This window comes from Streptomyces sp. NPDC001902, assembly GCF_042891295.1.
Classification (GTDB): Bacteria; Actinomycetota; Actinomycetes; order Streptomycetales; family Streptomycetaceae; genus Actinacidiphila.
On sequence record NZ_JBIATA010000002.1, the window covers coordinates 533036 to 585888 of the forward strand.

The 52853-nt window shown below is 72.9% G+C and carries 63 protein-coding genes (2 of these 63 running past the window's edge); 25 read left to right on the forward strand and 38 right to left on the reverse strand.

Translation table 11 applies throughout. The features are described 5' to 3' along the window. The 3 genes in view from ACFYYN_RS05730 to ACFYYN_RS05740 are tightly spaced (each overlapping or abutting the next) and all read left to right on the forward strand, a layout consistent with a single transcriptional unit that may run on beyond the window. Nucleotides 1-1558, forward strand: the 3' portion of a protein-coding gene (locus ACFYYN_RS05730; RefSeq protein ID WP_500544773.1) for an AbeC-like domain-containing protein. Its footprint begins 311 nt before the window's first position; only the last 1558 of its 1869 coding nucleotides appear in the window; the start codon falls outside the window, past its left edge; it ends in the stop codon at nt 1556-1558. After that, nucleotides 1555-1926 carry a hypothetical protein gene (locus ACFYYN_RS05735; RefSeq protein ID WP_500436559.1) on the forward strand — a complete coding sequence of 124 codons (372 nt, stop codon included), beginning with the start codon at nt 1555-1557 and terminating at the stop codon, nt 1924-1926. The genes ACFYYN_RS05730 and ACFYYN_RS05735 overlap by 4 nt, the downstream gene beginning before the upstream one ends. Then, complete coding sequence (locus ACFYYN_RS05740) at nt 1919-2818, forward strand: SecDF P1 head subdomain-containing protein (RefSeq protein ID WP_500544774.1); 900 nt, start codon at nt 1919-1921, stop codon at nt 2816-2818. Before ACFYYN_RS05735 ends, ACFYYN_RS05740 begins: the two co-directional genes overlap by 8 nt. A gap of 63 nt (nt 2819-2881) precedes the next feature. Here the strand turns inward: ACFYYN_RS05740 and ACFYYN_RS05745 are convergent, their stop codons facing one another. The 4 genes from ACFYYN_RS05745 to ACFYYN_RS05760 are packed head-to-tail and all read right to left on the reverse strand — an operon-like array spanning nt 2882 to nt 7577. Further along, on the reverse strand, nt 2882-3997 hold the full coding sequence (locus ACFYYN_RS05745) for a hypothetical protein (protein ID WP_500326635.1): 1116 nt from the start codon (nt 3995-3997) through the stop codon (nt 2882-2884). A 3-nt stretch (nt 3998-4000) separates the two neighbouring features. Beyond that, nucleotides 4001-4957, reverse strand: a complete 957-nt coding sequence (locus ACFYYN_RS05750; RefSeq protein ID WP_500326633.1) for an N-acetylneuraminate synthase family protein — start codon at nt 4955-4957, stop codon at nt 4001-4003. After that, nucleotides 4954-6240, reverse strand: a complete 1287-nt coding sequence (locus ACFYYN_RS05755) for a cytidylyltransferase domain-containing protein (protein WP_500544775.1) — start codon at nt 6238-6240, stop codon at nt 4954-4956. The genes ACFYYN_RS05750 and ACFYYN_RS05755 overlap by 4 nt, the downstream gene beginning before the upstream one ends. Nucleotides 6241-6269: 29 nt before the next feature. Further along, nucleotides 6270-7577, reverse strand: a complete 1308-nt coding sequence (locus ACFYYN_RS05760) for a DUF6716 putative glycosyltransferase (protein ID WP_500326629.1) — start codon at nt 7575-7577, stop codon at nt 6270-6272. Between the two features lie 187 nt (nt 7578-7764). On the opposite strand from ACFYYN_RS05760, the gene ACFYYN_RS05765 reads away from it, so the two are divergent. Both ACFYYN_RS05765 and ACFYYN_RS05770 read left to right on the forward strand, forming a co-directional pair. Next, nucleotides 7765-8745: a glycosyltransferase family 2 protein gene (locus ACFYYN_RS05765; protein ID WP_500544776.1), complete on the forward strand. Its 981-nt coding sequence runs from the start codon at nt 7765-7767 to the stop codon at nt 8743-8745. Continuing rightward, nucleotides 8745-10097 (forward strand): polysialyltransferase family glycosyltransferase, encoded by a 1353-nt coding sequence (locus ACFYYN_RS05770; RefSeq protein WP_500544777.1) that lies wholly within the window; start codon nt 8745-8747, stop codon nt 10095-10097. The genes ACFYYN_RS05765 and ACFYYN_RS05770 overlap by 1 nt, the downstream gene beginning before the upstream one ends. Before the next feature lie 75 nt (nt 10098-10172). Here ACFYYN_RS05770 and ACFYYN_RS05775 read toward each other — a convergent pair whose 3' ends face one another. Continuing rightward, the gene (locus ACFYYN_RS05775) at nt 10173-10832 is read right to left on the reverse strand and encodes a TetR/AcrR family transcriptional regulator C-terminal domain-containing protein (RefSeq protein WP_500436555.1); all 660 of its coding nucleotides are present in this window, start codon (nt 10830-10832) and stop codon (nt 10173-10175) included. Between the two features lie 66 nt (nt 10833-10898). On the opposite strand from ACFYYN_RS05775, the gene ACFYYN_RS05780 reads away from it, so the two are divergent. Further along, a complete protein-coding gene (locus ACFYYN_RS05780; protein ID WP_500544778.1) occupies nt 10899-12359 on the forward strand; it encodes an FAD-dependent monooxygenase in 1461 nt (486 codons plus the stop codon). Between the two features lies 1 nt (nt 12360). On the opposite strand, the gene ACFYYN_RS05785 is transcribed toward ACFYYN_RS05780, so the two are convergent. Beyond that, on the reverse strand, nt 12361-13941 hold the full coding sequence (locus ACFYYN_RS05785) for an acyl-CoA mutase large subunit family protein (protein ID WP_500436551.1): 1581 nt from the start codon (nt 13939-13941) through the stop codon (nt 12361-12363). Between the two features lie 124 nt (nt 13942-14065). On the opposite strand from ACFYYN_RS05785, the gene ACFYYN_RS05790 reads away from it, so the two are divergent. After that, the gene (locus ACFYYN_RS05790) at nt 14066-14947 is read left to right on the forward strand and encodes a L,D-transpeptidase family protein (protein WP_500544779.1); all 882 of its coding nucleotides are present in this window, start codon (nt 14066-14068) and stop codon (nt 14945-14947) included. Here the strand turns inward: ACFYYN_RS05790 and ACFYYN_RS05795 are convergent. From ACFYYN_RS05795 to ACFYYN_RS05815, 5 genes are all read right to left on the reverse strand, one after another. Then, nucleotides 14938-15363, reverse strand: coding sequence for an SRPBCC family protein (locus ACFYYN_RS05795; RefSeq protein ID WP_500544780.1), 426 nt, complete (start codon nt 15361-15363; stop codon nt 14938-14940). The genes ACFYYN_RS05790 and ACFYYN_RS05795 overlap by 10 nt on opposite strands. Before the next feature lie 327 nt (nt 15364-15690). Then, complete coding sequence (locus tag ACFYYN_RS05800; protein WP_500544781.1) at nt 15691-16719, reverse strand: hypothetical protein; 1029 nt, start codon at nt 16717-16719, stop codon at nt 15691-15693. Next, a complete protein-coding gene (locus ACFYYN_RS05805; RefSeq protein ID WP_499516923.1) occupies nt 16716-17348 on the reverse strand; it encodes an RNA polymerase sigma factor in 633 nt (210 codons plus the stop codon). The genes ACFYYN_RS05800 and ACFYYN_RS05805 overlap by 4 nt, the downstream gene beginning before the upstream one ends. Nucleotides 17349-17399: 51 nt before the next feature. Continuing rightward, on the reverse strand, nt 17400-17927 hold the full coding sequence (locus tag ACFYYN_RS05810; RefSeq protein WP_500544866.1) for an RNA polymerase sigma factor: 528 nt from the start codon (nt 17925-17927) through the stop codon (nt 17400-17402). A 239-nt stretch (nt 17928-18166) separates the two neighbouring features. Continuing rightward, nucleotides 18167-19720, reverse strand: a complete 1554-nt coding sequence (locus tag ACFYYN_RS05815; RefSeq protein ID WP_500544782.1) for a beta-N-acetylhexosaminidase — start codon at nt 19718-19720, stop codon at nt 18167-18169. A gap of 340 nt (nt 19721-20060) precedes the next feature. On the opposite strand from ACFYYN_RS05815, the gene ACFYYN_RS05820 reads away from it, so the two are divergent. The 5 genes from ACFYYN_RS05820 (at nt 20061) to ACFYYN_RS05840 (ending at nt 24111) form a co-directional block, all read left to right on the forward strand. After that, complete coding sequence (locus ACFYYN_RS05820) at nt 20061-20585, forward strand: 2-oxo-4-hydroxy-4-carboxy-5-ureidoimidazoline decarboxylase (protein ID WP_500326827.1); 525 nt, start codon at nt 20061-20063, stop codon at nt 20583-20585. 125 nt (nt 20586-20710) lie between these two features. Next, nucleotides 20711-21091 (forward strand): succinate dehydrogenase, cytochrome b556 subunit, encoded by a 381-nt coding sequence (sdhC, locus tag ACFYYN_RS05825; RefSeq protein WP_078620037.1) that lies wholly within the window; start codon nt 20711-20713, stop codon nt 21089-21091. Between the two features lie 8 nt (nt 21092-21099). After that, nucleotides 21100-21570 (forward strand): succinate dehydrogenase hydrophobic membrane anchor subunit, encoded by a 471-nt coding sequence (locus ACFYYN_RS05830; RefSeq protein ID WP_018561263.1) that lies wholly within the window; start codon nt 21100-21102, stop codon nt 21568-21570. 28 nt (nt 21571-21598) lie between these two features. Then, a complete protein-coding gene (gene sdhA / locus ACFYYN_RS05835; RefSeq protein ID WP_499513582.1) occupies nt 21599-23353 on the forward strand; it encodes a succinate dehydrogenase flavoprotein subunit in 1755 nt (584 codons plus the stop codon). Beyond that, entirely contained in the window at nt 23353-24111 is a 759-nt protein-coding gene (locus ACFYYN_RS05840) for a succinate dehydrogenase iron-sulfur subunit (RefSeq protein WP_500326606.1), read from the forward strand. Before sdhA ends, ACFYYN_RS05840 begins: the two co-directional genes overlap by 1 nt. Nucleotides 24112-24177: 66 nt before the next feature. On the opposite strand, the gene ACFYYN_RS05845 is transcribed toward ACFYYN_RS05840, so the two are convergent. Together ACFYYN_RS05845 and ACFYYN_RS05850 are read right to left on the reverse strand one after the other, a co-directional pair. Continuing rightward, nucleotides 24178-25146 (reverse strand): hypothetical protein, encoded by a 969-nt coding sequence (locus tag ACFYYN_RS05845; RefSeq protein WP_500544783.1) that lies wholly within the window; start codon nt 25144-25146, stop codon nt 24178-24180. A gap of 5 nt (nt 25147-25151) precedes the next feature. Continuing rightward, nucleotides 25152-26447, reverse strand: coding sequence for a DUF4132 domain-containing protein (locus tag ACFYYN_RS05850; RefSeq protein ID WP_500544784.1), 1296 nt, complete (start codon nt 26445-26447; stop codon nt 25152-25154). Nucleotides 26448-26667: 220 nt separating this feature from the next. Between ACFYYN_RS05850 and ACFYYN_RS05855 the strand changes: the two genes are divergently transcribed. Beyond that, entirely contained in the window at nt 26668-27843 is a 1176-nt protein-coding gene (locus ACFYYN_RS05855) for a D-alanyl-D-alanine carboxypeptidase family protein (RefSeq protein WP_500544785.1), read from the forward strand. 30 nt (nt 27844-27873) lie between these two features. On the opposite strand, the gene ACFYYN_RS05860 is transcribed toward ACFYYN_RS05855, so the two are convergent. The 9 genes from ACFYYN_RS05860 to ACFYYN_RS05900 all read right to left on the reverse strand — a co-directional run bounded on the left by ACFYYN_RS05860 (nt 27874) and on the right by ACFYYN_RS05900 (nt 35201). Further along, a complete protein-coding gene (locus tag ACFYYN_RS05860) occupies nt 27874-28134 on the reverse strand; it encodes a hypothetical protein (protein WP_500544786.1) in 261 nt (86 codons plus the stop codon). Between the two features lie 5 nt (nt 28135-28139). Beyond that, complete coding sequence (locus ACFYYN_RS05865) at nt 28140-28331, reverse strand: hypothetical protein (RefSeq protein ID WP_499513575.1); 192 nt, start codon at nt 28329-28331, stop codon at nt 28140-28142. Next, on the reverse strand, nt 28328-29182 hold the full coding sequence (locus ACFYYN_RS05870; protein ID WP_500544787.1) for a peptidoglycan-binding protein: 855 nt from the start codon (nt 29180-29182) through the stop codon (nt 28328-28330). Before ACFYYN_RS05870 ends, ACFYYN_RS05865 begins: the two co-directional genes overlap by 4 nt. Before the next feature lie 122 nt (nt 29183-29304). Continuing rightward, nucleotides 29305-29955 carry a hypothetical protein gene (locus tag ACFYYN_RS05875; RefSeq protein WP_500326595.1) on the reverse strand — a complete coding sequence of 217 codons (651 nt, stop codon included), beginning with the start codon at nt 29953-29955 and terminating at the stop codon, nt 29305-29307. Then, the gene (locus ACFYYN_RS05880) at nt 29952-30251 is read right to left on the reverse strand and encodes a hypothetical protein (protein WP_500544788.1); all 300 of its coding nucleotides are present in this window, start codon (nt 30249-30251) and stop codon (nt 29952-29954) included. The genes ACFYYN_RS05875 and ACFYYN_RS05880 overlap by 4 nt, the downstream gene beginning before the upstream one ends. Then, nucleotides 30244-32652 carry a hypothetical protein gene (locus tag ACFYYN_RS05885; protein ID WP_500544789.1) on the reverse strand — a complete coding sequence of 803 codons (2409 nt, stop codon included), beginning with the start codon at nt 32650-32652 and terminating at the stop codon, nt 30244-30246. Before ACFYYN_RS05885 ends, ACFYYN_RS05880 begins: the two co-directional genes overlap by 8 nt. Beyond that, complete coding sequence (locus ACFYYN_RS05890) at nt 32639-33469, reverse strand: hypothetical protein (RefSeq protein WP_499513570.1); 831 nt, start codon at nt 33467-33469, stop codon at nt 32639-32641. Before ACFYYN_RS05890 ends, ACFYYN_RS05885 begins: the two co-directional genes overlap by 14 nt. Nucleotides 33470-33561: 92 nt before the next feature. Then, the gene (locus ACFYYN_RS05895) at nt 33562-34635 is read right to left on the reverse strand and encodes a hypothetical protein (protein ID WP_500359935.1); all 1074 of its coding nucleotides are present in this window, start codon (nt 34633-34635) and stop codon (nt 33562-33564) included. Between the two features lie 17 nt (nt 34636-34652). Then, on the reverse strand, nt 34653-35201 hold the full coding sequence (locus tag ACFYYN_RS05900; protein ID WP_500544790.1) for a hypothetical protein: 549 nt from the start codon (nt 35199-35201) through the stop codon (nt 34653-34655). Nucleotides 35202-35480: 279 nt separating this feature from the next. Between ACFYYN_RS05900 and ACFYYN_RS05905 the strand changes: the two genes are divergently transcribed. Then, the gene (locus ACFYYN_RS05905; RefSeq protein ID WP_500326584.1) at nt 35481-35708 is read left to right on the forward strand and encodes a hypothetical protein; all 228 of its coding nucleotides are present in this window, start codon (nt 35481-35483) and stop codon (nt 35706-35708) included. A 96-nt stretch (nt 35709-35804) separates the two neighbouring features. On the opposite strand, the gene ACFYYN_RS05910 is transcribed toward ACFYYN_RS05905, so the two are convergent. The 4 genes from ACFYYN_RS05910 to ACFYYN_RS05925 all read right to left on the reverse strand — a co-directional run bounded on the left by ACFYYN_RS05910 (nt 35805) and on the right by ACFYYN_RS05925 (nt 37647). Further along, on the reverse strand, nt 35805-36140 hold the full coding sequence (locus tag ACFYYN_RS05910) for a hypothetical protein (RefSeq protein ID WP_500544791.1): 336 nt from the start codon (nt 36138-36140) through the stop codon (nt 35805-35807). Between the two features lie 65 nt (nt 36141-36205). Then, nucleotides 36206-36496, reverse strand: coding sequence for a hypothetical protein (locus ACFYYN_RS05915; protein ID WP_500326580.1), 291 nt, complete (start codon nt 36494-36496; stop codon nt 36206-36208). 102 nt (nt 36497-36598) lie between these two features. Continuing rightward, the gene (locus ACFYYN_RS05920) at nt 36599-37159 is read right to left on the reverse strand and encodes a phage tail tube protein (protein WP_500326578.1); all 561 of its coding nucleotides are present in this window, start codon (nt 37157-37159) and stop codon (nt 36599-36601) included. An 83-nt stretch (nt 37160-37242) separates the two neighbouring features. After that, the gene (locus ACFYYN_RS05925) at nt 37243-37647 is read right to left on the reverse strand and encodes a phage tail termination protein (protein ID WP_500544792.1); all 405 of its coding nucleotides are present in this window, start codon (nt 37645-37647) and stop codon (nt 37243-37245) included. A 302-nt stretch (nt 37648-37949) separates the two neighbouring features. Between ACFYYN_RS05925 and ACFYYN_RS05930 the strand changes: the two genes are divergently transcribed. Then, on the forward strand, nt 37950-38387 hold the full coding sequence (locus tag ACFYYN_RS05930) for a hypothetical protein (protein WP_500544793.1): 438 nt from the start codon (nt 37950-37952) through the stop codon (nt 38385-38387). Nucleotides 38388-38466: 79 nt separating this feature from the next. On the opposite strand, the gene ACFYYN_RS05935 is transcribed toward ACFYYN_RS05930, so the two are convergent. The 3 genes from ACFYYN_RS05935 to ACFYYN_RS05945 are packed head-to-tail and all read right to left on the reverse strand — an operon-like array spanning nt 38467 to nt 39601. Next, nucleotides 38467-38682 (reverse strand): hypothetical protein, encoded by a 216-nt coding sequence (locus ACFYYN_RS05935; RefSeq protein WP_500544794.1) that lies wholly within the window; start codon nt 38680-38682, stop codon nt 38467-38469. Beyond that, nucleotides 38679-39374 carry a hypothetical protein gene (locus tag ACFYYN_RS05940; RefSeq protein ID WP_500326573.1) on the reverse strand — a complete coding sequence of 232 codons (696 nt, stop codon included), beginning with the start codon at nt 39372-39374 and terminating at the stop codon, nt 38679-38681. Before ACFYYN_RS05940 ends, ACFYYN_RS05935 begins: the two co-directional genes overlap by 4 nt. A 38-nt stretch (nt 39375-39412) precedes the next feature. Next, nucleotides 39413-39601 carry a hypothetical protein gene (locus tag ACFYYN_RS05945; protein WP_500544795.1) on the reverse strand — a complete coding sequence of 63 codons (189 nt, stop codon included), beginning with the start codon at nt 39599-39601 and terminating at the stop codon, nt 39413-39415. A 310-nt stretch (nt 39602-39911) separates the two neighbouring features. Between ACFYYN_RS05945 and ACFYYN_RS05950 the strand changes: the two genes are divergently transcribed. Then, nucleotides 39912-40361 carry a helix-turn-helix domain-containing protein gene (locus ACFYYN_RS05950; protein WP_500544796.1) on the forward strand — a complete coding sequence of 150 codons (450 nt, stop codon included), beginning with the start codon at nt 39912-39914 and terminating at the stop codon, nt 40359-40361. 3 nt (nt 40362-40364) lie between these two features. Here ACFYYN_RS05950 and ACFYYN_RS05955 read toward each other — a convergent pair whose 3' ends face one another. Both ACFYYN_RS05955 and ACFYYN_RS05960 read right to left on the reverse strand, forming a co-directional pair. Beyond that, nucleotides 40365-40808 (reverse strand): DUF4234 domain-containing protein, encoded by a 444-nt coding sequence (locus ACFYYN_RS05955; protein ID WP_499513557.1) that lies wholly within the window; start codon nt 40806-40808, stop codon nt 40365-40367. A gap of 144 nt (nt 40809-40952) precedes the next feature. Further along, on the reverse strand, nt 40953-41480 hold the full coding sequence (locus tag ACFYYN_RS05960; protein ID WP_500544797.1) for a MarR family winged helix-turn-helix transcriptional regulator: 528 nt from the start codon (nt 41478-41480) through the stop codon (nt 40953-40955). Between the two features lie 67 nt (nt 41481-41547). Here ACFYYN_RS05960 and ACFYYN_RS05965 point away from each other — a divergent pair, with 67 nt between their 5' ends. From ACFYYN_RS05965 to ACFYYN_RS05980, 4 genes are all read left to right on the forward strand, one after another. Further along, entirely contained in the window at nt 41548-42801 is a 1254-nt protein-coding gene (locus ACFYYN_RS05965; RefSeq protein ID WP_500544798.1) for an MFS transporter, read from the forward strand. Nucleotides 42802-42945: 144 nt separating this feature from the next. Beyond that, nucleotides 42946-43356 (forward strand): hypothetical protein, encoded by a 411-nt coding sequence (locus ACFYYN_RS05970; protein ID WP_500326563.1) that lies wholly within the window; start codon nt 42946-42948, stop codon nt 43354-43356. Between the two features lie 5 nt (nt 43357-43361). Further along, a complete protein-coding gene (locus ACFYYN_RS05975) occupies nt 43362-43898 on the forward strand; it encodes a thiol-disulfide oxidoreductase DCC family protein (protein WP_500544799.1) in 537 nt (178 codons plus the stop codon). A 10-nt stretch (nt 43899-43908) separates the two neighbouring features. After that, nucleotides 43909-44616 (forward strand): TetR/AcrR family transcriptional regulator, encoded by a 708-nt coding sequence (locus tag ACFYYN_RS05980; protein ID WP_500544800.1) that lies wholly within the window; start codon nt 43909-43911, stop codon nt 44614-44616. A gap of 48 nt (nt 44617-44664) precedes the next feature. Here the strand turns inward: ACFYYN_RS05980 and ACFYYN_RS05985 are convergent, their stop codons facing one another. From ACFYYN_RS05985 to ACFYYN_RS05995, 3 genes are all read right to left on the reverse strand, one after another. Continuing rightward, on the reverse strand, nt 44665-45069 hold the full coding sequence (locus ACFYYN_RS05985; protein ID WP_500544867.1) for an ATP-binding protein: 405 nt from the start codon (nt 45067-45069) through the stop codon (nt 44665-44667). Between the two features lie 118 nt (nt 45070-45187). Then, nucleotides 45188-46432: a metallophosphoesterase gene (locus ACFYYN_RS05990; RefSeq protein WP_500544801.1), complete on the reverse strand. Its 1245-nt coding sequence runs from the start codon at nt 46430-46432 to the stop codon at nt 45188-45190. Then, nucleotides 46429-46677, reverse strand: a complete 249-nt coding sequence (locus tag ACFYYN_RS05995; protein ID WP_018561248.1) for an SCO4848 family membrane protein — start codon at nt 46675-46677, stop codon at nt 46429-46431. Before ACFYYN_RS05995 ends, ACFYYN_RS05990 begins: the two co-directional genes overlap by 4 nt. Nucleotides 46678-46862: 185 nt before the next feature. Here ACFYYN_RS05995 and ACFYYN_RS06000 point away from each other — a divergent pair, with 185 nt between their 5' ends. The 3 genes from ACFYYN_RS06000 to ACFYYN_RS06010 all read left to right on the forward strand — a co-directional run bounded on the left by ACFYYN_RS06000 (nt 46863) and on the right by ACFYYN_RS06010 (nt 49330). Further along, nucleotides 46863-48362: a D-alanyl-D-alanine carboxypeptidase family protein gene (locus ACFYYN_RS06000; protein ID WP_500544802.1), complete on the forward strand. Its 1500-nt coding sequence runs from the start codon at nt 46863-46865 to the stop codon at nt 48360-48362. A gap of 297 nt (nt 48363-48659) precedes the next feature. Then, complete coding sequence (locus ACFYYN_RS06005) at nt 48660-48878, forward strand: hypothetical protein (protein WP_500326555.1); 219 nt, start codon at nt 48660-48662, stop codon at nt 48876-48878. Between the two features lie 65 nt (nt 48879-48943). After that, nucleotides 48944-49330: a DoxX family protein gene (locus ACFYYN_RS06010; RefSeq protein ID WP_500544803.1), complete on the forward strand. Its 387-nt coding sequence runs from the start codon at nt 48944-48946 to the stop codon at nt 49328-49330. Here ACFYYN_RS06010 and ACFYYN_RS06015 read toward each other — a convergent pair. Further along, entirely contained in the window at nt 49299-49502 is a 204-nt protein-coding gene (locus tag ACFYYN_RS06015) for a DUF397 domain-containing protein (protein WP_500544804.1), read from the reverse strand. The two genes, ACFYYN_RS06010 and ACFYYN_RS06015, sit on opposite strands and share 32 nt — an antisense overlap. Next, on the reverse strand, nt 49499-50314 hold the full coding sequence (locus ACFYYN_RS06020) for a helix-turn-helix domain-containing protein (protein ID WP_500544805.1): 816 nt from the start codon (nt 50312-50314) through the stop codon (nt 49499-49501). The genes ACFYYN_RS06015 and ACFYYN_RS06020 overlap by 4 nt, the downstream gene beginning before the upstream one ends. 70 nt (nt 50315-50384) lie before the next feature. Between ACFYYN_RS06020 and ACFYYN_RS06025 the strand changes: the two genes are divergently transcribed. Further along, the gene (locus tag ACFYYN_RS06025; RefSeq protein ID WP_500544806.1) at nt 50385-50867 is read left to right on the forward strand and encodes an ATP-binding protein; all 483 of its coding nucleotides are present in this window, start codon (nt 50385-50387) and stop codon (nt 50865-50867) included. Beyond that, on the forward strand, nt 50843-51415 hold the full coding sequence (locus ACFYYN_RS06030; RefSeq protein ID WP_500544807.1) for a 3'-5' exonuclease: 573 nt from the start codon (nt 50843-50845) through the stop codon (nt 51413-51415). The genes ACFYYN_RS06025 and ACFYYN_RS06030 overlap by 25 nt, the downstream gene beginning before the upstream one ends. Nucleotides 51416-51436: 21 nt before the next feature. On the opposite strand, the gene ACFYYN_RS06035 is transcribed toward ACFYYN_RS06030, so the two are convergent. Continuing rightward, entirely contained in the window at nt 51437-52378 is a 942-nt protein-coding gene (locus ACFYYN_RS06035; RefSeq protein WP_500544808.1) for a YihY/virulence factor BrkB family protein, read from the reverse strand. Between the two features lie 33 nt (nt 52379-52411). After that, nucleotides 52412-52853, reverse strand: the 3' end of a protein-coding gene (locus tag ACFYYN_RS06040; protein WP_500544809.1) for a pyridoxal phosphate-dependent decarboxylase family protein. It continues 959 nt past the right edge of the window; 442 of the gene's 1401 nt are visible here — the last part of the coding sequence; its start codon lies beyond the right edge, outside the window — the gene reads right to left on this strand; its stop codon occupies nt 52412-52414.

The window sequence follows — 52853 nt, forward strand, 5'->3', positions numbered from 1 at the left end:
CGACCTCGACCGGGTCGGCGCCCACGCCGAGCAGACCCTGCGCGACCTGCGCAAACGGGATCTGGCCGTCGGCGCCGTCTTCGTCCTCTCGCTGCTGGTCTCCCCGGTGACCACCCTCGCCTACTGGTTCGCCACCGCCTTCCTGCCCGGGGGCGGCACGCAGGCGGGCTCGGTGCTGCCGAGGCGGCGCCGGGTCCGGGAGGGGCAGCGCGACCCGGCCGTCATGGCGGTGCTGCGGGCCCTGGCGGTGCAGCTCGCCGTCCTGCTGGCGGCCTCGTGGCTCGGCGCGCTGGTGCCGTTCTGGCCGAGCGCCGGACCGGTGGTGACCTTCCTGCTGACGCTGGTGCTGCTGATCGGCTGCCCGTGGCTGTTCACCTGGGAGCAGCGCAACGCGGCGTGGAAGGCCATCCGTGAGCAGCTGACCCGTGAGGCCTTCCGCTCCCCCGCGGAGGATCCGCCCCGCGACCCGGACGCGGCGGGGCTGCCGCAGTCCTCCGTGGGCGGCGACGCCAACCTGGTCGTCTACAGCGGCTACCGGCCCTTCGTGGGTGCGGGCGACGAGGTCACCTCGTGGTCCTTCGCGATGCGGCTGACCCCCGAGGGTCACCAGCCGGGTTCCGGGCAGGAGCCGCCGCCGGTGTCCTTCGACACGGCCGGGCTGATCCGGCGGATGGCCGACGACCTCGACGCCCTGCGCGCGGCCGCGGCCTCCCCGGTGGACCGGATCCCCGGCCTGGAGGTCACGGAGAAGGTCTTCGTCCACGGCACGGAACTGCGGCAGAACGCGCTGTACGGGGAGGCGGTGTTCTGGCCCGGCGCCGCGGGCCACTGGCCGCCCGAGGGCAGGCCGGCCGACCAGCTCTCCTCGGAGCGGATCGCGGCGGCCCGGGGCGTCGTCGACGGCCCCGTACGGCACTGCCTGGCCGCGCAGGTGCGCAGTTGGGGGACGGACCTTGTGCTGTCGGTCTTCGTCCAGACCGCGGTGAGCGGGGCGACGCTGTACCTGCAGGCCAACACCCTGGTGCTGACCCCGGTCCGGGAGGCCTACCGGGTCGCCGACTCCGTCTCCCGTCCCGAGGAGGCCGAGGAGGCGGCGCCCGGACTCGCGGACGCGCTGCTGCTCAGCCGTTCGGTGCTGATGTCCGCGCTGCCCGACGCCTATGCGGAGCTGCGCGCCCCGGCCCGGCGCGAGCGCGCCCTGGCGGCGCAGCGGACGGCGATCACGGACGACCGGCGCTATGACTTCGGGGCCAGGATCAGCCTGCGCGAGCTGGCGTCCTCGCACACCTACCGCGACTTCTTCCAGAAGGTGGACGTCACGCGGATCGGCAAGCAGATCGAGCTGCAGATTCTCGGCACGCTCGCCGAGTTCCTCGCCGAACACGGCTTGGACCGGGGCGACCTGACGCAGCATCGGAACGTCATCCTCAACCAGGGGATCATGATGACCGGCGGCTCCATGAGCGGCAGCATCGCGGCGGGCTCCGGTGCCGCCGCGATCTCCACCGGCGTCCGGCAGCCCGCGGCGGGGACGGGCAGCGAGGGGGGCGCGAAGTGACGCCGCAGGATCCGGCTCCGCAGGTCAACCACGGCATCGTGATCGCGGGAGACGCCCGGGTCAGCGACTCGGCCCTGGCCGCCGGGCGCGGGTCGTCCGCCCGCAAGGACGGCACGGACGCCGAGGCGCTGCGCGCGGCGCTCGCCGCGATCGGCGAACTCCGCCGCCGCCTGGACGCCTTGGAGGGCGCCGAGGCCGCCGGGGAGGAGGCCGGCGCCCTGGCGGACGACCTCACGGCGGAGGAGGTGGACGGCCGCCGGGTGGGCGAACGGCTGACCCGGCTGCGGGCCCTCGTCGGCGACGCCACCGCGCTGAGCGGGCTGGTCACGGCGGTGCACGAGAGCGTACGGGCGATCACCGGTGGGTGAGCGTCCGCGCCGTGGGCGGTCGATGGTGGCGCTCGCGGTCTGCTGTGCGGCGCTGGCGGCGGCGTGCTCGCTGCCGGGGGACGGCGAGGGGGCGGGCAAGTCCGCCGACGGCCCCCGTACGAAGGCGGTGTTCGCCCCGCGTGATCCCGTGGACGCGGCGCGGCTGCGGCAGATCGCCGACCTCATGGGGCGGCGCGCCGAGGGTTTCGGCTACGAGGACGTCACCGTGGAGGCCGGCGCGGGCCGGGTCACCCTCTCCCTGCGCGGAGGGAGCGAGCGGGAGATCGCCTCGCTGGGGAAGCCCGCGGTCCTGGTCTTCCGGCCGGTGGTGCTGCTGGAGGCCTCCGGCACCGGCTCGCCCGCGCCCCCGTCCGGCTCCGGGACGGGTCCCCGCCCGGCCACCGGCGGCTCCGCTCCCGGTGGCGCGGAGTACGCCGCTCTGGACTGCTCTGCGCCCGCCCAGCGGGTCGACCACCAGCAGGGCGACGCACGGTGGGCCGTGGCCTGCGCCGAACGGGCCGAGAGCGGCACGTGGACGAAGTACCTGCTCGGACCCGTCGCCCTGGGCGGCACCGAGATCAGCGAGGCGGAGGCCGTGCTCGACACGCGGAACGCCACCGGATGGCAGATCCGGATGACCTTCGGCAGCAGCGGCGCACGGAAGTTCGCCGACCTCACCGCGCGTCTGGCCACGCAGCTGAGCCCGGCCAACCAGTGCGCGATGGTGCTGGACGGCGCGGTGCTGTCGGCGCCGCTGGTCAACTCGGCCATCACCGGTGGCACCGCCGTCATCACCGGCAACTACACCCGCAGCTCCGCCGGCCGGCTCGCCGCCCAGCTGGGCACCGGCGGTCTGCCGACGGAGATGGAGGTCGTCTCCGTGACGCACTGACCCGCCGGCGGAACGGGCCGGCGGGCCGGTGCGGGTCGGTCTCGTCCGCCCTGCCGGACGGCCTCAGTTGACGGCGGCCGTGCCCGAGGCCACCGAGGCGAGGCCGTGCAGGTCGCGGGCGCTGCCGGTGATCCCGGACAGGAAGCTCTGGGCCCGCGGCGAGGCCCGGTCGGTCAGCCACTCCGGATCGACGTCGCAGACCCTGATCTTGACTCCGGTGCCCTCCAGGGCGAGCGGCAGGGTGTGCACGACCGTGGAGGGGAAGCTCAGGACCGTGTGCCCGATCGGGCCACGGCGGGCGATCAGTTCCAGCGGCAGGTCGGGCCGGACGATCTGCAGCCCGGTCTCCGCCGAGAGCCGGTGCAGCTTGTCGGCGCTCTCCCGGCGGTGCGCGAAGTAGCGAGTGGCACCGTGCGCCCGGGTCAGGGCGGCGACGGCGGTCAGGTAGCGCTCGGGGTCGACCACCCCGGTCTCCACGAGGGAGGTGCCCACGATGTCGGTGCCGGCACTGATGGTGGGCGGGCCGAACCGTGCCCGTGTCCAGGCGAAGCGGTTGGTCCGCAGCGCCATTCCGGGGGGAGGGGAGGCGGGCATCGAGCTGAACAGCTCGACCCGCCGCCCGGCGCCTGGGGTGAGTCGGCGCCGGGCGGCTGAGGCGAAGACGCCGAAGGCGGCGTCCACCGGCGACAGCCGGCGGCCGCTGCGGTGCCAGCGGACGAGCCGGGCACCCCTGGCGAGGAGTTCGGTGAACTCCATGGTCGCCGTGCCGTCGTCCACGACGGTGATCTCCTTCGCCCGGCTGAGCGGCAGGAGCACCTGCACCAGCCGGGAGAAGGGGTCGCCGAGGACGACCCGCCCCGCGGCCCGCAGGGCCGGGGTCAGTTCGACGGCGGTGCGCAACAGCGAACCCCGGGAGGAACGGGCTTCGCACCAGCGCACCGTGATGCCCTCGTCCATCGCCAGCTCCGTCATGCGACGGAGCTGGCCACGCGTCATGGGGTCACGCGGGGCGAGGGCGACGATGGTGAGCGGCCGCCCGGGCGCCGCCGGGCCCGGGACGGCCGTGGCCGTCCCGGGCCGCGGCGTGGGCACCGCGGGCGGGTGAACATGCGCCCACTCCAGCACGTTGAGCAGCTGAACGGGGCTCTCTACGAGTGCCAGAGTGCCGCTGTCGCTCATGGATCAGGCCGACACCGACTGCGGCTCGGCCGCGGCGGCCGCCTGCGCCGCCTCCTGCTCGGCGATGACGCCGGGCACGCGGCGCAGCTTCTTCATCGGGCCGAGCTCGCCCTCGTAGACCTTCTTGACACCGTCGCCGAGCGCCTGCTCGATGATGCGGATGTCGCGGACCAGGCGGTCCAGACCCTGCGGCTCGACGGAGGCGGCCTGGTCCGAGCCCCAGTTGGCGCGGTCGAGGGTGATGTGGCGCTCCACGAAGACCGCGCCGAGGGCGACGGCCGCGAGCGTGGTCTGCAGGCCGATCTCGTGGCCGGAGTAGCCGACCGGCACGTTCGGGAACTCACCCTGCAGGGTGTTGATCATCCGCAGGTTGAGCTCCTCGTGCTTCGCCGGGTAGGTCGAGGTGGCGTGGCACAGGATGATGTTCTCGCTGCCGAGCACCTCCACCGCGTGGCGGATCTGCTTCGGGGTGGACATGCCGGTGGAGAGGATGACCGTCTTGCCGGTGGCGCGCAGGGCGCGCAGCAGCTCGTCGTCGGTCAGCGAGGCCGAGGCGACCTTGTGGACGCGGACGTTCTCGAACTTCTCCAGGAACTCGACCGAGGGGACGTCCCACGGGGAGGCGAACCAGTCGATGCCCTTCTTGGTGCAGTACTCGTCGATCGCGCGGTACTCGTCCTCACCGAACTCCACCTTGTGGCGGTAGTCGATGTACGTCATGCGGCCCCAGGGGGTGTCACGCTCGATGTCCCACTGGTCGCGCGGGGTGCAGATCTCCGGGGTGCGCTTCTGGAACTTCACACCGTCGGCGCCGGCCTCCACGGCCGCGTCGATCAGGGCGAAGGCGTCCTCGAGGGAGCCGTTGTGGTTGATGCCGATCTCGCCGGTGACGTAGACGGGCTGGCCGGGGCCGACCAGGCGGTCGCCGATCGGACGAAGGCGGGCGTTGGTGGTGGTCACTGGGAGAGTTCCCTTCGGGAAAGTGAGGGGCCGAGGATCCACGAGGCGATCTCGCGGACAGCTCCGCGTCCTCCGGGCATTGCGGTGACGGAGCGGGCGGCGTCCTTGACGATGTCGTGCGCGTTGGCGACGGCCGTGGGCCAGCCGACGAGCGCGAAACAGCCGAGGTCGTTGACGTCGTTGCCGACGTACAGGACCCGCTCGGGGGCGATTCCTTGCTCCTCGCACCACTGCTTGAGTGCGAGGTCCTTGCGGTCGATGCCGTGGAGCACGGGGACCTTGAGCTTGCGGGCCCGCGCGGCGACGACCGGGTTGGTCTCCGTGGACAGGATCAGGACGGGCAGGCCGCTGTCGCGCAGGGCGGCGATCCCGAGCCCGTCACCGCGGTGCACGGTGACGGCCTCGCGTCCTTCGGAGTCGACCAGCACCGTGTCGTCGGTCTGGGTGCCGTCGAAGTCGAGTACGACCGCGTCGACGTCGTCGCGGGTCGGGTGCGCCGGCGCCTCGGGGGCGGTCTCCGTCGCGGGGTCGAGCAGCGGGGCCAGGGCGCGGGCGCGGGCCAGGTCGTCCGGCTCGTCGATCTCCAGGACCTTGGCGGGGTCGGTCCGCACCAGCGCGGTGTGGCCGAAGAAGCGGTGCTTCGCCTCGCGGAAGCCCGGGACGCGCATCGCGTAGGCGGCGCCGGTCTCCAGCAGGTCCTGCGGGCGGTCCTGGCGACGCGGGCGGTGGGCCTTGTCGTGGTTGACGCCGTAACCGCCGGTCGCGGCGGCCACCGTCGTACGGGTCCGGCCGCCCTCGGCGGCCTCGTCGGCGGCCGCGGCGGCGGCGCCGATCTGGTCGGCGGCGTCACGCCAGATGAAGCCGTGGAAGGGGGCCACGGTCACGGCCGTGTCCGCGCCGTCCTCGACGATCGCGGCGACCACGCCGTTGACGTCCTCGGTGGTGATGAACGGGCTGGTGCACTGGACGAGCAGCACCACGTCGGCGCCGCGCCCGGTCATCGCCTCGTGCGCGTCCATCGCGTGCAGGACCGCCGCCTCGCTGGTGGCGGTGTCCCCGGCGATGGCGGCCGGGCGCAGGACGACCTCGGCGCCGGCGGTGCGGGCCGCGTCGGCGATGGCGGGGTCGTCGGTGGAGACGACGACGTCGGTGACGAGGCCGGCCTCCCGGCAGGCGCGCACGGCGCGGACGACCAGCGGCACGCCGCCGACGGGTGCGAGGTTCTTGCCGGGTACGCCCTTCGAGCCGCCGCGGGCGGGAATGACGGCCAACACCGTTGGCATGGTGGCTCCTTGCGACTTGGGGGGCGGGTTCACAGCTGGCCCCACCTGCGGATCACGGGCGCGACGCGCTGCACGCCCTGGCGGTACGCGGCGCGCGCGGAGTTGCGCGCGATGTCGCGCACGGCCCGGCGCAGCGGGCTGGGCTCGGTGGGCTCGGTCGCGGCGCCGGGCAGCGGCTCGCCCTTGGGGTCGAGGCCGTGGCGGGCGAGCACGCCGGGCAGGTAACCGGGCGCGGTGGTGGTCGTGTAGTACGGCGCCAGCGGCGGGAGCACAGGGGCGGCGGTCAGTTCCGTGACGCGCTCGCGCACGGCACGGAAGGGGTCGCCGTCGGAGGCGATGCCCTGGCTGCGGGCCCACTCGGGGTGCACCCTCGGCACCTCGCCGGAGTCGATCTGGTCCCAGGAGGCGTAGGCGCCGGAACCGAGGAAGTGGTGGTTGCCGAGCGCCTCGCGGATCCCGAGGTCGGTGAGGACGGCCGTGGGGATGCCGCGGTGCATGGACTCCAGCGCCGCCGTCGAACTCACCGTGACCAGCAGGTCGGTGCGGTCCAGGACCTCGCCCATGTGCCCGTAGACGAGCTTGAGGTTCTTCGGCGGGTCCAGCTTGGCCACCAGCTTCTGGTACGGCTGTTCCTCGATGTGCGTGGTGTGCTCGCCGGGCTTGCTGCGCAGCTTGACCAGCACCTCGCGCTCCGGGTGGAAGCGCGCGTGGTCCACCGCGCGGCCCAGCAGGTACGTGCGGTCCCTGCGGCTGTCCGGCACGGAGGGCTGGACGGCGAAGACCACGGTGAACGGCCGGTCCGCGGAGGGCTCGTAGGGCTTGCCCTCCAGGAAGGGCAGGGCGGTCTCCACGACCGTCCCGGCGTCGGTGCCGACGCCCTCGTAGACGTCGCGGAAGCGCTGCGCGTCGTGGGCGCTGTTGGCGAGCACGGCGTCGGCGCCGGCCCGCAGCAGGAGCCCGTCGGCGAGCTTCTCGTAGACAACCCCGACGTAGCCGGTGACGACGACCGGACGGCGGGGGGTGCCCTGCCAGGCGCGGGCGAGTCCGTGCAGCATGGCCTGGACGGTGCCGCCGACGCAGGAGAGCACGACGACGTCCGCGGTGTCACGGGAGGTCCCGGCCAGGAACTGCGCCGCCGTGACCTCGCGCATCGAGTCCGCGGGGATGCCGACCTCGGCGAGCTGGCGCTCGGTCGGGGTCGCCCGGCCGCGGAGCAGGCGGGCGTCGAGCCGCGCCTCAGGGGCGATGCGGCGCGCCGTCAGCGCACCCCATTTCCATCGGGTGTCCGAGTCGGCGAGGACGGTGACCCTGATCGGGTCGGCGGTACTTGCTGGCACGCCGCAGACGCTAGGAATGCATTCCGAGCGGGTCTCCAACGCAACGCCAACGGACGGTTAACAACGCGCCGCCGAATGGGGAATCGGCCGCCCCCGATGGCGGATTCATGATTCCGCCATCTCCCGTTCACCTTGGGGTGGGGAAGGCGTCAGGGTGGGGGACGAGCCGCCCCATAGGGTGCGCGACGTGGTTAAGCTCTCCGTCATCGTCCCGTTCTACAACGTGCAGGATTTCGCTCCTGACATGTTGAGGAGCCTCCGCGCGAATACGCGCGCGGATTTCGAGTTCATTCTCGTGAACGACTGCGCAACGGATGACACCCCGGGAATCCTCGAGCGCGCGCTGCCCGACCTGCCCGGGGCGATACTCGTCTCCCACGAGAGGAACGGCGGGCTCGCCACCGCCCGCAACACGGGTATCGACGCCGCCCGGGGCGAGTACCTGACCTTCCTCGACGGCGACGACTGGCTGGCCGAGGGCTACCTGCCCCGGCTGCTGGAGGCCATCGAGACCCTCGGCACCGACTTCGTGCGCACCGACCACGTCGTCTCCCACGGGCGCAGGCGCACCGTCGCCCGGGTGCCACACGGCCGCCGCGGGGTCGCCCTCGACCCGCGCGAGGCGATCCTCCCCGCCGACCGCACGACCTCGGTGGACTACCCGTACGCCTGGGCCGGGATCTACCACCGGCGGCTGGTCGACGCGGGCCTGCTGCACTTCCCCGACGGGCTGCGCACCGCCGAGGACCGGCCGTGGATCTGGCGGCTGCACCGCGAGGCGAAGTCCTTCGCGGTCGTCGGCCTGCTGGGCGTCTTCTACCGGCGCGGGGTGGCCACCTCGCTCACCCAGATCGGCGACACCCGCCAGCTGGACTTCATCCGCTCCTTCGACCAGGTCCTCGCCGAGACCGCGGCGGACCCCGACGCGGACCGCTTCCTGCCCAAGGCGGTGCGCACCTACTGCGCGGTGATCGCGCACCACCTGGGCGCCATGGGCCGCTACGAGCCCCGGGTCGCACGGAAGCTGAAGGCGATGAGCGCGGCCGCCCTGAAGCAGATGCCGCAGGAGATCCTGAACGAGGCGCTGGACTCGATGGACATGAAGCGCAGCCTGCTGCTGCGCCGGACACGCAGGCGCCTCGGCCTCGCCGGGGCGGTGGCCGCGTGATGCCCCGTACCCAGGTGTTCCTGGCGTCGACGCTGTTCGGCGCCGCCACGGTGGCCGCCGCGATGGACGCCGGGCTGTTCGCCCCGGCCGACCGCAGGCTGCTGCTGGTCAGCAACAACGCCGCCGTGCCCGAGATCGCGCCGGCGCTGGACACGGCACCGGGCTTCGGGGCGCTGCGCGGCCGCTTCGACCGGGTGCTCTCGTGGAACGACACGATCGCCCCGCTGCACCCCTCCGGCTGGTCCCCGCGCCCCGAGGACGTGCCCCTGTGGGAGCGCCACCTGCGGCGGCTGTGGGACCTCGGCGGGGACGAGGTCGAGCTGATCGTCGAGTCCCTGCACGTCGACCCGGCCCTGGCGCTGGTGAACGTCTTCCCGGGCGCGCCCGTCGAGGTGTACGCCGACGGCCTCATGGTCTACGGCCCGACCCGGGACAAGCTGGACCCGCTGGTCACGACCCGGGTGGGCCGGCTGCTGCACCTGGACCTGGTCCCCGGGCTGCGGCCACTGCTGCTGTCGGAGCACGACGTCCCGGCCCGGCTCGTCCCCGCGGAGGCCTTCACCGGCGTCCTGGCGGGGATCGCGGAGCACGACGCGGCCCCGGCTCCCCTCCCCGAGGACGGCGCGCTGCTGCTCGGCCAGTACCTGTCGGCGCTGGGCGTCCTCACCGCCGCCGAGGAGGAGGAGCTGCACGTCCGCATGGTGCGCGGCGCCGTCGCGGCGGGGCACCGCACGGTGGTCTTCAAGCCGCACCCGACGGCGCCCGCGCACTGGTCGCGGCGGCTGGAGCGGGAGGCGGAGGCCCTGGGGGCGGAGCTGACTGTGGCCGGGGCGTCCGAGCTCGCCGAGGTGCTCTTCCTGCGGGCCCGCCCGCGGCTGGTCGTCGGCTGCTTCTCCACCGCGCTGTTCACCGCGTCCGCCCTGTACGGGCTGCCGGTCGCCCGGGTCGGCACGGAGCTGGTGCTGGACCGGCTGACGCCGTACCAGAACAGCAACCGCGTGCCCGTCACGATCGCCGACCGCCTCCTGCCGGACCTGGAGGACCGGACGTACCGCGAGGCGGCGGAAGCCTGGCGGCCGCCGACGGCGGAGCGGGTCGAGCGGGACCTGACACCGCTGGTGCGCGCCGTGGGCTACTGCATGCAGCACCAGACGTACGCGCATCTGCGGGACGAGGCGGTCCGCTACCTGACGGACGGCCTGGACACCGGCACCTGGCGCTACTTCAAGCGGCGCCGCCTGGCGTCCCTGGCGCTCCCGGGGGCGGTGCCGTCCCAGCTGGCGTTCCTGCCGGCCAACCCGGCCGTGCGCAGGGTCGCACGGCGGATCAGGCGTGTGACGTCCCGCGGCTGACCTCGGGACGTCAGGGCCACGGGGGCCGGCGCGGAGGTCGCGCCGGCCCTCCGCGCGCTGATGGCCGCGCGGTGACTACCGCGCGCCGTCCGGGGCGAGGGTCCGCTCGATGCCCGCGACGAGGACCCGCAGACCGGTCTCGAAGCGCGCGTCGTAGTGGTCGAACATCTCCCGGCCGGCCTCGCCCACCAGCGGGAACTCCCCGCCGAGACGGGCCTGCCGCTCGTCGGTGTCGTAGCGCGGGTCGCGTCGGCCGGGCAGCGGCTGCACCGCCTGCTCCTCGATCACGAAGCCGATGGTGAAGGTGTACGCGGTGAACCACGCGTTGAGGGCGTCCTCGACGCGGAACCCCTGCTCGACGAAGGCACCCAGGTAACGCTCCAGGGCGCCCGCGTGGCTGTCGTCGGTGAGGTGCGTGCCGCTGAAGACCTTGGCGCCGTCCCGGTAGGCCAGCAGGGCCGCACGGGTGCCGCGGCAGGCGGTGGCGATCCAGTCCCGCCAGTCGGAGCCGGGGACCTCCTGGCCCATGCCGCGCTCCAGCATCTGCCGCAGCATGCGGGTGGCCATGGCGTCGAGCAGGGCCTGCTTGTTGGCGAAGTGCCAGTACAGGGCCGGTGCCTGCACCTGGAGCTCCTTGGCGAGTCGGCGCAGGGTCAGCCCTTCCAGCCCCTCCTCGTTCAGCAGGCCGAGGGCGGTCTCCACCACCTTGTCGCGGTCCAGTCGCGTCGCTGCCACGTGCCCATCCTGTCCGTCCGTCGGTACCCCTTGACAATTTAACACCGTTAAGGGGACCCTCGGGACATGGAACTTAACAGCGTTAAGGAAACCGGCGTCCTGATCGTCGGGGCCGGCCCCACCGGACTCGCCCTCGGCGTCGACCTCGCCCGCCGCGGCGTGCCCGCGCTCGTCGTGGAGCGCTCCGACCGGCTGTTCCCCGGCTCACGGGGCAAGGGCCTGCAGCCCCGCTCGCTGGAGGTGCTCGACGACCTCGGCGTGGTCGGCTCCGTCCTCGCGTCGGGCGGCCCCTACCCGCAGGGCCGCGTCTGGCAGGACGGCCGTCCGGTCCACGAGTGGGAGATGTTCGAGCGGGTGCCCGCCACCTCCGCCGCCCCGTACGGCGCGACGTGGATGGTCCCCCAGTGGCGCACGCAGGAGATCCTGCACGCGCGGCTGCGCGAACTGGGCGGCTCGGTCCGCTTCGGCGCCGGGCTCACCGGTCTCACCCAGGACGCGGACGGCGTGACCGCGGAACTGGCCGACGGCACGACCGTACGCGCGGCGTACCTGGTCGCCTCCGACGGCGGGCGCAGCGCCGTGCGCAGGGCCCTGGGCATCGCCATGCACGGCGAGACCGTCGACCCCGCCCCGATGCTCGTCGCCGACGTGACGCTGACCGGCCTGGACCGCGAGCACACCCACGTGTGGCGGGGCCCGGACGGCACCGGCGCCGTCGCCTTCCCGATGGGCGGCACCGAACGGGACTTCCAGTTCGTCGCGACGTACCCGGCCGGCGCGGAACGCCCCGACACCTCACCGGACGGGGTGCGCAAGACCGTCGAACAGCGCACCCACCTGTCGGCCGACGACGTGCTCGAGGTCATGTGGAGCTCCGACTTCCGGCCGCGCGCCGCCCTGGCAGAACGCTTCCGGGAGGGCCGGGTCCTGCTCGCCGGAGACGCCGCCCACATCCACTCCCCCGCGGGCGGCCAGGGCCTCAACACCGGCATCCAGGACGCCTACAACCTCGGCTGGAAGCTCGGCCAGGTGCTGCGGCACGGCGCCGCGGCCGAGCTGCTGGACAGCTACGAGCAGGAGCGGCTGCCGGTCGCCGCCGACGTCCTCGGCATGAGCACGCACCTGCACCGCAGCACCATCAGCCGGGGCCGGCCGATGAACCAGCGTGGCGCCGAGGTCCACCAGCTCGGTCTCGGCTACCGCGACGGCCCGCTCACCGCCGAGACCCGCGAGGGCCTCGCCGAGGACGCCCTGCGGGCCGGGGACCGCGCGCCCGACGCACCCCTGTCCGGCGGCGGGCGGCTCTTCGACGTCCTGCGCGGCCCCCACTTCACGGTGCTGGCCGTCGGCGCCGAACCGCCCGCGGCGCTGCCCGGCTTCGCCCGCGCGCACCGCGCCGGGCCCGGCAGCGCGGTTAACCGCACCTACGGCGAGGGCCTGTTCGTGGTCCGCCCGGACGGCTACGTCGGCCTCGCCACGCGCGACCCGGAGCGCGTCACCGCCTGGCTCGCCCGCTTCGCCGGGTGATTCAGAAGACGTCCGAGGGGACGTACGTCCCCCAGACCTCGCGGAGCGCCTCACAGACCTCGCCCACCGTGGCCCGGGCACGGAGCGCGTCCCTCATCGGGTACAGGACGTCCTCCGTGCCCTCGGCGGCCTTCCGCAGCGCGGACAAGGCCGAGTCCACCGCCCGCCTGTCGCGTCCGGCACGCAACGCGGCCAGCCGCGCCACCTGCGCCTCCTCGATCGCGGGGTCGACGCGCAGCGGCTCGTAGGGCTCCTCCTCCCCCAGCTGGAAGCGGTTGACGCCGACGACCACCCGCTCCGCGGAGTCGGTCTCCAGGGCGATCCGGTAGGCGTTGCGCTCGATCTCGGCCTTCTGGAAGCCGCGTTCGATCGCGCTCACCGCCCCGCCGAGCTCCTCCACCTTGGCCATCAGCTCCAGCGCGGCCGCCTCCAGGTCGTCGGTCATCGACTCCACGACGTAGGACCCGGCGAAGGGGTCCACGGTCGCCGTCACGTCGGTCTCGTACGCCAGGACCTGCTGGGTGCGCAGCGCGAGCCGGGCGGACTTCTCGGTGGGGAGCGCGATCGCCTCGTCGAAGGAGTTGGTGTGCAGCGACTGCGTGCCGCCCAGCACCGCCGCCAGCCCCTGGACGGCCACCCGCACCAGGTTCACCTCCGGCTGCTGGGCGGTCAGCTGGACGCCCGCGGTCTGGGTGTGGAAGCGCAGCATCCACGACCTGGGGTTCCTCGCCCCGAACTCCTCGCGCATGACGCGGGCCCAGATGCGGCGGGCGGCACGGAACTTGGCGACCTCCTCCAGCAGCGTCGTGCGCGAGACGAAGAAGAAGGACAGCCGGGGGGCGAAGTCGTCCACGTCCATGCCCGCGGCGAGGGCGGTGCGGACGTACGCGATGCCGTCGGCGAGGGTGAAGGCGATCTCCTGCGCGGGCGAGGCGCCGGCCTCGGCCATGTGGTAGCCGGAGATGGAGATGGTGTTCCAGCGCGGGATCTCGGCGCGGCAGTAGCGGAAGAGGTCCGCGACCAGCCGCAGCGAGGGCTTGGGCGGGAAGATGTACGTGCCGCGGGCGATGTACTCCTTGAGCACGTCGTTCTGGATGGTTCCGGTGAGCCGGTCCGCGGGCACCCCCTGCTCCTCGCCGACCAGCTGGTACATCAGGAGCAACAGGGCGGCGGGCGCGTTGATCGTCATCGAGGTGGAGACCCGGTCCAGCGGGATGCCGTCGAAGAGCACCCGCATGTCCTCGACCGAGTCGACGGCCACGCCGACCTTGCCGACCTCGCCGTGGGCGAGGGGGGCGTCGCTGTCGTGGCCCATCTGGGTCGGCAGGTCGAAGGCGACGGACAGGCCCGTGGTGCCGTGGGCGATCAGCTGCCGGTAGCGCGCGTTGGACTCGGCGGCGGTGCCGAAGCCCGCGTACTGGCGCATCGTCCAGGGCCGGGTGGTGTACATCGTCGGATGGACACCGCGGGTGTAGGGGTAGCCGCCCGGCTCACCGAGCCGTTCGCCCGGGTCCCAGCCGTCCAGGGCGTCGGGGCCGTAGACGGGCTCGATCGGCAGACCGGATTCGGACTCGCGTGCCATGCGTCATGCCTCCAGCGACTCGGCCCCCTTTCCTCAGTGTGCGGCGAACCGTGACCGGGCCGGTGCAACTACATGCCGGGGAAATCAGTCAAAGGGTGTACCGACTCATCTCCAGGGGGACGAAGTGGCACTCATATCCGTCACAAGATCACGCGCGGCGGCCGCGGCCGCCGCGCTGCTCACCGGGGCCCTCCTCGCCGGCTGTACGGCCCAGGCGAGCGAGCCCACCGCCAGGGCCTCCGTGGCACCGGACACCGCGGGCCCCACGGCGAGCCCCTCCGGGAGCCCGAGCACGGCGCCGGGCAGCGGCTCCCCCTCGCCGACGGCATCGCCGTCCGCCACGAAGAAGCCGGAGGCCGACCGCACCCCCCGGCCGGTCGTCGTGATCGCGCGGGGCAGCAGCAGCGCGAAGGTGCGCGAACTGCAGGCGCGGCTGAAGCAGCTCGGCCTCTTCGGCCGCAACCCCACCGGCTACTACGGCGACGTCACCGCCTCCGCGGTGCGCACCTTCCAGTCCCGCCACAAGCTGCCCGCCTCGGGCACCGTCACGGACAGGACCTGGGCGAAGCTGCGCTCGGTCACCCGGCAGCCCACGCGCGGCGCCATGTACCCGCCGACCAGCAACCCGGTGGCGAAGCTCGACCCGCGCTGCATGACCGGCCGCGTGCTGTGCGTCAGCAAGACCAGCCGCACCCTGGCCTGGGTGGTGAACGGCAAGGTCGTCTCCGCGATGGACGTCCGCTTCGGTTCCCAGTACACGCCGACCCGCGAGGGCACCTTCAGCGTCTTCGCCAAGAGCCGGAACCACGTGTCGACGATCTACCACACGCCCATGCCGTACGCGATGTTCTTCAGCGGCGGCCAGGCGGTGCACTACTCGGCCGACTTCGCGGCCCGCGGCTACACGGGGGCCTCGCACGGCTGCGTCAACGTGCGCGACCGCGCGAAGATCTCGGCGCTCTTCGACCAGGTGCGGGTCGGCGACAAGGTCGTCGTCTACTGGTGACCCTGGGCCAGGAGCCCGTCCAGCGCCCGCCCGAACAGCAGCCGGCCGGCCCACGCGGTGGGCCGGTCGAACGCCCCCGGCAGCGGGCGCACCCTCAGGTCCTCGCGCCACACCACGCGTGAGCCCCCCTCCTCCCGCGGCCACACCTCGATCTCGGCCCAGCCGAGCACGGTCCGGCCGCGCTTCTCCAGCCGGCACCGCCCGGGACGGCCCGCGTCCGGCGGCTCCCAGCGCACGATCTCCATGGGGTCGTCGACGGCCATCCGCCCGAGTCCGGTGCGTGCCGTGAACGACCGCTCCCCCGTGACGACGGCGGTGGTGAACGGCACCAGCTCCGCATGGCGTTCCCAGTCGGTGACCCGGCGCCAGGCCTCGGCGGCGGGGAGCGGGCAGTGCCGCTCGATCCGGAAGATCACGTCGTCGAGCCTACGCCGCCGCCCCTGCGGCACCACGTGAGGACGCGGGCGGAGCGGGGGGAAAGCGCTCCGCCCGCGTCCCTCGTTGGGGGCCCGATACGGGGGGACCGGGCGACCCCTCGACCGATGACCAGTCGGTCTACTGGTTAAAGCGCCCGGGAGGCCGAAAGTGTCACACCCCGCACCCGCCGCGCCCGGGAGCGCGGCCGGGAGGGAGAGCTGCCCGGCCGCGCTCGGGTACGGACCCGTGGGCACGGGAAGTGCCCGGATCCGCGGGGCCGATGACCAGTCGGCCCGTCCATGGGAGCGCGCGGCGGCTGGAAAGTGTCACTCGCCGCCGTGGCCGCGGTGCGGTCCCGGCTGCCCGTCGGACGGTGCGACCGGGGCGGACGGTGGCGACGGTGCGGCCTTGGAGGTCGGTACGGACGGTGCGACCGGGGCGGGCCGTGAGGTGCCGCGCGGGCCGTGGCCGCCCTGGCGGTGGTGTCCGCCGGAACGGTTCTGCCAACGGCCGCGGCCCTCCCGGGAGTCGTCGTCGCCCCGCTCGCCCCCCTTCCCGGCCTTGCCGCCGTTCCCCCCGTGCCCGGCGTTCCGGCCGAGCAGATCGGTGCAGTAGCGGCGGACCTCGCGCTGGCCGCCGCCCGCCGCCTTGCGCAGCTGCTTGTAGGCCTGCTCGTCCACGCCCTTGCGGTGCCGGCCGGCCGCGGCGTAGGCCCGGCACAACGCCCTGTGGTCCAGGGCCGGCGAGGAGGACGGCGTCCCGGCCGGCCGGCCGGGGAGGACGGTGCCGTGGGTGCCGCCGGTGCCGCCCGCCGGGCGGCCGTGGCCGGGGCCGGGGCGGGAGGTCGGCGGGGCGGTGCGGCCGGGTGACGGCGAACCGCTGTCCGAGGTCGCCGTCGCCCCGCTCTGGGTGTGCACCGGGGCGGGGCCCGGGACGCCGCTGCCGAGCAGGGCCGGCAGCGCGCCGGCGGCGGCCGCCATGCTCACCCCGGCCACCGCGGCGGTCGCGATCAACGTGCCCGTCAGTGATCTGGAGTGACGGGCCGTACGGCTCCGCCCGCTCCGGGACACCGCGCCCGCGCCGGGCGACCAGTCGTCGGCCGTGCCGAGGCGGACGCCCGCGGTGCCCCCGGTGAGCGCATCGTCGCCGCGCGCGGCACGGAACGCGGCGACGGCGGCCTCCTCGCGTTCCGGGTCGAGGGGTGCGGGAGCCGCGGCGGCGGCCAGCAACCCGGCCAGGGCGGCGGCGCGCTCGTCGCGCCAGGCCCGCTCCGCGGGGTCGTCACCGTGAGCACCCCGCAGCAACCGCTCGGCGGTGGCGTCGTCCAGCCAGTCCTGTCCTCGGTTATCGCTCATCTCATGTCCTCAAGCGTTCGGGACGCCGAAAACGTCACACTTGACGACCCGCCGTCGGAATCCAGCAGCTCAGCCAGACGGCGCAGGCCGCGGCTGGTGGCCATGCGCATCGCACCGGGCCTCTTGCCGACGACCTCGGCCGCCGACCGGGAGTCCAGGCCCATCACGACGCGCAGCAGCACCGCCTCGGCCTGGTCCTGGGGAAGGGCGGCGATGGCCGCCAGCGCGGCGCCGGTGCCCACCGCGGCGACCGCCTCCTCGGCGGTGTCCGAGACGGCGGGCCGGTCGAGCAGTTCCTCCACCCCGGCGGCGGCCAGCGGCCGGCGGCCCACCGCCCGCAGGTGGTCCAGCGCCCGGTTGCGGGCGACCCGGGCCGCCCAGCCGCGTACCGCGTCCCCGTCGCCGTGGAAGCCCGGCAGGTCGCGCGCTATCTGCAACCACGCCTCCGACGCCACGTCCTCGGCGTCCCCCGCGCCGACCAGCGAGCGTACGTACTGCAGCAGTTGCGGCTGCACCGCTCGGTACACGAACCGGAAGCCGTCCTCGTCCCCCTCTTGCGCCGCGCGTACCGCGGTCGCCAAATCCACGTGCGGGCCTCCCCCTCGGAATCGCGCACCATACTGCCCCATGATGGGCGCCGGCAGGGCGTCCGGGGGCGGCTACCCGCCGGTCACCAGGGGTCAGGACAGCAGCCGGGAGAGCCGCTTCAGGCCGCGGTGCGCCGCCGTACGGACCGCTCCCGCCCGCTTGCCCAGCACCCGGGCCGCGGACACCCCGTCCAGCCCGACGACGACGCGCAGCAGCACCGCCTCCGCCTGGTCGGGCGGGAGCGAGGCGATCAGGGCGAGGGCGCGCTCGGTGGCCAGCGCCTCCAGTGCGCGGTCCGCGGTGTCCTCGGCCGCGGGGAGGTCCAGCAGTTCGGCGTCGAGGGGACGGGCACGGGGCCTGGCGTCCTGGCGCCGCAGGTGGTCCAGGGCCCGGTGCCGGGCTATGGTCGCCGCCCAGCCCCGGAAGCCCGCCCCGTCCCCGCGGAACCGGCCGAGGTCGCGGGCGATTTCGAGCCAGGCCTCGGAGGTGACGTCCTCCGCGTCGTCGCCGACGAGGCCGCGCACGTAGCCGAGCAGCAGCGGCTGGACCAGCCGGTAGACCACCGCGAAGGCGTGCTCGTCCCCACCCTGGGCGCGCCCGACCGCGGCCCCGAGCTCCATGTCGCGGTCGGTCCGCGGATCGTGGCGCCCCCCGTTGCTGGCCACCCTGTCCTCTCGAATCGCCGACATCCTGTACAGCGTGGATTCGCACTGAATCGTCACACCTGTCGGGCCGCCCTGGCGATGGGTGTGACATTTTCGGCCGCGTTGACGCTTTAACAATCAGAAGCGGCCGAAGACGCTCCTGTGGGGGGAGGCGGACTTCGGCCGCTTCACCTGAGGCGGCCGGGTACGGCGGCTCAGCCGGCCCGGTCGGCGAGGGTGCTGAAGTCCTGCCAGCTCAGGACCGGCGGGCCCGGGTCCCAGAGCTTCTGGGTGAGCGCGCGCAGGGGCATCCGGATGCCGGCCGCGACCTCGTCCTCGGTCTGGGCGTCCGCCCGGTCGCACCAGACGGCCAGCCGCGCGCCGAGGATGCGGTCCGGTCCCGCGAGCGCCGCCGGCACGGCGCCGTCCCGGTAGACGACGGCCGGGGTCCACTCCTCGTAGATGCGCCGCCCGCTGGGGTAGGGGAAGTTCTCCGGCGCGCCGAGGACGTAGTACAGGTACCAGGAGTTGAGGTTGAGCAGCTGCCGGCCCTCGCGCAGGAGGTCCTCGGGCAGCCGTCCGCGCAGTTTGTTGCTCGACCAGTAGGCGACCACCCGGTCCGGGTCCGCGGCGACCCGGGCGCCGCCGGAGAAGCCGTCGTTCCAGGCCTCGACCCGTTTGCCGAGCGATCGCAGGGTGGCGGCGCGGTCGTTGAGCCAGCCGGCCGCGGCGTCGGCCACCCCGGCGTCCGGGCCGTAGCGCTCACGCGCGTACGCGGCGAGCTGCGGGAAGGACGTCTCCGGATGGTCGGCCACGAGCGGCCCGTACTCGTCGCCGCCGACGTGCCAGTGGGCACCGGGGAAGAGCGGTGCGTACTCCTTGAGCAGGTCGTCGACGACGTCGGCGGCACCGGGCCGGGAGATGTCCAGCGCCCCGCGCACGGGGGTGCCGTCCACGGAACGCAGCTGGAGGTCCGGGTGGGCGTCGAGCACGGCACCCATGTGACCGGGGCTGTCGATCTCCGGGACGACGGTGATGTGCCGCTGCGCGGCCAGGTCGACGACGGCGCGAATGTCCTCCTTCGACAGGTGCCGTGACGAGACGATCTCGGGGTGGCTGTCGCTCTGGAGGCGGAAGCCCTGGTCGTCGCTGAGGTGGAGGTGGAGCTGGTTGTACTTCAGGTCGCCCAGCTCGCGGACCCTGGCCTCCAGCCATGCACGGCTGAAGTACTTGCGTCCGATGTCGATCATCAGTCCGCGCTCCGGCCGGTCCGGGCGGTCCTCGACGGTGCCGGCCGGCACCCGTCCGGTGGAACGGACCGCCTGGAGGAGGGTCCGCGTGCCGTAGAAGACCCCGGCGTCGGTGCCGGCGCGTACTGTCACCCCGTCGGCCGAACTTGTCATCTCGTACGACTCCGGGCCCGCATTACTCCGTTCGAGTGAAAGCGCGATGTCCCCCGGTTTGGCGGGCCCACTGACGTACGGCCGGCGGAGCTCCTCCGCGAGCAGCCGCGCCTCGTCCTCCACGGCGCTCCCGGCGGGCGCCACCACGCGCGAGCCGGGGCCCGGTACGAAGGCGGCGGTACCGGCGGCAGGGGTGAAGGAACGGACGGCGGGGATCGAGGGGAACCCGGCGGACGTGCTCGCCCGCTCCGTCGGCTGGGCGCCGGGGGCCGCGGTCCCCGCGGGTGCGGCGAGCGCGGGACCGGCCCCGAGCACGGCGGTCAGCACGGCCGTCGCCGCGTAAGCCGACGCACGTTTCGCCCGCATCTGCCACATGATCCGAATTTATGCCCGCTGTGTGGATCTCGCCGTGCGGACCAGGGGAAGCCGTGCACTTTCGTTCCCGTACGAGTGAAATTCGTGCATCCGTCGTACAGGGCCGAACATAGGCCGATACGGTGGTCGTCACTCGTCGTCCCCCTGTGGTTCACGCCGCGCAGCCGCCTCGCGGTTCCCCCCACCTTCGTCACCGTTCCCTCCCAGGAGCCCACCGCTGTCCAGCGACACCCCCGCCCTCCCGCCGCGGGCCCCGGCGCACCTCCCGGCGCAGTCCCGCGGCCGGGCGCCCCGACCGGCGCCGACGGGCCGCCCCGGCCTCCCCCACGGCCTGCGGCGGCTCAACGAGGCCTCCCCCGGGGCGGCCGAGGCCGTCCTGCTGACCTGCTGCGGCAGCCTGCACTGGGCCCGCAGGGTCGCCGCGCACCGCCCCTACCCCGACCTGGACGCACTGCTGGCCGCCGCCGACGAGGCCGCCTACGACCTCACGCCCGCCGACCTCGCCGAGGCCCTCGCCGCCGAGGCGGCCGGCGCCCCGCCGGACGCCGCCCCCACCCGCGGCAGCCTCGCCGCGCACACGGCGCTGCGGGCCGCGCAGGCCGCGTACGAGGCTCGCTTCGGCCACGTCTTCGTGCTCTCCCTCGACGGGGTGCACCCCGGTGAGTCCCTCGACCGGATGCTGGCGTCACTCCGTCAGCGTCTCGGCAACGAACCGGACGAGGAGCGGGTCACGGCCGCCGAGGAACTGCGCCGCGTCACCCGTTCCCGCCTGGGACGACTGGCCCTCGCAGACGCACGGGGCGGGCCGGGGGTTCCCGGCCGATACACCCACCCGTGCGGGATCGATCACACCTGAAGGACCCGGCAGGACGTAGCCGACAAGCCGTCGCTACGATGGCCAGGGCCGGAGGACCGTACCCGGCCGGGCCGACCGACCAACGAAGCCGGCAGGCCCCACACCGCTCCCGGAGGGTTTTTTCCGTGCCGGCTGGAACGTTGTACCGCGGCCGGGAAGGCATGTGGTCATGGGTGGCTCATCGAGTCACCGGTGTCCTCATCTTCTTCTTCCTGTTCGTCCACGTCCTCGACACCGCACTGGTGCGTGTCTCCCCCGAGGACTACGACAAGGTCGTCAACACCTACAAGCAGCCCATCGTCAGCCTGCTCGAGTACGGGCTGGTCGCGGCTGTCCTCTTCCACGCTCTGAACGGCCTGCGCGTCATCGCCGTGGACTTCTGGTCCAAGGGCCCGAAGTACCAGAAGCAGATGCTGTGGACGGTCGTCGGAATCTGGGTCGTGCTGATGATCGGGGCCATCTACCCCGTCCTCGGTCACGCCGCACGAGTGCTGTTCGGGAGCTGAGCGAAGTCATGTCCGCAACGGACCACGTGGAGCTCAGCTCCTCCAGCGCCGCCTACGGCCCCGACAACCCGGCCCCGGTCATCGAGCCGCCGCGCGCCCGGACCAAGCGCACCCCGCGCAGCACCCGGACCAACTTCGAGATGTACGGCTGGCTCTTCATGCGCCTGTCCGGCATCGTCCTGGTCGTCCTGGTCATCGGTCACCTGCTGATCCAGCTCGTCCTCGACGGCGGCGTCACCAAGGTCGGCTTCGCCTTCGTCGCCGGCCGCTGGGCCTCGCCGTTCTGGCAGACCTGGGACCTGATCATGCTGTGGCTGGCGATGCTGCACGGCGGCAACGGCCTGCGCACCGTGATCAACGACTACGCGGAGCGGGACAACACCCGGTTCTGGCTGAAGATGCTGGTCTACACCGCGACCGCGTTCACCATCATCCTCGGCACGCTGGTGATCTTCACCTTCGACCCGAACATCCGCTAGCCAGGGCTGGACAGGGAAGCGACCCCTCATGCAGATCCACAAGTACGACACCGTCATCGTCGGCGCGGGCGGCGCCGGCATGCGCGCCGCCATCGAGGCGACGAAGCGCAGCCGCACCGCCGTTCTGACGAAGCTCTACCCCACCCGCTCCCACACCGGCGCCGCCCAGGGCGGCATGGCCGCCGCCCTCGCGAACGTCGAGGACGACAACTGGGAGTGGCACACCTTCGACACGATCAAGGGCGGTGACTACCTGGTCGACCAGGACGCCGCCGAGATCCTGGCGAAGGAGGCCATCGACGCGGTCCTCGACCTCGAGAAGATGGGCCTGCCCTTCAACCGCACCCCCGAGGGCCGGATCGACCAGCGCCGCTTCGGCGGCCACTCCCGCAACCACGGCGAGGCCCCGGTCCGCCGTGCCTGCTACGCGGCCGACCGCACCGGCCACATGATCCTCCAGACGCTGTACCAGAACTGCGTCAAGGAGGGCGTGGAGTTCTTCAACGAGTTCTACGTCCTCGACCAGCTCATCGTCGAGGAGGACGGCGTCAAGCGGTCCGCCGGCGTCATCGCGTACGAGCTGGCCACCGGCGAGATCCACGTCTTCCAGGCGAAGGCCGTGGTGTACGCCTCCGGCGGCACCGGCAAGTTCTTCAAGGTCACCTCCAACGCGCACACCCTCACCGGTGACGGCCAGGCCGCCGTCTACCGCCGCGGTCTGCCGCTGGAGGACATGGAGTTCTTCCAGTTCCACCCGACCGGCATCTGGCGCATGGGCATCCTGCTGACGGAGGGCGCCCGCGGTGAGGGCGGCATCCTCCGCAACAAGGACGGCGAGCGCTTCATGGAGAAGTACGCGCCGGTCATGAAGGACCTCGCCTCGCGTGACGTCGTCTCCCGCGCGATCTACACCGAGATCCGCGAGGGGCGTGGCTGCGGTCCCGAGGGCGACCACGTCTACCTCGACCTGACCCACCTGCCGCCGGAGCAGCTGGACGCCAAGCTCCCGGACATCACGGAGTTCGCGCGGACCTACCTCGGCATCGAGCCCTACACGGACCCGATCCCGATCCAGCCGACCGCGCACTACGCCATGGGCGGCATCCCCACCAACGTCCAGGGTGAGGTCCTGTCGGACAACACCACCGTCGTCCCGGGCCTGTACGCCGCCGGCGAGGTCGCCTGCGTGTCCGTGCACGGCGCCAACCGCCTCGGCACCAACTCGCTGCTGGACATCAACGTCTTCGGCCGCCGGGCCGGCATCGCCGCCGCCGAGTACTCCGCGGACCACGACTACGTCGAGCTCCCCGAGGCCCCGGCGCAGTTCGTGGTCGACCTGGTGGAGCGGCTGCGTTCCTCCACCGGCAACGAGCGGGTCGCGCAGCTGCGCAAGGAGCTGCAGGAGACCATGGACGCGAACGTCATGGTGTTCCGCACCGAGCAGACCATCAAGACCGCCGTCGAGAAGATCGGCGAGCTGCGCGCGCGGTACCGGAACGTGTCGATCCAGGACAAGGGCAAGCGGTTCAACACCGACCTGCTCGAGGCCATCGAGCTCGGCAACCTGCTCGACCTCGCCGAGGTCATGGCGGTCTCGGCCCTGGCCCGCAAGGAGTCCCGCGGCGGCCACTACCGCGAGGACTACCCGAACCGCGACGACGTCAACTTCATGCGGCACACGATGGCGTACCGCGAGGTGGGTGCCGACGGCACCGAGGCGATCCGTCTCGACTACAAGCCGGTCGTGCAGACCCGCTACCAGCCGATGGAGCGTAAGTACTGATGAGCACCGCGACCCTCGACAAGGTCGAGGCCGAGGCCCAGGCCTCGCCCTACATCACGGTCACCTTCCGGATCCGCCGGTTCAACCCGGAGATCTCGGAGGAGGCCACCTGGCAGGACTTCCAGCTGGAGATCGACCCCAAGGAGCGGGTCCTCGACGGCCTCCACAAGATCAAGTGGGACATGGACGGAACGCTGACGTTCCGTCGCTCCTGCGCCCACGGCATCTGCGGCTCCGACGCCATGCGCATCAACGGCCGCAACCGGCTGGCCTGCAAGACCCTGATCAAGGACATCAACCCGGACAAGCCCATCACCGTCGAGCCCATCAAGGGCCTGACGGTGCTGAAGGACCTGGTCGTCGACATGGACCCGTTCTTCCAGGCCTACCGGGACGTGATGCCCTTCCTCATCACCAAGGGCAACGAGCCGACGCGCGAGCGCCTGCAGTCCGCCGAGGACCGCGCGCGCTTCGACGACACCACCAAGTGCATCCTGTGCGCCGCGTGCACGTCGTCCTGCCCGGTCTTCTGGAACGACGGCCAGTACTTCGGCCCGGCGGCCATCGTCAACGCCCACCGCTTCATCTTCGACTCGCGTGACGAGGGCGGCGAGCAGCGGCTCGAGGTGCTGAACGACAAGGACGGCGTGTGGCGCTGCCGCACCACGTTCAACTGCACCGACGCCTGCCCCCGTGGCATCGAGGTCACCAAGGCGATCCAGGAGGTCAAGCGCGCGCTCATCACGCGTCGCTTCTGATCCCCTCCGCCGAGGCTCCCCCGAGGGCCCCGCAGCCGGTCAGCCGGCTGCGGGGCCCTCGGGCGTTCACGGGGCCAGCGCGCGGCCGATCTGCCTGCGGGTGACCGTGTGGCCGACGCACCCCGCGAGCCTGCGCAGCTCGTCCCGGCCGGCGTCACCGTCCAGGCGGGCCAGGGCGCGTATGCCGGCGCCGGCGACGACGGTCTTGACCGGGGGACGTTCGACGAGGGCGCCCAGGACGCGGACGGTCTCCGGGTGGGAAGGCACGGACGGCGACGACAGCAGCCAGGCCAGGCCGCGGACGGCGGTGACGTTCCAGGGGTCGTGGGAGCCGTGGGTGGCCAGCGCGAGCCAGGGGGTGGCGGTGCGGCGTACCGTCTCGGCGTCGACGCCGTCGAGGAGCGCGGCGGCCGCCCGGTCCCAGCGCGCGCTGGGCGCCGGCTTGGCGGCACGCAGATGGGGGATCAGGTGACGCCAGCGGTCGCCGAGTTCCGGCAGCTGCGCCAGGACGCGGTCGGACCAGAGCTCACCGGGGTTGAGGGGCGGCTCGGGGAGGCGGTCGAGCAGCAGCTGCGCCCAGCCGAGGCCCGCGTACGCGGATCTGCGGAGCAGGCCGACCGCCTCGCCGGACAGCGGACGCCCGGCGTCCAGCAGAGCCTCGGCGAGGATGGGCACGTCGTCGCTGATCTGCGTCCACCAGCAGGTCGCCGCCACGCGTTCCAGCATGCTGTTCCACCGCGCGCACCAGGAGTCCTCGGCGAAGCCGCGGGAGACCGCGGCGAGCACGAGCCAGGGTCTTTCGGACTCGTCCGGCACCTTGTGCGGTGCCTCGCCGTGCTCGACGAGGAGACCGGCCAGGGCCATGCGCCGCTCCTGAGGCATCGCCCTCAGCCGGGACACGGCTCCGTGGCCCTCGCAGTCGGCCGCCGACAGCAGGTGCCCGGCCAGCTCGGTCACCTCCCCCTCCGCGGCGAGCCGGGCGATGAACTCGATCCGGCCCTCGTCCTCCCAGGGCGAGCATTCCGGGGTCGTCACACGTTTCACAGTCGGCTCACGATCGTCGGGTCGGTGATCTCCGTGTCGCGGGCGAGGAGCAGAGCCTTGCCGAGGACCACCGACAGCATGGGGTCGCCCTCGAAGGGCAGGGGGCCCGGGACCACGCAGGCGTGGGCGGGCGGGACGACGCACAGGTGGCGGTCGCCCGGGGACATCAGGACGTTGCCGGAACCTATGTGGATCCGGTACGTGTGACGGTCGCCGCGGACGTGCAGGAAACGGCCCTCGACGACGCAGCGTCCGGCGATGGCCAGGCGCGGCACGAGGCGGGACAGCACCTCGCGGCGCGTCTTCGCGCACGGGGTCAGCTCGCCGAAGCCGTAGGACGCCCAGTAGGCCCGGAAGCGGCCGTCGGGGCCGCCGTCCTGCCAGGTGGGGTCGTTGCCGATGCCCGCGGCGCCCACGAAGAGGTCCACGTCGCGCAGGACTTCGCTGAGGACGAGCGGCGGGACGTCGGCGAGCGGGAGCGGATCGGCGGCCCGGTCCCCGGGGGCGTGCAGCGGGAGGAAGCGCACCTGGTCCGTGCCGACGTACAGATGGCTGCCGAAGTGGCCGAAGGCGTCCCCGTCGACGCCCTGGACCCGCAGCTCCGCCCGCAGCCCCCACCGCGGGAGCTCGCGCGTGGCGGGCGGGAAGGCCTCGTCGACCGGCAGGCGCAGGCGGTACCGCCAGCCGCGGGCGGCGGCCAGGGAGGCGAACCGGTGCTGTCTCAGGACGTGGTGCGTGGCGGTGACGCGTGCGGCGTCCGCGAGGCCGTACACCTCGCGGTGGGCCTGCCGGAAGGGCTGCGTGACGCCGTGCCGCTCCAGCCACTCCCGCCAGGCGGCGATCTCCGCGCGGTCGCGCCCCCAGGGATGCCACAGTCCGACGACGTCCTCCCCGCCACCCAGGACCCGCTCTCCCGCGAGGGTGCGCAGGCCGCCGTCGGCCCACCCGCAGGCGACCCCGTCGACCGTCCACAGCAGGCGCCGGACGAGGGTGCCGAGCAGCGGATGGCCCAGCATCCGCTCCCGCCACTCGGAGTACGCCCACGTGCGCCGTTCCGGGAACTGCCGTTCCAGCCATGCGGCCTGCGCCGCCAGCGTCCGGTCGATGTCCCCGACGGTCGCCCTGAGCCGCGTCAGCTCTCCCGCGTGCTCGCGCCGCACGACGGCCGGGGCCCCCTTCAGGGCCTTTCCCGCCGCATTACGCCACCCCAGCACGGCCCGCCCGTCCCGGATCCCCAGTTCCGCGGTGACCCCACCCAGCCGCTGCGCCACCCCGATCCCGTACCCGGGCACGGCCGGCTCCCCCACGTCCCCCCACGCGATCACACTCACCGTCCACCCCCTGTGCGGCGACCCCCGCAGTCCCCATGCCCGCCGAGCGTAGGACCGCCCTCTGACAACGCCCCGTTCGTCCCCCGTTCGGCGCAAGCACCCCCCATGCGCTGGGCCGACCGGTGTCCACAGCGGTGTCCCCGGTTCGGTTGTGGGGGGTCGCAGCTTGTACCGTCCACCCATGGCCGCGACACCCCCCACACCGCCGCGACGTGCCGTCCTCGGACTCGGCGTGGCTGCCGCGCTGCTTCCCGCCGGGAAGGCGGTGGCGGCCGGCAGATCCGTGGTCGGGGGCGAGCGGCTGGGGCGGCACGGGGTGCAGGTGGCGGTGGGGGCGCCGAGGCTGCCGGAGACGAACTCGCTGTCGTGGATCGTCGCGGACGCCGACTCCGGTGCCGTGCTGGCGTCGTACAACGCACACCGGCGGTTGCCGCCGGCGAGCACGCTGAAGATGCTGTTCGCGGACACGCTGCTGCCCCGCTTCGGCCGGCGGACCCGGCACGAGGTGACGCACGCGGACCTGGCGGACATAGGAGCCGGGAGCAGTCTGGTCGGGATCGAGGCGGGGATCACCTACACGGTCGAGCAGCTGTGGCTCGGGGTGTTCCTGCGGTCGGGGAACGACGCGGTGCACGTGCTGTGCTCGATGAACGGCGGGGTGGAGAAGACCGTCCGGGAGATGCGGGCGCAGGCCCGGGAGCTGCAGGCGAACGACACGTACGTGGTGAGTCCGGACGGCTACGACACGCCCGACCAGCTGTCGTCGGCGTACGACCTGACGCTCTTCGCGCGGGCGGGGCTGCGGAACCCGGACTTCAGGTACTACTGCCGCACGCAGGTCGCGCGGTTCCCCGCGGAGAAGGGCGCGACGTTCGAGATCCAGAACACCAACCGCCTGCTGGGTGACTACGACGGCATGATCGGGGTGAAGAACGGCTACACCACCAACGCCGGGAACACCTTCACGGGCGCGGCGGAGCGCGACGGACGGACGCTGCTGGTGACCGTGATGCACCCGGAGTCGGGGTACGACGAGGTGTACCGGGAGGCGGCCGACCTGCTGGACTGGGGGTTCGACGCGGTGGGCCGCGTGGAGCCGGTCGGGGAGCTGGTGCCGACGCTGAGCCAGGTGCGCGCGATGGCCGGGGGGCCTCCCGGTGAAAGCCGCGGCCCGCGGCCCGCGGCGGCGGGGGACGCGTCGAAGGGTTCCTCGTGGTTCGGACCGGCCGTGGAGACCGTCCTGGTGGCGGCGGTCGCGGCCTTCGTCCTGGCGATCAGGCGCCGCCCCCTGCCGCAGCGGGCGGCGGCCAGGGGGGACGCCGGGCGGCGCGGGCGCGGCTCGAGCCGCGCCCGCTGAGGTCGCCGTCCCGCGGCCGGGGTACGCCGCTCACCCGGCGAAGGTCCCGTAGGCGGCGACGACCAGCGCCAGCAACCCGGTGAGCGCCGCCACGGCGGGCAGCGGCCAGCGGGAACGTTCCAGCGCCTCGATGCGCTCCTCGTGCTCGCCCAGCACCTTGTCGGTCTGGTCGGCGCGCTGCAGGAGCAGGGCGAGATCACCCCGCGTGGTGGCGAAGCCGACGTCGACGGAGCGGCGCAGGCGTTCGAGTTCGAGGGCGACCCCGAGGGTGCCTTCCTGATGCGTGGTCATCTGCCTCACCGCCTCAGCCAGGAGGGCAGCAGCCGCTCCACGGCGTCGAGGGACATCACGCGGGTGACGGCGGCCGCGACCGCGAGCACGGTGCAGGCGCCCGGCCAGGCCGCGTCGACCAGCAGCGGCGCGGCGGCGGCGAGGGCGACGCCGGTCTGGACGAGGGTGCGGACGGTACGGCGGTCGGCGTCGGTCATGTGGTCTCCTTCCTCTTCGGGACGTGCAGTCCGTCCCAACTGGTGCGGCCGGGGATGCCGTCGGCGTCCGCGCCGCCGTAGCCGAGCTTGCGCTGCCAGGCGGCGTAGGAGCGGCGGTCGGCTTCGGTCCACTCCGGCCCGGGCCCTTGCCGGTAGCGGCCGCAGCCGACGGCGACGAGGCGCCGGCCCATCGCCGTGACGACGTCGCTGCGACGGCCGGGCCGGAAGAAGGCGGCGCCCGGGAAGGGCTCGTACGTCCGCGCGGGCGGGGTTCCGAGCCGCTTGGCGACGCGCTCCCGCATGGCCGGCATCGGGAAGCTCGGATCGATCTTCCGTCTCGTCCATTCCTTGTGCCCGATGACGTGGCCGGCGTTCCAGCCGTGCACCCGGCACAGGGCGACGGCGGTCCTCTCCACGGCCGTCAACTGGGCGGCGGGGTAGGGGTCGCGGCCATCGCCCAGGTTCTCGATCTCGAACCCGTAGAAGTGGGCGTTGCCGTCGACGGCGTCGGCACCTGGCTTCGCGGGCAGCGGGCGGCCGGCGCGGACGGCGTCGTACACGGCGCTCGAACCGCTGCCGGCGTGGTTGGTGCGCCCGTACCCGACCAGGTGCACGGTGCCGTCCTTGGCGATGACGCCGATGCACAGGGGTCCTGGCAGGTCGGCGCGGCCGGTCCGGCACAGCGCCACGCTGTCCCGGCCGGCGGTGTGATGCAGCATCACCCCGTGCACCTGGCCCCAGGCGGCGACGGCGTTGCGGTTGTGGGTGCGCCAGTCGCCGTGTCCGGCGACGGTGACGCCTTCGGCATCGAGAGCGGCCAGGAATGCCGTCGCGGAGACGGGTGTGGCCATGGTTCCTCCTCTGATCGGTGGGACGGTGGGACGGGGGAACTGGGGACGGGGACGGGAACGCCGAAGCCCCGGGCCGCCGTGTGCACGGCGGCCCGGGGCCCGGGGCTCGGGGGCGGACGGTCCTACAGCAGCGGGTCGATCCGGATGAAGCGGGTGTCGAAGCTGGCCGTGCTGGACGCGTTGCCGGAGCGGTAGGCGGGTGTGGCGGTGTAGCCGGTGCCCGCCGTGAGGCCGGTCACGAGGAACTGGCTGGACGACGAACCCCGGCCGGTGTTGGTGACCAGTGCCGCCCGGTCGTCGCTGGTGGCGAGGATCACCGCGTTGTCCGAGGCTCTGCGGACCGTGGCGGACATGTAGGAGCTGTACGCCCCCGAGCTCCACATGTAGGCGCCCACCGTCACGATGACCTGGCCGGAGGCGGGCGCCGTGAAGGCGGCCGCCATGGGGTCGCCGACCGCGTCGGTCAGGGTCTCCGCGTAGGTCGTCGAGTTCGTGGTGCCGCCGTCCACGTTCACCCGGAACACCGGGACGGCTCCCACCGGCGCCCAGACGGTACCGGTGTACTGCACCAGCCGGCCGGGGGTCGTCAGCCAGGCGACCATGCCGGCCACGGGTGCCGTGACCTTGGCGTCGCGCGACGCCGCGTCGGCGAAGCGCATCACGGTACGGCCGTCCACGCCCTCCGCGAGCGCCCTGAGGTTCGCGGGCAGGTCGGCGGCGTCGGTGGCCTGGGGGTAGGGGAGATTGCTGATCGGGGTGTACTGCGTGCTCACGCGGTGGCCTCCGCTGCGGGCTCGGGTACGCCGCCGCCTTCGGCGGTGTACGGGGACGGGGTGGCTTCCTCCTCCTCGCCGGAGCCGTGCGGGAACGGCGGGTCCGGCGGCTCCGGTTCCCCCTCCGGCGGCAGGCCGTCGCTGACCGTGACGGCGACCGGAAGGTCCGGTCCGGGGTCCGCGGCCGCGCCGACGCCGAGGTATCCGGCGAGTTCCGTCGTCACCGTGTCGGCCAGCTGACGGAACTGAACGTCCGTCAGGGTGACGGGGCCGGATCCGGGGGTGTTCTCAGGCATGGGTGCCCTCCTTGATGTCGCGCCAGGTCCGGCCGCCGGCCTTCACCTCGGCGAGGGTCGGGTACGCGGCCGCCACCTGGGCGTACGTCTGCCACACCTCCGCCACCGGCGCTGCCGGGACGTCGGGGGTCAGCCCGGAGTCCGCGGGGACCCCGTTGGGCACGGTCCCGCGCAGGGTCAGGGTCTGCCGCACCCCGCCGGCCGCCGTCGCCCCGGTCTTGATCCCGGTGACCCAGGCCAGGGTGTCCAGTCGGGCGCCGCTGGTGTCGACCAGCCGTACGACGTCGCCGAGCTGGATCCGCGGGTCGGGGAGCACCTCGACGTCGCCGATGACGGGGACGGGGTACTCGCCGGCCTTGCGCATGGCGTCGGCGAGCGACTGCGCGCCCCGCAGGTCCTGCACCCAGTCCGTGGCCTCGGCGGAGTACTCCTGGCGGCCGTGGAACCGTTCGCCGGCACTGCCCGCCACCCAGGAGGTGGCGAAGCGTTCGGCCGGGTCGTCGGCCGGCTTCAGGGTCTCGAGGTGGACGGACGGCTCGCCGGTCTTCGTGACGGTGTACAGCGTCTGCGCGCTGCGGTTGCTGAAGCGCACCACGAGGTAGCCGTCCTCGCGGCGGGTCAGGACGTCGACCGCGCCCTTGACCGCTGTCGCCCCGGCCGCGGGCGATGTCGCGAAGCGCACCGAGGACCCGGAGGTGGTGACGGAGTCGTCATCGGTGAGCGGCGGTCCGATGTCGAACTCCTCCTCGGCCATCACGTAGCTGACCGCGACGGACCGGTTCGCGGGGATCTCCCGGATGGTGCTGTCGTCGTAGACGGTCCCGGTCGCCGCGCCGGTCTTGGACCAGTCCTTGGCGGGCTGGACGCAGTAGTTCCGGCAGGCGTCGATCTCCTCCGTGACGGTCAGCGCGGCGATGTCCCGCACGGTGGTCAGCGTGAGGTCGGCCGCCGTCGGGGGCTGGGCGAACCGGGTGTGGTTGCGCCAGCGGAAGACTCCGTGCTCGTCGAACTCGGCGGTCGCCATGGTCGCCCTGGCGATCTGCGTCAGCACGTCCCACTGCGAGCCCGAGACCCGGGGGACGCAGACCAGCGGGAAGACCGCGTCGTCGAGGACCGCGCCCTTGGTCCAGGTGCCGGACTGGCCGAAGACGCCCGCGGCCGGCATGGCGGCCAGCCCGGAGGTCACCTGCAGCGACTCCACGGCCACGGTGGTGACCAGCCGCACCTGGTCCAGCTCGGCGGACTTCTGGACGCCGGACGGCTGGACGTACGTGGCCGCCGTCCCCAGCAGCTGCGTTCCGTCGGGTGCGGTCAGCCTCGGCTGCACGGTGGGGTACACCGCGGTCCCGGTGCCCGCCGTGTCGAAGAACGCGCCGATGTGCCAGACGCCCCGCTGTGCCCTGATGGCCGGCCATGACCACTCGAAGTACCAGTAGCCCTGGTCCGAGCCCTCGGAGTGGAGGCGGACGGTGCCGGCGACGAAGTCGACGACCAGGCGCAGGGTGCCCGTCGCCGATCCCGTGCGGTTGAGCTGGAGGTGGATCTCCACCGTGTCGCCGATGCCGACGGCGTTGTTGACCCACGCCTCGGCGAACAGCCGGCTGCCCGGCACGGTGACGCGGCTGCGCGGGAACCAGGAGGCCGTCAGGCCCGTGGTCCCCGGCTCCAGCCCGGTGGGCACGAGCGCCATCTCGTGGGGCGCGTCCTGCCTGGTCCAGGTGTAGTTCCGCGGATCGGGCAGCACCTCCGGCTGGCCGTAGGGCGTGGTGAACCCGCCGTGCAGCGTGGCGTGGACGAGGGTGAGCGGCTGCCCCTCGACGAACTCGGGGTAGCGCGCGGGCGGGGAGCTGTGGAGTCCCGCCTGCCGGAGGAGCTCGTCCACGCACCAGGTCGCCGAGGACACCGGGCGCTTCCGGAAGAACCCGATGTACGGCTTCGGCAGGACGGCGGGGCCGCGCAGCCGCTCGGCCCCGTCCAGCGCGGTGACCTTGACGGTGTCGCTGCCGGAGGCCGCGCTGCGGGCCCGGACCGTGCCGCGGAAGGCGGCCAGGTCGTTCCCGCCGAGCCCCGCGGCGTGCACCACGGACTGGCCGGGACGGACGAGGTCTCCCGTGCTCCTGGGCGCCCACGGCGAGTACAGCTGGGGGCCGGACCGGTCGGCTCCGCCCTGCAGGTGTTCGTCCGGGGGGACGGCCGCACCCGAGATCTCGAACTCGGCCTGGGCCGAGGCGCTGCCGGAGAACGCCCGCATCGCCTCCGGCAGGTCGGTCGCGTACGACCGGTCCACGCTCCACGACTGCACCTGGGCGCCGAGGTCCTTGCCGCCGAAGCGGGTGGAGTGGGACGCGGTCCGCTCGCCCTGCGCGAGGGCCGCGCCAAGCGCGTCGTCAGCCCGCTGCACCTGCCACCTCCACCAGGTCGATGCTCACGCCGCGGTACGGCAGCGGCTGGGACGGCACGTCGCTGTACCCGGTGACCGCCATCGCGGGGCAGCCGTCGCCGGGGACGCCGTCGGCGGCGCCGTCGTCGTACGACAGGCAGGCCCCGGCGAGGGCGTAGGTCCCGGCGGCCCCGGGCTTCGCGCAGGGCGTCACGAAGGCCGCGCCCGCCGGCACGGTCCCCGCCACGTAGGCGCCGTTCGCCGACACCGACGACAGGTAGGCACCGGCGGCGTTCTTGAAGTCGAGGTTCACCGCGCACGTCGGCAGGGCGGCGATCGCCGTGGAGGCCCGGAAGGAGATCCGGGTGCCGGGCGCGACGGGGTGGCTGCCCCAGTAGCGGTGGCGCCAGCCGACCTTCGCGGCGGTGTCCGCGGCGGTGAAGGCGAAGACCCCGGGGGAGGCCGGTTCCGTGACGCTCCCCGTTCCGGTGCCCACCACCGGGAGCCACTGGCCGAGCCCTGTGCTCCCCGGCTCGCCCCGGCCGGCCGCCTGCAGCGCGTCCAGCATGTTGGCCGCCGCCGGGTCGAGCAGTGCGACCGGCCCGGCGCCGTCGGTGCGGCGGGCCAGCCGGTCCAGCACCCTGGCCTGCGCGGGCTCCAGCGTGTCCCAGCTCAGCTTGGTCCGGCGGTTGGCGCGCGCGTTGCGCACGACGGTCACCCGGCCGCCGAGCGACGTGAACTCCGACACGCCGAGGTCGGCGCTCCGGTCGAAGCTCCGCGCCGCGCGGTCGATCTCGTACAGCGAACCGGGCGGTCCGATCCACAGGTTCCTGCCCATGTGTCACCTCGTCTCTTGCCGTGAGGGCATGAAAAAGGCCGGCGACACGGTCGCCGGCGTCGAATCCGTACGAAGGGCGGGAGGGGCGCGGCTCAGCGCCGCGCGAGCTGCCGGTTGCCCAGGGCCACGGCCCGCGCGATGGTCTGCGCGTCCACCTGGACGACGACGGGCCGGTCCGCGAGCTTCTCGACGGCCGCCGCCAGCCGCGCCAAGTGCGCCGGCGACCCGCCGCCCGTGCCGAGCATCCGCTCCAGCCTGCTGAGCGGGATGACCGCCTCGGCCTCGCCGCCCTCACCGACCACCGCCAGCGTGCCGCCGCTCCGGGCGGGGACGACACCGCCCTGGGCGAGGGCGGGGATGTTGGGGATCTGCGGGATGTGGATCGAGAAGGACTTGCCACCGATCACCGGCACCCAGCCCGGGATCGACACGTGGACCCGGTTCAACGCGGAGATCATGTGGTTGATGCCGCTGACGTACGCGCGGGGCAGCGCGGTGAAGGCGTTGATGATGCCCTTCAGCACGGACTTGATCGGGCCCGCGTGGGACCTGATGGCGCCGAGGATGGCGTTCCAGGCCCACTTCACGCCCTTGGCCAGGGCGGCGGACACCTTGTCCATGTTGATGAACTGGGAAATGATCGGCGCGAGCAGTGCCATGACGAGCCCGAACGGGTTCGCCGCCATCGCGAGGTTGAGCCCCCGCTGCGCGAGCGAGGCCCCTTTGACCCCCTTGCCGAGGCTCCCCATGGACTTCCCGCCGCGGTCGGCGTTCTTGCCGGCCTTCCCGACGGACTTCTCGACGGCGTCGGACTGCCGCTTGACCTCACGCAAGGCCCCCTCGGCCTTGCCGGAGGCGCCCTTGAGCCTGTCGAGGGAGGCCCTGAACTTGTCGGTGCTCCCGCGGGACTTGCCGAGTGAGCTGTCGGCTCCGACCGCGGACGCTTTCACCTTGTCGAGGCCGGAGCCGCCGCCGGCCGCCGCCGACTTCATTCTGCCGAGCGAGGTGTTCAGCCGGTCCGAGCCGCCGCGGATCCTGTCCAGCGAGGGGCCGGCCCCGGCTGTCGAGGACTGGATCTGCCGTGCGGCCGTGGCCGCTTGGGAAGCCGCGCCCCGAAATCGGGCCAGCGATCCCGCGGCCGTGTTCGCGCTTCGCGAAAGAGACATGGGGACTCCAGGTTGTTTCAGGCCATCTGGCGTGCGGCGCCGTTCAATTCCTTGGTGAGATCACTGAGAGATCTGGACAGGGCGATCGACGCACTCCGCATGGATTTCACTCGCTCCACATCGATGCTTTCCACCGGGGCTCGCACCGCCGGCTCCGCGTTCTTCTTCCGGCGCGGAATTCCGTTCTCGTCGTGCTCGATCCGGACCTTCCCCAAAAGGGAAGCCTTCACTTTGTCCGCGTCAAAGAGCGTGCTGACGGCGAAGCCGCCCACGATCGCCGCGAGTGCCGACCAGGCCGCCACCGAGTCGGCCTTGAAGTCCTGGAGGCCCTTGACCACTTCATCCAATCCGAAGCCGATCGCCTTGGCCCAGTTCTCCGCCTGGGTAGGCTCTTCCTTCGCGTCCTTGAACTTCTGGTCGAGATATTCCTTGGTAAGCCCCCCGCCCTTCTGCTCCTTGAACTTTCCGTCGATGTAAGCCTGGGTGGCAACACCACCCCCCGTCTCGAGTTTGCCCTTTATGTCGGCTACTCGGCTGTACACCTCGTCGATCGAGTGATTCGCCATGACGGCACCTTCCTCGCGGTAATGATGGGCGCCCAGGGGGCACTTGACACACGCAACCGGCAACCCCAGACTGGAGCGTCGTTCATTCGGCAAGCCTTTGAGATTCCCACAAGGGGGGAAATGTACGGCCCGGCGATTCCGGTGTCCGTTCTGTCAGCCTTTGCTCTCTGGCTGTCATTGCGGATCTTCCGAGGGGGGCGCGCGCTGAGGAAGCGCGGGATCCGGACCACGGCAACGTGCGTGAACACGGGAGGCGGCCCGAACGGGAGTGTTCAGCTCATGGTGCAGTTCACCACGGACACCGGTGAAGCCGTTCGGACCAGCATCGGCCCCTTCAATTTCCCACCCGTCCGCACAGGCGGACTTCTTGAAGTGGTCTACGACCCGCAGGAGCCGGTCAACGTCGAGACCCCGGACCGGCTGACGAACGGCAGGGTGGCACTGGCTTTCGTCGTCGGCTCCGCGACCGCGCTCCTCCTCTCGCTGGCGCTGATCGTCTTGGGCTAGTGCTCCGGAGCCCCACGCCGGCTCGTACGTGTCGGTGGACTGCGGACACGGGAGCGCGCCGAGCGCCGTGTGACGGGTCACGGATGGACCGGCCCCTCAGGCGAAGAAACGGATCAACTGCGCGGGCGTGGGGTTCCCGGGAACCGGCGACGGCTCCTCGTCCCCGCCCGGACCGGCCCCGGCGCCCGGGCGTGGGACGGGCCGGGGGTACTCCAGCGCCTCCGCGTCCTCGTCGCGGTTCACGGTGGCGAACATCCAGTTGGCCTCGGCGAGGTGGTCGACCACGTTGGCGAGCAGGTGGTCGCCCACCGACCAGTCGGCGGCCTCCCCGTGGACGCCGCGCAGGGTCGCGCTGTCGCGTGGCAGGTGCCGGACCAGCACCGCGAGCCGGCGGGAGGACAGCCGGCCGCGGTGCCAGTCCAGCAGGTCCACGCCGTAGTGGCGGAGCAGGTCCGCCTCGAGCGCCTCGGCGTGTTCGTCGACGAACCCGCCGAGGCTCAGCCTTCCCCCAGGCCGAGCCCCGTCTCCTTGCCGTAGGCCTCCAGGATGGCCGCGATGTCCTGCATCGTGACCTCGTGTCGGTCGAAGCGCCCGAACTGCCGCTCGCCCAGCAGCAGCTGGAGCAGCCCGTCCACGTCGTTGTCGTCCAGGGCCCGCAGCTCGCGGGCCGTGGAGCGGGTGAGCTCGGTGGGGAGCTCGAAGGTGTCACCGTCGACGGTGAAGGTCCAGGAACGGCCGAGCGCCTCCAGGCGCTGGGCGCGGGCGGCGCTGACGTCGAAACCGGCCATGCTGCATCCCCTCTGAGATGGGTGGGTGGTGTACCGGGACTGTGCGAAAGGGCCCGGGGCCGGTGGCGCGGCGCCACCGGCCCCGGCGGTCGGACGGGGCGTCTACGCGTAGGAGGCGTCCTTCATGAGGATGGTGGCCAGCGGCTTGACGTCGTCCACGGCGAGCGCGGTGAAGGTGACGCCGAGCTTGACCGACGAGGTGCGGTTGAGCGTGATCTCCTCGGTCTCGGTCACCTGGCCGCGCGGGATCACGAAGCGGTACGTGACGTTGGCGCCGTCGCTGAACTCGATGCCCATCGCCTTCTCGTTGAACTTCGGCGCGCCCGCCAGGTCGTACTTCCACTCCGTGCCGGAGGCGGCCACGGCGTCGCCGCCCATGAAGAAGGGCAGGGTGTCCTCGTTGAGCTGCAGCAGCTGGAACTTCACGCTCAGGTCGCGGTCGGAGTAGATGAACCGCGCCGGGCTGACGGACTGCCAGGTCTCGACCGGGTCGAGCTTGTCCTTCTTGTTGAACTTGATGCCGTCGGGCGAGGTGTAGCCGAGGTCCTTCCAGGCGGCCGCCCAGGCGACGACGGTGTCGGCCGGGGCGGCGGTGCCGACGGGGGCGACGAGGATGCGGCCGGTGCCGGCGACGCGGATCTCGGAAGAGTTGTTGCCTGCCATGCTGGACTCCTTGTCGGGGATGCGGACATGACGAAGGCCCCGCCGGACGGCAGGGCCTGATCAGGGGTGGGCGCCTGGGACGCTCAGGCGGGCCGGATGTACAGCCGCGTCGTGGAGTAGTAGCGGTTCGCGGCGGCCCGGTTCCAGTCGGGCAGCCAGCGCGGGCCGTCGGCCTCGACGACGTCGGTGACGACGGCCGTCCCGTAGGTCGTGGCCCGCAGCGCCTGCACGGCGGACCGGGCGGACAGGGCCAGGGTGTGGGCGGCCGTCTTGGTCGGGCCGTAGACCTCCAGGTCGACCAGCGGCTGGTCCAGGTGCGCGTCGTCGATCCAGACCCCTCCCGCGCGGGAGACCAGCACGACCGGCTGGGTGCCGTCGAAGCCGGCGGGCGCGGCGTTGTCGACGGTCGCTCCGGTCAGTTCGGGGCGGGCCTTCAGGAAGTCGACGACCAGCTTCTCCACATCGGGGAAGACGGGCGGACTGGGCAAGGGTTTCTGCTCCCTTCGGACGGTGGCGGCGGCTTCGCGGTGCGAGCGGTGGGCCGCCGTCCAGCACGAAGCGGCGGTCCGTCACCCGGTCCCGGGCACAGCTCCGCCGCTGCATCCATCGTGACTGATTGCGCTCGCGCTCGCAACTTGAATCCTGTCCGCAATGGCTGGATCCGTGGCCCGAAGCGTGCCGCCCGAGGATTGGCGGCACCCGAAAGTGGTGAACACGTGTTTGAAGGACGTCTGGGTCCGGCGACGCTCGACCGCCGCTCGGCACCAGGTCGCAACGGGGAGGGAGTGCCGTGCCAGGCACGGAGGACATGCACGAACCGGTGGAGCACCGGGCGCGGGAGCGCACGCAGGAACACGCACAGGAACAGACCCGGCCGGCCGCTCCGCCAGCCGCCCGGACGCTGACGGAGGAGGAGGCCCGAGGGCTCATCGAGGAGATCGTCCAGGCGTGCCTGCCCGAGGGTCTCGTGGCGGTCACCCGCTCCCACCTGGAGGAAATCACTCTGCGCGCCTACGCCCACGGCTGGCAGGACGCGATGGGCCAGTACGAGGAGGAAGCCGAGACGGAGCGGGAGGACGGCGTCGCCCGTCCCCGGCCGGGGGACTTTCCACGGCTCGTGAGCCCGGCGGCCGACACGGCGTCCGCCCCGCCGGGACCGGCACCGGCTTCCCGGCCGCGGCGCCCGCGCCGTCCGCCCCGGGGTCTGCCGGGGGCGGGCATGACCTGAGGCCGGCCGGTCCCCGGACATGACGCCGCCCCGCGCACCTCCTCGGGTACGCGGGGCGATGCAGGGAGTTGTCGTGACGTCAGGCGCACCGCGTGGGCGCTTTCCGGCCACGCGCCACCCGCTCGGCGGCGAACACGTCCTCCAGCCGGTACAGGCTCGCCCGGCCGCTGCGGCCGGCCGCGGCCAGGTGCCCGAGCTGCACCCACTTGCGGACTGTGGCCGGGACGACCCCCGTCTCCCGTGCGGCGGACTCGCCGTTGATCAGCGTCGGGCCGGGGTACCGCGCGCCGTTCACACGGCCTCCCGGTCCACCAGGCCGGCGATCGCCGCGGGATCCAGGGGAAGTTGCCCCCATGCGGTCTCGGCCCAGGTGTGACGGTGCGCCGGGTCGTCCGCGCAGCCGCAGTCCTCGTCGGTGCAGCGGCACCCGGGGTTCACGCAGAGCACGGCCCTGCGGGCGGGAAGGGCCCGCAACGAGACCGAGTCGCACCAGGGGCAGCGTCCGTCCACCCGGACCAGGACCTCGGTCTCCCCCAGCACCGCACCGCAGCGGCGGGCCATGCGCCGGCATTCGTCGAGGACGTGCGCGGCCAGGACGGGATGCTCGGCGACCCGGTCGAGCAGGCCCGCGATCCGGCCCAGCCGCTCGGGGACGGGGGCGCGGCGGGCACGGCCGAGGCCGAGCTTGTCCCGGACGGCCTCCTCCAGTTCGACGACGCCGTCGGTGATGTCCCGCAGGGCGTCGGACACATGGAGCCGCAGCGGTGCGGCGCCCCCGCCGAGCACCCACTCGCGGTCGGTCCGCTCCTCCCGGTCGCGTTCCGCGAGCGACCGCAGCGCCTGCGGTGTGAGGGGGTCCCTGGACGCGGCCGAGGAGCCGGGACTGCCGGGAACGAGTTCGCGGACGAGCTCGGGGAACTGGCGCCGGAGGATGTCGAGCCACCGGACGGCCCGGGCGGTGTGCTCGGTGGCGAGGTTGCAGGTCACTTGACGATTCCTTTCGTTGCGGACGGCGGTCCCGGGACTCACGCGGACAGGCCGGGCGCCGGCGCCGGCGCGATCACCCGGCCGTTGCGCCACAGGCGGCCCGCGCAGACGCCGTCGAACCAGTTGTGCTCGGGGTCGACGACCTCCTCGCACACCGCGCGGATCGGGCACCGGCCGCAGGCGAGCAGCGCCGGCAGCGCCTCCCGGGCGTGCCGGGCGAAGACCACGGAGGGCGGCAGACCGGCACAGGCGGGGGCTTGCGGGGGCTGAGGTTCACAGGGGGAACGTAAGGACACGACGGTCGGACCCTCCGACGGTTGACGTTGTGAATTCGAACATACTTTCGCATGTTGCGAACGCGCACGCAACAAATTTGTTCCCGGCGCAGGCCTGTGACACATACCTTCGGAATATGCCCGGCACCCCGTGGACCTGGGCGTCCTGAACACGGGATCTTCACCGATGCGATCGCGCAACGGTACATTTCGTGCGCGCACGCTGGTTATCGTGAAGAAGCGAGAGGGAGGAGCCCCACAGGTGCCGAGCGATGCCGACCACATCGAAGACTTCGCCGACTGGATCGAAGGCCTCATGCGCGGCCGGGGGTACGACATCGACAGCCCGCGCGGGGGCGGCAAGTCGAAGCTCGCGGACGACGCCGGGGTGCACCGCGCCGCCATCACACGGCTCCTGCAGCGGCAGAGCATGCCGGATCTGGAGACGATGCGCGGGCTCGCCCGTGCGCTCGGCATCCCCGTGCGCGACGTGCTCGTCCGGTCGGGCAAGCTGAGCGAGGACGACCTTCCCCGGCCGGACGTCCACGCTTCGGGCGCCGGCCCCGCGGGACCCCGGATGACCGCCGCGCAGGCGGCGGACGCCCTGGGCATCCCCGAACATCTGAAGGCGGCGTTCATCCAGGTGACGGAGCAGTTCACGCGCCCCGACCGCGCCGCGGACCTGGGAGCGGGGGACCGCGCGACGGGCTGAGCGTCAGTTGCGGGCGACCCAGACCTGGTTGAGCTGCTCCTGGTAGTAGAAGGAGGTCAGCCCGAACGCGGGGGCCAGCAGCAGCCCCTTGAGGCCGGAGACCGTGTCGTGGAGGCCCGCGCGGCGCTGGGCGCGGGCGATGCGGCAGCCGGTGTTGTAGAGCGAGACGACGGCGGGCACGAGCAGCAGCGCGCCCAGACTGACGGCGAGCACCGCGAGGGCGGGCCGGACCTTGATGCCGGGGTCGAACTCCCGCAGTTCCTTGTTGGCCCGGTAGTACCAGACGAGCCAGTACACGCCGAAGGTGAGGGGCCCCAGGAGCCAGACGGCCCCGGGGCGGCGCATGTCGCCGGACGGCGTGGCGAGTCCCACGCCCCCGGAGACGGGGAAGCCCGGGAAGGGTCCCCGCGGGTAGGGGAGGGTCCGGTAGCGGTCCTCGTCGAACATGCTGCCCCCAGGTCGGGCCTTCGGCCGTGGACGGAGCGGTTGCGTGCCGAAGAGAAGGTAAAGCTACTCGGCGGTTCGGCGGCCTGTCAGCGGGGAACGCTCACAAATTTCGCACAGGATGTCGGATCTTCCCGGATCCTGTGTTCAGCCGTCCTCCGCCACCACCATGACGCGTCGCAGCAGGTCGGAGAGGTACCGGCGTTCGTCGGCGTCGAGGGTCCCCAGCAGCCGGTACTCCTCGTGGCCGAGGACGTCCATGGCGCCGAGCCAGGTGGCGCGGCCGTCGTCGGTGAGCTCGACGTCGACGCGCCGGCGGTCGGCGGTGGAGTGGGTGCGCCGGACGTGGCCGCGGGCCTCCAGCGCGTCGAGGCGGCCGGTGACGGACGCGGGGGCCAGGTCGAGGTCCGCGGCGAGTTCGGACGGGGCGGCGCGGCCGCCGCGCCCGGCGAGGGCGTGCAGGGTGTCGAACTCGTGCCGCTGCAGGCCGAAGTCGACCAGCGACTGTTCGCGGACCTTGCGCAGGTGGCTGGTGACGAGCTTCATGCGGGTGACAGCGCCCTCGATGTCGGGGTCGAGGTCCGGCAGGAGGGGCAGCCAGCGCTCCACGTGCCCGTCGGTCCAGTCCCGTTCCACCGGGGCTCCCACGGTGCCGGAGTCGGCGTCTGCATCCATGGCCGAATCCTACGGCGCAGTATATTTCGATGGCGAATGATTCGGCACCGAAATACATTGCGGTGCCATGACACCCACGCATCCCCTCCGGCTCCGCGGCTTCCGGCTGCTGTTCGCCGGACGCACGCTGTCCCTGCTCGGCGACGGGGTCGTGCCCGCCGCACTGGTCATCGCCGTGACCAGGGCGACCGGCGACGTCTCGGCCCTCGCCCTCGTCCTGGCCTGCGCAATGGTGCCCAAGCTGCTGCTCCTGCCGCTCGGAGGGGTGGTCGCGGACCGCTTCGACGCCCGGCGCGTGGCGCTCCTCACCGACCTCGTACGCTGCGCCGCCCAGCTCTTCGTCGGGCTGGAACTGCTCGGCGGCGACCCGTCGCTGGCGCCCATCGCGCTCGCCGAGGCGGTGGGCGGCACCGCCTCGGCCTTCGCGATGCCGACCCAGTCGCCGCTGGTCGCCGGCACGGTGACCGACGGGGCGGCACGGCAGCGGGCCAACGCCCTGATGGGCGTGGCGAACAGCGCGACCCGGCTGTGCGGCCCGGCCCTGGCCGCGGCGCTGATCTGGGCGGCCGGGCCGGGCCTGGCCTTCGTGCTGGATGCGGCCTCCTTCGCGGTGAGCGCCGCGCTCCTGGCGGTGCTGCGGATCGAGCGGACGCCGCTGCCGCGCGCGTCGATGCTCGCGGACCTCAAGGAGGGCTGGAGCGAGGTCCGTTCCCGCGACTGGTACTGGACGAGCCTGGTCGCGCACGCCGTGTGGAACGGAACCGCCGCGGTCCTGACCACCCTCGGTCCGGCCGTCGCGATCCACCGGCTCGGCGGCGAGGGCGTGTGGTTCTGGGTCCTGGAGGCCGGGGCGGTCGGCCTCGTCCTCGGCTCCCTGCTGGCCGCGCGGGCCCGTCCCCGCCGTCCCGTGCTCGTGGCCAACCTGGGCCTGGCGACGTACGCGCTGCCGCTGGTCCTGCTGGCCGTCGCCGCACCGGCCCCGCTGCTCGTCGCGGCGTACGGCCTGGCGCTGGCCGCGCTCGGCTACCTCAACCCGGTCTGGGAGACGGTCGTCCAGCAGCAGGTGCCGCCGCGGGCACTGGCCCGGGTGACCTCGTACGACTGGCTGCTGTCGCTCGCCGCGATGCCCGTGGGCTACGCGCTGGCCCCGCTCGCCGCGAACCTGTGGGGCTCGGCGGTCCCGCTGGCGGTGTCGGCGGCGCTGGTGGCGGCCGCCTGCCTGGCGACCGCAGCGGTGCCCGCGGTGCGGGCGATCGGGACCCAGGTCCCCGCGGAGCCGGCCGTGCCCGCTCCATCGGCCGACCGGACGGCGAAGGGCTGACGGCGGAGGGCCGGCGGCGGAGGGCCGCGGCGTACCCGCCCCACGGCCCCTGCGGGCCACCGCACTTGTCGCTTGAACATGTTCAAAAACAGGTCTACAGTCATCGGCAACGGGTTTTGAACACGTTCGAAAAGGGTGGGACCCATGGACCTCACGGTCGTCGCATACGTCATCTACCTGCTCGTCAGCGTCGCGCTGACGGTGTGGGTGGCCCGGACCCTCAGCCGGGCCGGCAAGGTCTTCCTCGAAGACGTGCTCCACGGCAACGAGAAGCTGGCCGACGCCGTCAACCACCTTCTGGTGGTCGGCTTCTACCTCGTGAACCTCGGCTTCGTGGCGCTGTACCTGAAGAACGCCGACCGGGTCGGGAACGCCCGCGAACTCTTCGAGGCGCTGTCGGTCAAGCTCGGTGTCGTCCTGCTCGTCCTCGGGGTGCTGCACCTGTGCAACGTGTACGTCCTCAACAAGATCCGCCGCCGGGGCGTCATGGACCGCGAGCAGATCCCGCCCGTCCGCCCGCAGGGCTGGACCGCCCCCGCGCAGCCGGGCGCGTGACGGCGATGGACCGCACCCCAGCGACCGGGGCCGCTCCGGCGGCCCCGGTGCCGGTCCGCCTGCTGACCGTCCTGTACGACCCGGACTGCTCGCTCTGCTCCTTCGTCCGCCGCTGGCTGGAGCGCCAGCGGCAGATCGTGCCGCTGGACCTCGTCCCGGTCGGCTCCGACGAGGCCCGCCGCCGCTTCCCGGAGCTGGACCACGCCGCGACCCTGCGCGAGATCACCGTCGTCGGGGACTCCGGACAGGTCTACCGCGACGACGCCGCCTGGCTGGTCTGCCTGTGGGCCCTGGCCGAGTACCGGCCGATGGCCCACCGCCTCAGCACCCGCGCCGGAGCGCCCGTCGCCCGGGCCGCCGTGCTCGCCGCCGCCCGCTACCGCGAGGCGCAGTGGGGCGGCGGGGCCGCCGCGACGGGCTGGGGCGGCCGGGTCCACCCCAGCGGCGAGGGCTGGTCCTACGACCCCAAGGACGGCTGGACGCACCGTGCCCCGGGCGCCGTCCCGGACGCCTGCGCGGACGGCTGCGCCCCGCCCGGTTAGGCTCACGGACGTGGAAGAAGCACCCCCCGGCACGACCCCCGGGGCACCCCGGCCCCCCAAGAGCGAGCAGACGCGCGCCCTGATCCTCGAGACGGCCATGCGGCTGTTCGAGGAACGGGGTTACGACAAGACGACGATGCGCGCCATCGCCAAGGAGGCCGGGGTCTCGGTCGGCAACGCCTACTACTACTTCGAGGGGAAGGAACACCTCGTCCAGGGCTTCTACGACCGCCTCGCCGCCGAGCACGCGGCCGCCGTCCAGGGCCTCCTGGACGGCGGCGGGGACAGGGACCTGGCGGTGCGGCTGCTCACCGTCATGACCTCCTGGATCGACGTGGCACGCCCCTACCACCAGTTCGCCGCGCAGTTCTTCAAGAACGCCGCCGACCCGGCGAGCCCGCTCAGCCCCTTCTCCCCCGAGTCGCACCCGGCCCGCGACGCCGCCATCTCCATCCACGAACGGGTGCTCTCCGGCTCCGACATCAAGGTCGACGCCGAACTGGCCGAGGTGCTGCCCGAGCTGATGTGGATGTACCAGATGGGCATCGTCGTCTACTGGGTCTTCGACCACTCCCCCGACACCGAGCGCACCCGCCGGCTGGTCGCGCGGACCGCTCCACTGGGCGCGCGGATCCTCAGGCTCTCCCGCTACCGGCTGCTGCGGCCGATCGTGCGTGAGATCCGCGAGCTGCTCTCGGAGTTCCTCTTCCGGCGCTGAGCCGGCCCGCCGCTCCACCTCCCCCACCGGTCGTACGGAGCACCCCCGTCAGCCCACGGCGGGCTCGGCCAGCACCGCCCAGACCGTCTTGCCGTACCGGCCGCGCTCCCGGACGCCCCAGGTGTCCGAGAGCGCCTGCACCAGCCGCAGACCGCGCCCCGACTCGTCACCGTCCCCCGCGTCGCGCGGCACGGGGCGGGACTGCGCATCGCCGTCGGAGACCTCGACGACGCACGAACCGTCGCTGTGGACGGTCACCGCCACCTCGAACTCCCGCTCCAGGAGCGGACTGTGCCGTACGGCGTTGGTCGCCAGCTCCGACACGACCAGGACGACCGAATCGACGGTCCCGCCCTCCTGCTCCCAGCCCTCCAGGTGGTCACGTACCCGGTGCCGGGCCAGCCCGACCGACGTCGGGTGCCGGGGCAGCCGGAACGCACTGCGCCTCATCAGGTCACTCTCCCCATGAGCGAACGCCCCCCTTCCGTTGCGCCATCCCTTACCAGTTTCGGCGCGGGGAATGCGCTCCGTGTCGGATTGTTCCCACTCGGTGAGAACTTTCCGGCCACATTCAGGCGCGCGGTGAGGCGAGGGTCACGATCGTGATGTCCGAGGGCGCGCCCACGCGGACCGGCGGGCCCCAGGCCCCCGCGCCACGGGTCACGTACAGCTGGGTGTCGCCGTAGCTCTCCAGGCCGGCCACCGTGGGATTGGCCAGTTCCGCGATGTAGTTGCCGGGCCACAGCTGCCCGCCGTGGGTGTGTCCGGACAACTGCAGGTCGACGTGGTGCCGGGCCGCCTCGTGGATCATCACCGGCTGGTGGGCGAGGAGCACGACCGCCCGCGCGGTGTCCCGGTCGCCGAGCGCCTTGGTGTAGTCGGGGGCGTGGTCGTGGTCCGCGCCGCTGATGTCGTTGACCCCGGCCAGGTCGAAGCCGGCGAGTTCGGTGCGGGCGTTCTCCAGCGGGTGGACGCCCAGGTCGCGCACGAAGTCGATCCAGGGTGCGGCCCCGGAGAAGTACTCGTGGTTGCCGGTGACGAAAAAGCTCCCGTCCCGCGCCCGGAGCCGGGCCAGCGGCTCCGCCGCGGCGCCCAGTTCCGGCACCGAGCCGTCGACCAGGTCGCCGACGATGGTGACGAGGTCCGGGCGGGCCCCGTTGATCGTGTCCACGATCCGCTGGGTGTGCGCCTTGCCGAGGATCGGGCCCAGGTGGATGTCGCTCACCACGGCGATCCGGTAGCCGTCCGCGCTCGCGGGGAGCTTGGCGAGCGGCACGGTGACGTACTTCAGGCGCGGGCCGCGCAGCACTCCGTACGTGCCCTGGCCGACCGTCACCCCCGCGGCCACGGCCGCCGCGGCACCGACCGTACGGGCGACGAACAGACGCCTCGTCTGCCCGGCGGGTGCGGGCTCCGGCCGCGGCCCGGGATCCGCGGTGTCCAGCCCGGCCGGCTCGGCGGCCCCGGCCCCGGCCTCCCGCACGCCCCGGGACCGGTCCCTGCGTTCGAGCGCGCCCCGCAGCAGCGGCCGTACGGCCTCACCTGCCAGTACCGCCAGCGTCAGGTACAGCAGCACCGCCAGCCACAGGTAGCCCGGCCAGGCCAGCCAACGCTCGGCCGCCAGCGGCAGCGCCCGCCCGCCGACCAGCGCGCCCAGGCTCAGCAGCGGCAGGACGACCGCCAGGACCGTCCCCGTCCGCCGCCACCAGCCCCCGGGCGCGGACACGTCGCGGACCAGCCGTCGCCACAGGTAGTAGTGCACCCCGCCGAGGAGGGCCAGGACGGCCGCGACGACGGCGACCACCACGAGGATCACCGGGCGGCCCGCAGCGCTCTCAGACCGCGGACGCCGAGGACGCCGATCGCGGTGCCCAGCACGAGGGAGGTCACCGCCAGCGTCAGGTGCACCCAGAAGTACGTGGTGGGCGAGCCGTGGTCACCGCCCTCGAAGGCGAGCCCGCTGGCGTCCTTCCACAGGTTCTTGACGAACGTCGTCCATACGATCCAGCTCCACACCCCGAAGGCGGTCAGGAACCAGGACACGGGGCGGCTGAGCTTCATGCGACCAGTATGCGGGCCGCCGTGCGGCCCCCTCCCCCGGGGTCGTCCCGCCGCCCGTACCGCGGGCCGCCGCCCAAGACGCCCGTGGGCACCGCCCGGTTGCACATCCGGGACGTGGGATCGGTCACGGCCCGATCGGCCCCCCACGCCTGCCGCAGGTCCCGGACGGCCTGTAACTTCTCATCGTGCCGAACTCCTCCCCCCGCGCCGCGCGCCGTTCCGCCCTGGTGCTGTCCGCCCTCGCACTCGCCGGTGGTACGGCCCTGACCGCCGCGCCCGTCGCGCACGCGAAGACCCCGTCCCCCTCCGCGACCCCGACGCCGCCCGCGCAGATGTCGACGGTCGGCGGGGAACGGCTGGGACAGCCCGGCACCCAGGTCAGCCCGCTGACCGGTGCTCCCGCCCTGCCCGAGAAGCTCACCTCGCGGTCGTGGATCGTCTCCGACGCCGAGACCGGGCAGGTGCTGGCCGCCCACAACGCGCATTGGGAGCTGCCGCCCGCCAGCACGCTCAAGATGCTGTTCGCGGACACGGTCCTGCCGAAGCTGGACAAGTCGCAGACCTACCAGGTGCAGCCCTCCGACCTCGACGGCGTGGGCGCGGGCAGCAGCCTCGTGGGCATCAAGGAGAACCTCAGCTACACCGTCCACGACCTGTGGCTCGGTGTCTTCCTGCAGTCGGGGAACGACGCCGTCCACGTCCTGTCCTCCATGAACGGCGGCGTGGACGCGACCGTCCTGGAGATGCAGCGCAAGGCCGAGGACCTCCAGGCGGACGACACCACCGTGATCTCCCCCGACGGCTACGACATGCCCGGCCAGGTCTCCTCGGCGTACGACCTGACCCTCTTCGCCCGCGCCGGACTGCAGAACGCGGACTTCCGCGAGTACTGCTCCACCGTGCGCGCCAAGTTCCCCGGCGAGTGGAAGACCGTCAAGGGGAAGAAGGGCAAGAAGGGCACGAAGAAGCGCGGCTCCTTCGAGATACGGAACACCAACCGGCTGCTCTCCGGCGACTACGACCTCGCGACCTACGACGGCATCGCAGGCGTGAAGAACGGCTACACCACCAAGGCGGGCAACACCTTCACCGGTGTCGCGCAGCGCGGCGACCGCACGCTGCTGGTGACCGTCATGCACCCCGGCGAGGGTCACAACATGGCCTACAAGGAGGCCGCGAAGCTGCTCGACTGGGGGTTCCAGGCGGACGGCATGGTGACCCCCGTCGGCACCCTGGTGCCCCCGAAGTCCGCCATCGCGTCGGCCTCGCCCTCACCCTCCGCCTCCCCCAGCAGGCAGGCGCGGGCCCAGGCCGCCCCGCACGCCTCCTCCGGTCGCGGCGGGGCGTGGACCGCCCTCGCGCTCGCCGGCGGCTCCGTCCTGGTCGTCGCCGCCCTGGCCTTCCTCGTACGGCGCCGCTGGCCGCTGCCGCAGCGGACGTCGACGGCAGCCATCCCCGCCCCGACCAAGCCCGGCGACGACGCGCCCGCGAAGACCGCCGAGGCGGACACGGAGACGGACGCCGGAAAGGCGGACGCCGAGAAGGCCGACGCCGCGACGGCGGAGGAAGGGCCGAAGGAGGCCACCGAGAAGGCGGACGAGGCCAAGGAGGCGGCCGCGGAGGAGGAAACCGAGCGGGAGACGCCCGCGCCGCAGGACGAAGCCACGGCGGACCGTCCGGCCTGACCGCCGGCCGACGTGGCCTGATCCGTCACGTCCCGCTTCGCCGGCCGGCGGCGCCCCACTAAGGTCGGCCCGAGCCGGAAGATCGTTCCCGTCGGTCCTGCGGCCGGACTGCGGCCGGTGGCTCCCGCCTCCGGCCGCAGTCGTGTCGTGCCACGCGCACATGCCCCCGGCCCGGGGGGCGCTCGACGGCGCACGTGCGGCTCGTGCGCCCACCCCGCTGCGACCGCCCCCTGCCACGCGGGCCGCCCTGCCGGTACCCAGGAACCAGGCAAAACCGGTACGGGAGGGGAACACGCCATGGGCATGTTGTCGGTCTTCGGGCTCGTCCTGGGTCTCGTCGCGGTCGCCTACTGTCTCCGCTCGGCACTCCGGGCCAAGACCCCCGCCGGACGCGCCGGATGGTTCATGGCCGCCCCGGCGGCCGTGCTCGCCGGGGTCTACCTCGTGGGCTACATCCTCGTCACCGTGCTGGTGCTGGCCGCCGCATGGTTCACCGTCGCCCACTTCCTGCGCTGAACCGATGAGTTCCCGGCGGCCGGCCGGTCCACCTCCGCGTACACCCGACACCGGAGGAGACCACGATGACCGCCACCACCACGACCGCCCCGTCCCGCGACCACAGCCGGGCGAACACCGCCGTGTGGGCGCTGCAGATCCTGCTCGCCCTGTTCTTCGCGCTCGCCAGCGCCACGCCGAAGCTCATCGCGCACTCCTCGGCCGCCGAGAGCTTCGACACCATCGGCTACGGCAGCTGGTTCATGTACCTCATCGGCGCCCTCGAACTCGCCGGTGCCATCGGCCTCGTCGTCCCGCGCCTGGCCGGGATCGCGGCGGTGGCCTTCATCGGACTGATGGCCGGCGCGTTCACCTTCCAGGTCGTCTACTTCGACGGCGAGAACGCGGCCACGCCCGTCGTCATCGCAGCCCTGATGGGCGTCATCGCCTGGCGTCGTCTGCGCCGCGCGTGACCGCGTACGCCACGAAGTCCGCCCACGCGCCCGGCGTGAACGTCAGCCGGGCCCCGACCCGGTCCTTGGAGTCCCGCACCAGGACCGCGCCGCGGCCGAACGCGACCTCGACGCAGTTGCCTCCGCCGGTATCGCTGTGGGTGGACCTGAACCACGTCAGCTCGCCGGTCATGGCCGCAGCTCCTCCGCGAGTTTCCCGATGTACGCTTCCGACTCCTCCGGGCCAAGGGCCCGCCGGAGGATCATGGCATGCCGCTGGGCGATGATGCTGACCTTCTCCGAGTCCGAGTGCAGCACACCGGTCTCGTGCCCCTCGACGTAGGCGAGGTGGAGGTGTTCCGCTGTCTCCAGCAGGACGAAGGGGCCGTTGAGGCCCGGATGTGCCCCGCCGAAGGGCATCGCCTGGATGTCCACGTTGCGGCGGGCCCCGGCCTCCAGCAGGCGCTCCAACTGCCGGACGTGCGCCTCCCCGCCGCCCACGGGGTACCGCAGCGCCGCTTCCCCGATCGTGAAGCTGAACGCCCTTGTCTGCTTGTCCAGTAGGGCCTGCCGCGCCATCCGTGCGGCCACGCGTTCCTCGATGGTCTCGTCGTCCAGCGGGGGCCAGTGGGCGCGGAACAGCGCGAGCGCGGTCTCCTCGGTCTGGAGCAACCCCGGGATGAACTGGGGCTCGTACGTGTTCAGCGCGATCGCCTCGGCCTCGTAGCGCATGAAGTCCCGGGCGTACGACAGGAACCGCTCGGGTTTGAGGAACGCCTCCGCCGCCGTGAGTTTGCCCTGTGCCCCGCACAGCCCGTCGGCGATCTGGAGCAGCCGCTGGGTCGGGCGGCGTCGCCCCTGCTCCATCGACTTGACGGTCTCGTAGCCGTACCCCGCCTCGTCGGCCAGTTGCTCGCGCGTGACGCCGGCGTGTTCGCGCCAGAGCTTGACCTGGTTGCCGCAGTACCGCCACGCCATCGGGGGCGGGGACACCTCACTGGCCACTCGGGTACAACCACCCTCCGTACTCGCGCCGCTACTCCCGACGGTACGCCACGACCTGCACTTTTGAGCCATGGACGAGACAACTCCCCCTGCCGAGTGGTGGTTTTCGCGCCACCCGCGCAGCGTCGGGCGGGCGCGGGCCAGGCTGCGGGAACAGGCCCTCGTGTGGGGCCTCGGCGCCGAGGCGACGGACACCGCGGTCCTGCTGCTCAGCGAGTTGATGGGCAACGCCGTCCGCCACGCGCGGGTCCCACCGGACCGGCGGATCGCCGCTCGCGCCGCCCTGGCCTCGGGGACCCTGCGGGTGGAGGTCTGCGACGCCGGCGACGACCCGCCCGTACCGCGGCAGGCGTCGGCGACGGACGAGTCGGGACGCGGGCTGGCGCTCGTGGAGTTGCTCGCCGACGCCTGGAACGTTCAACCTCGGCCGTACGGCATCGGTAAAACGGTCTGGTTCGAACTCAGAGTGACAAAACCATCCGTAAACAGTAGTGACCAGTGGCCTGATCTCGACGTAGGGTTCGCGCCATGGACAGTGACCTGGGACTCCTGAACGTCATCGACGTCGAGGCGACGTGCTGGGACGGCGAGCCGCCGCAAGGCTCGGTGAGCGAGATCATCGAGATCGGGCTGACCGTCGTGGACCTCGTCGCGGGCGAGCGCGTCGCCCGCCACCGCGTCCTCGTACGGCCCGCGCGCTCCGCCGTGAGCCCCTTCTGCACGCAACTGACCGGCCTGACGCAGGCCGAGGTGGACTCGGGCCTGGACTTCACGGACGCGTGCAAGCTGCTCGCCGTCGAGCACCGGGCGGGGTCGCGGGCGTGGGCGAGCTGGGGCGACTACGACCGTCACCAGTTCAACCGCCAGTGCCGGGCGACCGGTACGACGTACCCCTTCGGCAGCCGGCACATCAACGTCAAGACGCTCTTCACCCAGGCCCACCGCCTCACCAAGCGCCCCGGCATGGCGGAGGCGCTCCGGCTCGTCGGGCTGCCCCTCGAAGGCCGCCACCACCGCGGCGAGGACGACGCGTGGAACATCGCCGCCCTCGTCGTGGACCTGGCGCGCCGGGGCGCCTGGCCTGCGACGCCGGCCTACTGACGGCCGGGCCCTTCCGCGTCGTCAGGCAGTCTCGGGCCGCTCGGGCCGCTGGGGCCGCGCGTGCTCCGGCCCGCCCGGCCCACCCGGCTCGTCCTTGCGGGCGGCGGCCGCTTCGGCGCTGTGCGGGGTGGCCGTCCAGGCCGCGCAGTACAGCAGCAGCTTCGCCGTGAAGTTGATCCACAGCAGCAGCGCGATGGGCACCCCGAAAGCGCCGTACATGCTCTTGGTGGCCACGCTCTGTAGGTAGCCGCTGATGAGCAGCTTCAGCACCTCGAAGCCGATCGCGCCGATGAGGCTCGCCACGACGACGTCGCGGCGGTTCGGGGTGACCCCGGGCAGCAGGGTGAGCAGGTAGGCGAGGATCAACAGGTCCACGAGGACGGCGATGCAGAAGCCCGCCACCGACAACAGGGCCCGCCCCGGACCGTGTTCGTCGAGGCCGATGGCGTCGCCGAGACGGCCGACGGCCGTCCCGGCGAGGGCCGAGCAGGCGACGGAGAGCAGGGCGACGACACCCAGGCCGACCAGGACGCCGAAGTCCTTGAGCTTCTGGACGAAGGGGTTCTCGGGCTCGTCGTCCTTGTGCCAGACCGCCCTGAGGCAGTCGCGCAGGGCGCCGACCCAGCTGACGCCGGTGACGACCAGCAGGACGGCGGCGATGGTGCCCACCGTGCCCGCGTTGTCGACGAGCCCACCGATGTTGAGCTGGTCGGCGATGCCGGGGACCTGCTCGGCCAGCTTGTCCTCGAGTTCCTTCAGCCGGCCGGGGGACAGCAGGGCCGCGCCGACGGCGGCGCCGACCGTCAGCAGCGGGAAGAGCGCGACGAAGCTGACGAAGGTGATGGCGGCGGCGAGCCGCGTCCAGTGCACGTCCTCCAGATGTTCGTACGTGCGCCAGGCGTGGGTGCGCATGAGCCGCGCGATCCACGGTCCGACCACTGGGAGCCGAGTCAGCCATTCCATACCGCGCGCCTACCCTCCGTCACGACGTGCACTCTAGGTGGCGGTCGTCGTCGCGGTGGTGATCGCGTCCAGGACACGCTCCGTGTCGGCCTCGGATGTACGCCAGTTGCTGAAGGCCGCCCGCACGGCGGGCACGCCGTGGAGGACCGTCGGGGTGAGGAAGGCCTCCCCGGAGGCGGCGACGGCGCGGACGAGCGCGTCGACGCGCCCGGGTGTCGGGTCGTCGGCCAGGGTGAAGCAGACGACGTTGAGCCGGACGGGGGCCAGCAGCCGCAGACGGGGGTCGGCCTCGATGCGCTCGCCGAGGCGCCGGGCGCAGGCGGCGTTGCGTTCGACGACCTCGCGGTGGCCCTCGCTGCCGTAGGCGGTGAGGGAGAACCAGGCGGCGAGGGCCCGCAGCCGGCGGGAGTTCTCGGGGGTGAGGTGGAGGAAGTCCGGGTCGGGGAGGGACGGCAGGCCCAGGTAGGGCGAGTCG

Excerpts from the sequence above, each read along its gene's own strand:
- ACFYYN_RS05745 (WP_500326635.1), bottom strand. The coding sequence starts at position 3,997 with ATGAGCGACAGCGGCACTCTGGCACTCGTAGAGAGCCCCGTTCAGCTG.
- ACFYYN_RS05755 (WP_500544775.1), bottom strand. The coding sequence starts at position 6,240 with ATGCCAACGGTGTTGGCCGTCATTCCCGCCCGCGGCGGCTCGAAGGGC.
- ACFYYN_RS05770 (WP_500544777.1), top strand. The coding sequence starts at position 8,745 with ATGCCCCGTACCCAGGTGTTCCTGGCGTCGACGCTGTTCGGCGCCGCC.
- ACFYYN_RS05780 (WP_500544778.1), top strand. The coding sequence starts at position 10,899 with ATGGAACTTAACAGCGTTAAGGAAACCGGCGTCCTGATCGTCGGGGCC.
- ACFYYN_RS05785 (WP_500436551.1), bottom strand. The coding sequence starts at position 13,941 with ATGGCACGCGAGTCCGAATCCGGTCTGCCGATCGAGCCCGTCTACGGC.
- ACFYYN_RS05800 (WP_500544781.1), bottom strand. The coding sequence starts at position 16,719 with ATGAGCGATAACCGAGGACAGGACTGGCTGGACGACGCCACCGCCGAG.
- ACFYYN_RS05805 (WP_499516923.1), bottom strand. The coding sequence starts at position 17,348 with ATGGGGCAGTATGGTGCGCGATTCCGAGGGGGAGGCCCGCACGTGGAT.
- ACFYYN_RS05810 (WP_500544866.1), bottom strand. The coding sequence starts at position 17,927 with ATGGAGCTCGGGGCCGCGGTCGGGCGCGCCCAGGGTGGGGACGAGCAC.
- ACFYYN_RS05815 (WP_500544782.1), bottom strand. The coding sequence starts at position 19,720 with ATGCGGGCGAAACGTGCGTCGGCTTACGCGGCGACGGCCGTGCTGACC.
- ACFYYN_RS05830 (WP_018561263.1), top strand. The coding sequence starts at position 21,100 with ATGTCCGCAACGGACCACGTGGAGCTCAGCTCCTCCAGCGCCGCCTAC.
- sdhA (WP_499513582.1), top strand. The coding sequence starts at position 21,599 with ATGCAGATCCACAAGTACGACACCGTCATCGTCGGCGCGGGCGGCGCC.
- ACFYYN_RS05840 (WP_500326606.1), top strand. The coding sequence starts at position 23,353 with ATGAGCACCGCGACCCTCGACAAGGTCGAGGCCGAGGCCCAGGCCTCG.
- ACFYYN_RS05855 (WP_500544785.1), top strand. The coding sequence starts at position 26,668 with ATGGCCGCGACACCCCCCACACCGCCGCGACGTGCCGTCCTCGGACTC.
- ACFYYN_RS05860 (WP_500544786.1), bottom strand. The coding sequence starts at position 28,134 with ATGACCACGCATCAGGAAGGCACCCTCGGGGTCGCCCTCGAACTCGAA.
- ACFYYN_RS05865 (WP_499513575.1), bottom strand. The coding sequence starts at position 28,331 with ATGACCGACGCCGACCGCCGTACCGTCCGCACCCTCGTCCAGACCGGC.
- ACFYYN_RS05870 (WP_500544787.1), bottom strand. The coding sequence starts at position 29,182 with ATGGCCACACCCGTCTCCGCGACGGCATTCCTGGCCGCTCTCGATGCC.
- ACFYYN_RS05880 (WP_500544788.1), bottom strand. The coding sequence starts at position 30,251 with ATGCCTGAGAACACCCCCGGATCCGGCCCCGTCACCCTGACGGACGTT.
- ACFYYN_RS05890 (WP_499513570.1), bottom strand. The coding sequence starts at position 33,469 with ATGGGCAGGAACCTGTGGATCGGACCGCCCGGTTCGCTGTACGAGATC.
- ACFYYN_RS05895 (WP_500359935.1), bottom strand. The coding sequence starts at position 34,635 with ATGTCTCTTTCGCGAAGCGCGAACACGGCCGCGGGATCGCTGGCCCGA.
- ACFYYN_RS05900 (WP_500544790.1), bottom strand. The coding sequence starts at position 35,201 with ATGGCGAATCACTCGATCGACGAGGTGTACAGCCGAGTAGCCGACATA.
- ACFYYN_RS05905 (WP_500326584.1), top strand. The coding sequence starts at position 35,481 with ATGGTGCAGTTCACCACGGACACCGGTGAAGCCGTTCGGACCAGCATC.
- ACFYYN_RS05915 (WP_500326580.1), bottom strand. The coding sequence starts at position 36,496 with ATGGCCGGTTTCGACGTCAGCGCCGCCCGCGCCCAGCGCCTGGAGGCG.
- ACFYYN_RS05920 (WP_500326578.1), bottom strand. The coding sequence starts at position 37,159 with ATGGCAGGCAACAACTCTTCCGAGATCCGCGTCGCCGGCACCGGCCGC.
- ACFYYN_RS05955 (WP_499513557.1), bottom strand. The coding sequence starts at position 40,808 with ATGTTCGACGAGGACCGCTACCGGACCCTCCCCTACCCGCGGGGACCC.
- ACFYYN_RS05960 (WP_500544797.1), bottom strand. The coding sequence starts at position 41,480 with ATGGATGCAGACGCCGACTCCGGCACCGTGGGAGCCCCGGTGGAACGG.
- ACFYYN_RS05965 (WP_500544798.1), top strand. The coding sequence starts at position 41,548 with ATGACACCCACGCATCCCCTCCGGCTCCGCGGCTTCCGGCTGCTGTTC.
- ACFYYN_RS05970 (WP_500326563.1), top strand. The coding sequence starts at position 42,946 with ATGGACCTCACGGTCGTCGCATACGTCATCTACCTGCTCGTCAGCGTC.
- ACFYYN_RS05975 (WP_500544799.1), top strand. The coding sequence starts at position 43,362 with ATGGACCGCACCCCAGCGACCGGGGCCGCTCCGGCGGCCCCGGTGCCG.
- ACFYYN_RS05995 (WP_018561248.1), bottom strand. The coding sequence starts at position 46,677 with ATGAAGCTCAGCCGCCCCGTGTCCTGGTTCCTGACCGCCTTCGGGGTG.
- ACFYYN_RS06005 (WP_500326555.1), top strand. The coding sequence starts at position 48,660 with ATGGGCATGTTGTCGGTCTTCGGGCTCGTCCTGGGTCTCGTCGCGGTC.
- ACFYYN_RS06010 (WP_500544803.1), top strand. The coding sequence starts at position 48,944 with ATGACCGCCACCACCACGACCGCCCCGTCCCGCGACCACAGCCGGGCG.
- ACFYYN_RS06015 (WP_500544804.1), bottom strand. The coding sequence starts at position 49,502 with ATGACCGGCGAGCTGACGTGGTTCAGGTCCACCCACAGCGATACCGGC.
- ACFYYN_RS06025 (WP_500544806.1), top strand. The coding sequence starts at position 50,385 with ATGGACGAGACAACTCCCCCTGCCGAGTGGTGGTTTTCGCGCCACCCG.
- ACFYYN_RS06030 (WP_500544807.1), top strand. The coding sequence starts at position 50,843 with ATGGACAGTGACCTGGGACTCCTGAACGTCATCGACGTCGAGGCGACG.
- ACFYYN_RS06035 (WP_500544808.1), bottom strand. The coding sequence starts at position 52,378 with ATGGAATGGCTGACTCGGCTCCCAGTGGTCGGACCGTGGATCGCGCGG.